At 69.3% G+C, this 57,169-nt stretch carries 51 protein-coding genes (2 of these 51 only partly in view); 33 read left to right on the top strand and 18 right to left on the bottom strand.

Annotated features, from left to right (window positions below; genetic code table 11):
• Positions 1-1,182: the final stretch of a tetratricopeptide repeat protein gene (locus tag KBX46_RS13150; protein ID WP_210792705.1), read on the top strand. The gene continues 2,907 nt to the left of window position 1, outside the view; 1,182 of the gene's 4,089 nt are visible here — the last part of the coding sequence; its start codon lies off the left edge, out of view; the stop codon is at positions 1,180-1,182.
• A gap of 393 nt (positions 1,183-1,575) precedes the next feature.
• Here KBX46_RS13150 and KBX46_RS13145 read toward each other — a convergent pair whose 3' ends face one another.
• Positions 1,576-2,349 (bottom strand): hypothetical protein, encoded by a 774-nt coding sequence (locus KBX46_RS13145; RefSeq protein WP_210792704.1) that lies wholly within the window; start codon positions 2,347-2,349, stop codon positions 1,576-1,578.
• Between the two features lie 268 nt (positions 2,350-2,617).
• Between KBX46_RS13145 and KBX46_RS13140 the strand changes: the two genes are divergently transcribed.
• Together KBX46_RS13140 and KBX46_RS13135 are read left to right on the top strand one after the other, a co-directional pair.
• A complete protein-coding gene (locus KBX46_RS13140) occupies positions 2,618-4,465 on the top strand; it encodes a glycoside hydrolase family 15 protein (RefSeq protein ID WP_210792703.1) in 1,848 nt (615 codons plus the stop codon).
• 365 nt (positions 4,466-4,830) lie between these two features.
• Positions 4,831-7,005 (top strand): UvrD-helicase domain-containing protein, encoded by a 2,175-nt coding sequence (locus KBX46_RS13135; RefSeq protein WP_210792702.1) that lies wholly within the window; start codon positions 4,831-4,833, stop codon positions 7,003-7,005.
• A gap of 56 nt (positions 7,006-7,061) precedes the next feature.
• On the opposite strand, the gene KBX46_RS13130 is transcribed toward KBX46_RS13135, so the two are convergent.
• Complete coding sequence (locus KBX46_RS13130; protein ID WP_088947668.1) at positions 7,062-7,706, bottom strand: TetR/AcrR family transcriptional regulator; 645 nt, start codon at positions 7,704-7,706, stop codon at positions 7,062-7,064.
• A gap of 131 nt (positions 7,707-7,837) precedes the next feature.
• Between KBX46_RS13130 and KBX46_RS13125 the strand changes: the two genes are divergently transcribed.
• From KBX46_RS13125 to KBX46_RS13095, 7 genes are all read left to right on the top strand, one after another.
• On the top strand, positions 7,838-8,617 hold the full coding sequence (locus KBX46_RS13125) for a glucose 1-dehydrogenase (RefSeq protein ID WP_210792701.1): 780 nt from the start codon (positions 7,838-7,840) through the stop codon (positions 8,615-8,617).
• Positions 8,614-9,090: a nitroreductase/quinone reductase family protein gene (locus KBX46_RS13120; protein ID WP_210792700.1), complete on the top strand. Its 477-nt coding sequence runs from the start codon at positions 8,614-8,616 to the stop codon at positions 9,088-9,090. The genes KBX46_RS13125 and KBX46_RS13120 overlap by 4 nt, the downstream gene beginning before the upstream one ends.
• A 136-nt stretch (positions 9,091-9,226) precedes the next feature.
• A complete protein-coding gene (locus KBX46_RS13115; RefSeq protein WP_210792699.1) occupies positions 9,227-9,796 on the top strand; it encodes a DM13 domain-containing protein in 570 nt (189 codons plus the stop codon).
• A gap of 269 nt (positions 9,797-10,065) precedes the next feature.
• Positions 10,066-11,409 carry a ricin-type beta-trefoil lectin domain protein gene (locus tag KBX46_RS13110; RefSeq protein ID WP_210792698.1) on the top strand — a complete coding sequence of 448 codons (1,344 nt, stop codon included), beginning with the start codon at positions 10,066-10,068 and terminating at the stop codon, positions 11,407-11,409.
• Positions 11,410-11,471: 62 nt separating this feature from the next.
• Entirely contained in the window at positions 11,472-12,809 is a 1,338-nt protein-coding gene (locus KBX46_RS13105; RefSeq protein ID WP_374224965.1) for a ricin-type beta-trefoil lectin domain protein, read from the top strand.
• A gap of 148 nt (positions 12,810-12,957) precedes the next feature.
• Positions 12,958-13,242 (top strand): hypothetical protein, encoded by a 285-nt coding sequence (locus tag KBX46_RS13100; RefSeq protein WP_210792697.1) that lies wholly within the window; start codon positions 12,958-12,960, stop codon positions 13,240-13,242.
• A 179-nt stretch (positions 13,243-13,421) separates the two neighbouring features.
• Positions 13,422-13,949, top strand: coding sequence for a cupin domain-containing protein (locus KBX46_RS13095; protein ID WP_210792696.1), 528 nt, complete (start codon positions 13,422-13,424; stop codon positions 13,947-13,949).
• A gap of 45 nt (positions 13,950-13,994) precedes the next feature.
• On the opposite strand, the gene KBX46_RS13090 is transcribed toward KBX46_RS13095, so the two are convergent.
• On the bottom strand, positions 13,995-14,507 hold the full coding sequence (locus KBX46_RS13090; RefSeq protein WP_307871496.1) for a DUF1772 domain-containing protein: 513 nt from the start codon (positions 14,505-14,507) through the stop codon (positions 13,995-13,997).
• Between the two features lie 194 nt (positions 14,508-14,701).
• Here KBX46_RS13090 and KBX46_RS13085 point away from each other — a divergent pair, with 194 nt between their 5' ends.
• Entirely contained in the window at positions 14,702-15,850 is a 1,149-nt protein-coding gene (locus tag KBX46_RS13085) for a histidine kinase (RefSeq protein WP_210792695.1), read from the top strand.
• Positions 15,847-16,509, top strand: coding sequence for a response regulator transcription factor (locus KBX46_RS13080; RefSeq protein WP_088947662.1), 663 nt, complete (start codon positions 15,847-15,849; stop codon positions 16,507-16,509). Before KBX46_RS13085 ends, KBX46_RS13080 begins: the two co-directional genes overlap by 4 nt.
• A 53-nt stretch (positions 16,510-16,562) precedes the next feature.
• On the opposite strand, the gene KBX46_RS13075 is transcribed toward KBX46_RS13080, so the two are convergent.
• On the bottom strand, positions 16,563-16,967 hold the full coding sequence (locus tag KBX46_RS13075) for an alpha/beta fold hydrolase (protein WP_210792694.1): 405 nt from the start codon (positions 16,965-16,967) through the stop codon (positions 16,563-16,565).
• Positions 16,968-17,143: 176 nt separating this feature from the next.
• The gene (locus tag KBX46_RS13070) at positions 17,144-18,208 is read right to left on the bottom strand and encodes an N-acetylmuramoyl-L-alanine amidase (RefSeq protein WP_088947661.1); all 1,065 of its coding nucleotides are present in this window, start codon (positions 18,206-18,208) and stop codon (positions 17,144-17,146) included.
• A gap of 407 nt (positions 18,209-18,615) precedes the next feature.
• Here KBX46_RS13070 and KBX46_RS13065 point away from each other — a divergent pair, with 407 nt between their 5' ends.
• Positions 18,616-18,777, top strand: a complete 162-nt coding sequence (locus tag KBX46_RS13065) for a hypothetical protein (RefSeq protein WP_210792693.1) — start codon at positions 18,616-18,618, stop codon at positions 18,775-18,777.
• Between the two features lie 64 nt (positions 18,778-18,841).
• On the opposite strand, the gene KBX46_RS13060 is transcribed toward KBX46_RS13065, so the two are convergent.
• Positions 18,842-18,988: a hypothetical protein gene (locus KBX46_RS13060; RefSeq protein WP_185755270.1), complete on the bottom strand. Its 147-nt coding sequence runs from the start codon at positions 18,986-18,988 to the stop codon at positions 18,842-18,844.
• 14 nt (positions 18,989-19,002) lie between these two features.
• On the opposite strand from KBX46_RS13060, the gene KBX46_RS32500 reads away from it, so the two are divergent.
• The gene (locus tag KBX46_RS32500; protein WP_308159486.1) at positions 19,003-19,332 is read left to right on the top strand and encodes an AraC family ligand binding domain-containing protein; all 330 of its coding nucleotides are present in this window, start codon (positions 19,003-19,005) and stop codon (positions 19,330-19,332) included.
• Between the two features lie 102 nt (positions 19,333-19,434).
• Here KBX46_RS32500 and KBX46_RS13050 read toward each other — a convergent pair whose 3' ends face one another.
• The gene (locus tag KBX46_RS13050; RefSeq protein ID WP_210792692.1) at positions 19,435-22,617 is read right to left on the bottom strand and encodes a penicillin acylase family protein; all 3,183 of its coding nucleotides are present in this window, start codon (positions 22,615-22,617) and stop codon (positions 19,435-19,437) included.
• A 385-nt stretch (positions 22,618-23,002) separates the two neighbouring features.
• Here KBX46_RS13050 and KBX46_RS13045 point away from each other — a divergent pair, with 385 nt between their 5' ends.
• Complete coding sequence (locus tag KBX46_RS13045; RefSeq protein ID WP_210792691.1) at positions 23,003-26,662, top strand: family 78 glycoside hydrolase catalytic domain; 3,660 nt, start codon at positions 23,003-23,005, stop codon at positions 26,660-26,662.
• A gap of 69 nt (positions 26,663-26,731) precedes the next feature.
• On the opposite strand, the gene KBX46_RS13040 is transcribed toward KBX46_RS13045, so the two are convergent.
• Positions 26,732-27,763 carry a LacI family DNA-binding transcriptional regulator gene (locus KBX46_RS13040; protein WP_210792690.1) on the bottom strand — a complete coding sequence of 344 codons (1,032 nt, stop codon included), beginning with the start codon at positions 27,761-27,763 and terminating at the stop codon, positions 26,732-26,734.
• Between the two features lie 225 nt (positions 27,764-27,988).
• Between KBX46_RS13040 and KBX46_RS13035 the strand changes: the two genes are divergently transcribed.
• The 7 genes from KBX46_RS13035 (at position 27,989) to KBX46_RS13005 (ending at position 37,490) form a co-directional block, all read left to right on the top strand.
• On the top strand, positions 27,989-29,509 hold the full coding sequence (locus KBX46_RS13035; RefSeq protein ID WP_210792689.1) for a sugar ABC transporter ATP-binding protein: 1,521 nt from the start codon (positions 27,989-27,991) through the stop codon (positions 29,507-29,509).
• Positions 29,506-30,567 carry an ABC transporter permease gene (locus KBX46_RS13030; protein ID WP_210792688.1) on the top strand — a complete coding sequence of 354 codons (1,062 nt, stop codon included), beginning with the start codon at positions 29,506-29,508 and terminating at the stop codon, positions 30,565-30,567. The genes KBX46_RS13035 and KBX46_RS13030 overlap by 4 nt, the downstream gene beginning before the upstream one ends.
• Complete coding sequence (locus KBX46_RS13025; protein WP_210792687.1) at positions 30,557-31,612, top strand: ABC transporter permease; 1,056 nt, start codon at positions 30,557-30,559, stop codon at positions 31,610-31,612. Before KBX46_RS13030 ends, KBX46_RS13025 begins: the two co-directional genes overlap by 11 nt.
• Before the next feature lie 44 nt (positions 31,613-31,656).
• Positions 31,657-32,739: a rhamnose ABC transporter substrate-binding protein gene (gene rhaS / locus KBX46_RS13020; protein ID WP_210792686.1), complete on the top strand. Its 1,083-nt coding sequence runs from the start codon at positions 31,657-31,659 to the stop codon at positions 32,737-32,739.
• A gap of 63 nt (positions 32,740-32,802) precedes the next feature.
• Complete coding sequence (rhaI, locus tag KBX46_RS13015; protein WP_210792685.1) at positions 32,803-33,984, top strand: L-rhamnose isomerase; 1,182 nt, start codon at positions 32,803-32,805, stop codon at positions 33,982-33,984.
• 36 nt (positions 33,985-34,020) lie between these two features.
• Positions 34,021-36,054: a bifunctional aldolase/short-chain dehydrogenase gene (locus KBX46_RS13010; protein ID WP_210792684.1), complete on the top strand. Its 2,034-nt coding sequence runs from the start codon at positions 34,021-34,023 to the stop codon at positions 36,052-36,054.
• Positions 36,054-37,490 carry a rhamnulokinase family protein gene (locus KBX46_RS13005; RefSeq protein ID WP_210792683.1) on the top strand — a complete coding sequence of 479 codons (1,437 nt, stop codon included), beginning with the start codon at positions 36,054-36,056 and terminating at the stop codon, positions 37,488-37,490. The genes KBX46_RS13010 and KBX46_RS13005 overlap by 1 nt, the downstream gene beginning before the upstream one ends.
• Positions 37,491-37,638: 148 nt before the next feature.
• Here KBX46_RS13005 and KBX46_RS13000 read toward each other — a convergent pair whose 3' ends face one another.
• The gene (locus tag KBX46_RS13000; protein WP_308159500.1) at positions 37,639-38,208 is read right to left on the bottom strand and encodes a GNAT family N-acetyltransferase; all 570 of its coding nucleotides are present in this window, start codon (positions 38,206-38,208) and stop codon (positions 37,639-37,641) included.
• A gap of 100 nt (positions 38,209-38,308) precedes the next feature.
• On the opposite strand from KBX46_RS13000, the gene KBX46_RS12995 reads away from it, so the two are divergent.
• Positions 38,309-39,649, top strand: coding sequence for a carbohydrate-binding protein (locus KBX46_RS12995; RefSeq protein WP_210792682.1), 1,341 nt, complete (start codon positions 38,309-38,311; stop codon positions 39,647-39,649).
• Positions 39,650-39,766: 117 nt separating this feature from the next.
• Here the strand turns inward: KBX46_RS12995 and KBX46_RS12990 are convergent, their stop codons facing one another.
• Positions 39,767-40,546, bottom strand: a complete 780-nt coding sequence (locus KBX46_RS12990; RefSeq protein WP_210792681.1) for a dienelactone hydrolase family protein — start codon at positions 40,544-40,546, stop codon at positions 39,767-39,769.
• A 385-nt stretch (positions 40,547-40,931) separates the two neighbouring features.
• Between KBX46_RS12990 and KBX46_RS12985 the strand changes: the two genes are divergently transcribed.
• A complete protein-coding gene (locus KBX46_RS12985) occupies positions 40,932-41,771 on the top strand; it encodes an SAM-dependent methyltransferase (protein ID WP_247667460.1) in 840 nt (279 codons plus the stop codon).
• A gap of 113 nt (positions 41,772-41,884) precedes the next feature.
• On the opposite strand, the gene KBX46_RS12980 is transcribed toward KBX46_RS12985, so the two are convergent.
• From KBX46_RS12980 to KBX46_RS12970, 3 genes are all read right to left on the bottom strand, one after another.
• Complete coding sequence (locus KBX46_RS12980) at positions 41,885-42,415, bottom strand: hypothetical protein (protein WP_210792680.1); 531 nt, start codon at positions 42,413-42,415, stop codon at positions 41,885-41,887.
• Positions 42,412-43,224, bottom strand: coding sequence for a hypothetical protein (locus KBX46_RS12975; RefSeq protein WP_210792679.1), 813 nt, complete (start codon positions 43,222-43,224; stop codon positions 42,412-42,414). The genes KBX46_RS12980 and KBX46_RS12975 overlap by 4 nt, the downstream gene beginning before the upstream one ends.
• 104 nt (positions 43,225-43,328) lie before the next feature.
• On the bottom strand, positions 43,329-44,174 hold the full coding sequence (locus KBX46_RS12970) for a helix-turn-helix transcriptional regulator (protein WP_308159485.1): 846 nt from the start codon (positions 44,172-44,174) through the stop codon (positions 43,329-43,331).
• A gap of 102 nt (positions 44,175-44,276) precedes the next feature.
• On the opposite strand from KBX46_RS12970, the gene KBX46_RS12965 reads away from it, so the two are divergent.
• The 3 genes from KBX46_RS12965 to KBX46_RS12955 all read left to right on the top strand — a co-directional run bounded on the left by KBX46_RS12965 (position 44,277) and on the right by KBX46_RS12955 (position 46,493).
• Complete coding sequence (locus KBX46_RS12965; RefSeq protein WP_210792677.1) at positions 44,277-44,957, top strand: SDR family NAD(P)-dependent oxidoreductase; 681 nt, start codon at positions 44,277-44,279, stop codon at positions 44,955-44,957.
• Positions 44,958-44,975: 18 nt separating this feature from the next.
• Entirely contained in the window at positions 44,976-45,368 is a 393-nt protein-coding gene (locus KBX46_RS12960; RefSeq protein ID WP_210792676.1) for an ester cyclase, read from the top strand.
• Positions 45,369-45,569: 201 nt separating this feature from the next.
• Positions 45,570-46,493, top strand: coding sequence for an AEC family transporter (locus tag KBX46_RS12955; protein WP_210792675.1), 924 nt, complete (start codon positions 45,570-45,572; stop codon positions 46,491-46,493).
• Positions 46,494-46,560: 67 nt separating this feature from the next.
• Here the strand turns inward: KBX46_RS12955 and KBX46_RS12950 are convergent, their stop codons facing one another.
• Positions 46,561-47,271: an alpha/beta hydrolase gene (locus KBX46_RS12950; protein WP_210792674.1), complete on the bottom strand. Its 711-nt coding sequence runs from the start codon at positions 47,269-47,271 to the stop codon at positions 46,561-46,563.
• Between the two features lie 111 nt (positions 47,272-47,382).
• Positions 47,383-48,471: a hypothetical protein gene (locus KBX46_RS12945; RefSeq protein ID WP_210792673.1), complete on the bottom strand. Its 1,089-nt coding sequence runs from the start codon at positions 48,469-48,471 to the stop codon at positions 47,383-47,385.
• 449 nt (positions 48,472-48,920) lie between these two features.
• Here KBX46_RS12945 and KBX46_RS12940 point away from each other — a divergent pair, with 449 nt between their 5' ends.
• On the top strand, positions 48,921-49,676 hold the full coding sequence (locus KBX46_RS12940; protein WP_210792672.1) for an SUMF1/EgtB/PvdO family nonheme iron enzyme: 756 nt from the start codon (positions 48,921-48,923) through the stop codon (positions 49,674-49,676).
• A 109-nt stretch (positions 49,677-49,785) separates the two neighbouring features.
• Here KBX46_RS12940 and KBX46_RS12935 read toward each other — a convergent pair whose 3' ends face one another.
• From KBX46_RS12935 to KBX46_RS12925, 3 genes are all read right to left on the bottom strand, one after another.
• Positions 49,786-50,529, bottom strand: a complete 744-nt coding sequence (locus tag KBX46_RS12935; RefSeq protein WP_247667476.1) for an alpha/beta fold hydrolase — start codon at positions 50,527-50,529, stop codon at positions 49,786-49,788.
• Positions 50,530-50,626: 97 nt separating this feature from the next.
• Complete coding sequence (locus KBX46_RS12930; protein ID WP_210792670.1) at positions 50,627-51,196, bottom strand: DJ-1/PfpI family protein; 570 nt, start codon at positions 51,194-51,196, stop codon at positions 50,627-50,629.
• A gap of 89 nt (positions 51,197-51,285) precedes the next feature.
• Complete coding sequence (locus tag KBX46_RS12925) at positions 51,286-52,029, bottom strand: GntR family transcriptional regulator (RefSeq protein WP_099852368.1); 744 nt, start codon at positions 52,027-52,029, stop codon at positions 51,286-51,288.
• A 420-nt stretch (positions 52,030-52,449) separates the two neighbouring features.
• On the opposite strand from KBX46_RS12925, the gene KBX46_RS12920 reads away from it, so the two are divergent.
• From KBX46_RS12920 to KBX46_RS12900, 5 genes are all read left to right on the top strand, one after another.
• Positions 52,450-53,856, top strand: coding sequence for an extracellular solute-binding protein (locus KBX46_RS12920; RefSeq protein ID WP_247667459.1), 1,407 nt, complete (start codon positions 52,450-52,452; stop codon positions 53,854-53,856).
• Between the two features lie 80 nt (positions 53,857-53,936).
• Positions 53,937-54,803 (top strand): carbohydrate ABC transporter permease, encoded by an 867-nt coding sequence (locus tag KBX46_RS12915; RefSeq protein ID WP_225854939.1) that lies wholly within the window; start codon positions 53,937-53,939, stop codon positions 54,801-54,803.
• A complete protein-coding gene (locus tag KBX46_RS12910; protein WP_210792667.1) occupies positions 54,803-55,714 on the top strand; it encodes a carbohydrate ABC transporter permease in 912 nt (303 codons plus the stop codon). Before KBX46_RS12915 ends, KBX46_RS12910 begins: the two co-directional genes overlap by 1 nt.
• The gene (locus tag KBX46_RS12905) at positions 55,714-56,781 is read left to right on the top strand and encodes an ABC transporter ATP-binding protein (RefSeq protein ID WP_088947634.1); all 1,068 of its coding nucleotides are present in this window, start codon (positions 55,714-55,716) and stop codon (positions 56,779-56,781) included. The genes KBX46_RS12910 and KBX46_RS12905 overlap by 1 nt, the downstream gene beginning before the upstream one ends.
• On the top strand, positions 56,781-57,169 hold the beginning of the coding sequence (locus KBX46_RS12900) for an ABC transporter ATP-binding protein (protein ID WP_210792666.1). Its footprint extends 688 nt past the window's final position; only the first 389 of its 1,077 coding nucleotides appear in the window; its start codon is at positions 56,781-56,783; the stop codon falls past the right edge of the window. Before KBX46_RS12905 ends, KBX46_RS12900 begins: the two co-directional genes overlap by 1 nt.

Raw genomic sequence — 57,169 nt, 5'->3', positions numbered from 1 at the left:
GCCCTGGAGATCTTCGAAGAGGTCGGCAGCAACGGCCGCATCGCGGAGTGCACCTTGCTGCTCGGTCACCTCTCCCGGGACCTCGGCGACCTCGAATTCGCCGAGAGCTGCTTCGCCCGCGCCCGGACGATCGTCGCGGCGCTCGGCGAGGACCCGCTGCTGCGCCGCTGCGACGAACTGCTCGGCCAGGTGCGGACGGTCCTCGGGCGGGCCGTCGAGGCGGTGCCGCACACCCTGAGCGTGATGGGCGGGAACGACGGGCCACCGCACCCGTCGGCCCTGGAGTGGCTGGCCGTGCAGCGCCTGGAACTGGGCGCGGCGGCCTTCGCCGACCTGCTGGCCCGGCACCTCGACCCGGCGCAGGCGGCCCACCGGGCCGAGCGGGTCGAGGCGTACCTTCGGTTCCGGTTTCCCGATGACCACCCGACCCCGCTCGGCAGCGGATACGTCCTGCTCGCCATCGCCGCCGCCCAGGCGGGCGAGTTCGGCACCGCCCGGATGTGCCTTCTCCGGGCATTGCCGATCTGCGCCGCCGCCGGCTACCGGGCGGGGATCGCCAAATGCCACGAGGACCTCGGCATGGTGGCACTGGAAACCCGCCAGCTGGCCGAGGCCCGGCCCCGCTACGAGCAGGCGCTGGAGGTCTACCGCGCGCTGCGCCATGAGCCCAACCAGGCCATTGTCCTGCACCAGCTCGGCCGGGTCTGCGAGGAGCAGGAGGACCTCGCCGGCGCGGACAGGTTCTACCGCCGCTCCATCGCGATCAAGGAACGGCTGGGAAACCAGTCGGGCGTCTCCAACAGCACCTTCCACCTCGGCCGGGTGGCCGGCCTGCGCGGCGACCAGGCCCTGGCCGAGCGGTGCTACCGGACCTGTCTGCGGATCGACCGCGAGCAGGGCAACTGGGAGGAGGTGGCGCTGGACCAGGTGGCGATCGGGCAGCTGCGGGTCAAGCAGGGCCACCCCGCGGAGGGCATCCCCCTGATCGTCGAGGCACTGGCCATCGACCGGCAGATCGGGTCGAGGAACGCGGCGCTCGACCTGAACGCGCTGCGTGAACTGCGGGCCGGGCTCGGTGACGAGGCATTCACGGCCATCCTCACCGACGCCTTCGGGCCAACCCAGGCCACCCAGGTGCTCGACCTGATCGCGGTGCTACCGACCACGGCCGAGCAGACCTGACCGTCGCGTCTCCAGCCCGATCGAACCCAGCCCTCAGGCGCGTACGCCAGAGCCTTCAGCCCAGGTCGACGATCTCCACCGCAGGGGCGAAGTGGTGGATTGTCGCCTCTAGGCTCAGACGGTGCAGCCGCCAGAAGGTCACCGTGTGCCTCGAAAGGTAGATTGATCCGCCAGCACTGCTGATCATGGGAGCGTCATGGCCGCAGACACGGACGAAGCGGGCGGCGGGAGTCGATTGCTCGGGCGCCTGTTCGCCATCGGCAGCCTCAGCGGGATTGCTCTGATCGCCATCATGGCACTCGTCGTACTCCTCTGCTGTGCCCCCTGTCTCTGGTATCGATCCCTTTCGCCAGATCTGCCTTTCAACTGACAGTGCCCGGGGGTCGCAGAGAATCAGCCGAGTTGGCCTGACCAGTCCACCGTCTCGAGAGCGGGGTGGCTCCTGACCGCCTCGATCAGGGACCTGGATCCGCTGATCCTGGTGCCCTGCAGGTCGTAGTCGGTCCAGATCAACCAGGACCGATCCGTGGGCCACAGATTCGTCGGTGAGAACGGGTAGGGCCCTCCGCGTTCTTCGAGCAGTCCGGGGACTGCTGACAACGGGCCGCGCCACACGTGGAGGTTGTCGAAGTCGTTGGCCGGCAAGGAGGCGTAGAAAGCGACGCAGTCAGTGCTCGGGCCGGCGGCCGAGTGTCGGCACAGGGCATCCAGCAAGGCATCCAGGCTCTCCTCGTCGAGGGAACCTTCGGGCGGCGGCTGGACGGCAACGGGCCAACTGTTATGGGGAAACCAGCGGTGGCATGGAGGGTAGCGTCGATCTGGTGCCTGCCCCCGCTCCCCGGTCAGATGCTGCGACCAGAGCACCCGCCGCCAGGGGTTCCCCGGTCGGACAACGAAGCCCAGGGGTATGCCGGTTTCTGTGGTTCCCTCGTCGAGGTTGATGTCTCCGACGATCAGCGGCGCGAGGTCGCCAGATTCGCGCCCGTGTCGATGCAGCTCGTCGTGGGTGCCCAGACCCGCGAAGCGCGGGTTCTCGTACATCGCATGGAGAATCCAGGTCGAGGATTCCCAACGAGCCGGGTGGTAGCCGGTTGCCGCCTCCCACTTGGGACGGTCTGCGAGCCAGGTCAACAGGGTGGCTGGAGCTTCTACGCGTTCCATGGACACGGTGCCATCGTTCCGCAGCAGCCAGGTCGACGTTGACCTTGGGGGGTACGGCGGGCCTCCGCCTTCAGAAGGTTGTCCGACGGCGGGCGCGAGCTCGGCTGGCGGTGATGCCGGCAATCCACGCGACCGGGTGGGCTGGGCGAGGTGCCGGCCGGGCTGTCGAGGCACCGCGGGGTACGCGACAGGGTGGCTGAACGCGAATCGCACCTAACTCGGCAATTCTCCCCCTAGATTCGATGCGCAGGACGCAGCCGACCCGGGGAGAGACGTGGACAGCTATCCGGCGATCGAGGATCACGGACTCATCGGCGACCTGCAGACCGCCGCGCTGGTGACGTGCGACGGGACGGTCGACTGGTTCTGCGCGCCGCGCTTCGACTCGCCGAGCGTCTTCGCCGGGCTGCTGGACAAGGAGAAGGGCGGCTACTTCCAGATCGCGCCGCACGACACGCGGTACGTGACCAAGCAGCTCTATCTGCCCGGCACGCCCATCCTGATCACCCGGTTCATCAGCGCCGACGGGGTGGCCGAGGTGATGGACTTCATGCCGGTCACCGGGGAGCGGGCCACCGACGCGCACCGCCTGGTCCGCATCGTCAACATGGTCCGGGGGAGCATGCGCTTCCGGGTGGAGTGCCGGCCGCGGTTCGACTACGCCCGCGAAGAGCACCAGCTGGAACGCCACCCCAATGGCTATGTCTTCCGCAGCCGGTCGATGACGATGACGTTCAACCCGGTCGACCCGGTGCGGCGGCTGCTCGCCGAACACGGCGACGTCCGCCTCGAGGGCGGCGACCTGATCGCGTACGGCACGCTCAACGAGGGTGACACCGGCGGCGTGGTCCTGGAGACGGCCGGCACCGAGCCGCGCATCTTCTCGCCGGAAGAGGTCCAGGGCATGTTCGAGTGGACCCAGGACTACTGGCGGCGCTGGCTTGAGCGCTCCAGCTACACCGGCCGCTGGCGAGAGATGGTCGAGCGCTCCGCCATCACGCTGAAACTCATGACGTACGCGCCGACCGGCGCGATGATCGCCGCCCCCACCGCCGCGCTACCCGAACTGGTCGGCGGAACCCGCAACTGGGACTACCGCTACACCTGGGTACGTGACACGTCGTTCTCGGTGCACGCGCTGCTCGGCCTCGGCTTCACCGAGGAGGTCAGCCGGTACATGAACTGGCTGGACGAGCGGATCCGCGAGGCCGGCGAGCACCAGGATCCCCTGAAGATCATGTACCGGGTGGACGGCTCCTCCGACCTGCACGAGGAGGTGCTGGACCATCTGGAGGGCTACCGGGGCTCGCGGCCGGTGCGGATCGGCAACGGCGCCGCCGACCAGATCCAGCTCGACATCCACGGCGAGGCGCTCTACGCCATGCACCTCGCCGACGAGCAGGGCATCCGCGTCTCGCACCAGGTGTGGAAGAGCACCGTCCGGCTCGTCGACTGGCTCTGCCACAATTGGGACCAGCCGGACGCCGGCATCTGGGAGAGCCGCCACCACCCCCGCAACTACACCTTCGGTCGGGTGATGTCCTGGGTCGCGCTGGACCGGGCCATCCGGTTGGCCACGCGCACCGGCCGCCCGGGGGACATGACCTGCTGGACGGAGCAACGCAACCGCATCTACGACCAGGTCATGGCCCGCGGATACAACCGGGAGCGCGGCACCTTCGTGCAGGCGTACGACGAGTCCGTGCTGGACGCGGCGCTGCTCGCCATGCCGTCAGTCGGTTTCGTCACGCCGAGCGACCCGCTGTGGCAGTCGACCCTGCACGCGATCGAGCGCGAACTGGTCTCCGACAGCCTGGTGCACCGGTACGACCCGGTCCACTCCCCCGACGGTCTCCCCGGCCACGAGGGCACCTTCAACATGTGCACCTTCTGGTACGTGGAGGCGTTGGCCCGTTCCGGCCGCCTGGACGACGCCCGACTCACGTTCGAGAAGATGTTCACTTTCAGCAACCACCTCGGCCTCTATGCCGAGGAGATCGCCGCGACCGGGGAGCAGATTGGCAACTATCCTCAGGCGTTCAGCCATCTTTCTTTGATCAACTCAGCGCTGACACTCAACGATCTGCTCGACGCCGAGGCCAACGCCCGGCGTCGCCGGTAGCACGGGCACGCTCCGGTCGGCCGTGCTACCCGACGCTGGGATGGGCTTGACGCGCACGGACCTGCTGCGCAGCACCGTCACGGTGCCGGCCGGCTGCGACCTGACGGTCCGCTTCTGGGTCCGGACCATCACCACGGAGACCGTGGCTGGTGGAAATGCAGCCGCAGATCAGATATTGCCGGAGCTGTCAATAAGAAAATCACGATTGGGTGAGGCCACAAGCGGCCCGGAACTGCAAGGCGTTGAGACTCCCATCTCGGTCGGCGGAGTTCCTGGCCGACGAGAGAAACGCTCCCTATGCTTGCCGGCGGAATGCACTGCGGCTCATCCGGGGCCGAGGGGAACACCCATACGAGGATTTGCGAATGCGCCGGAATTCTGCCCTGAACAACGGCACTGCTGATGCCAGCGGAGTAGCACCGGGCGGCGAACCGCCGTCCTCCACCCCGGAGGGCGTCGCCCGCCAATCTGCCATCGCCGAGGAACAGGCGTTCCTCGACATGGCCACGGCCCGGAGCGACAGGCTGACCGAGCACCTGGAGGTCGAGCTCTCGTCGGAGGCCCTGGACGCGTTGGAACATGCCCGGCAGCGCATGCTCCGCCAGCAGTACGAAGAGCTGCAGCGAGCTCGGGAGGGGCTGGTCTTCGGTCGCCTCGACGGCCTTGATGGCACGGTGCGACACGTGGGCCGTGTCGGTCTCCGCGACGACGTCGAGGACAGTGAGCCACTGCTGGTGGATTGGCGCGCTCCCGCAGCCCGGCCGTTCTACACCGCGACGGCCGTCGACCCCCAGGGTCAGGCACGACGGCGTCACGTACGCACGAACGGGTCGACCGTCGTCGGGGTGGACGACGAGCCGCTGGACGGGAGCATGACGGCCGAACTCGTCGGTGAGGGCGCCCTCCTGGCCGCCCTCGACCAGCGGCGCACCGGTGTCATGTCGACGGCGATCTCCACGCTGCAACGCGAACAGGACGACATCGTCCGGGCCAGGGCGACCGGCCCGCTGGTCGTTCAGGGCGGTCCCGGCACCGGCAAGACCGTGGTTGCGCTGCACCGCGTCGCCTACCTGCTGTTCACCTACCGAAAGATGGCCGAGCAGGCGGTCCTGGTCCTCGGCCCCTCGCCGCGTTTCCTCCAGTACATCGGCCAGGTGCTACCCGCCCTCGGAGAGACCGCCGTCGTCTCGGCGACCTGCGACACCCTGCTGGCCGACATCCGCGTGGGCCGCGACGAGAGCCGGCTTCTCGCCGAAATCAAGGGCCGCGCCCTCTGGCAGCCCGCGCTCGAGGGCTACGTCGCGTCGCTGCTCCCCCGACCCCGTGAGCTGAAGCTGCGCTGGGAGGGCGATTTCTACGTCATCGACGCCGCAACGGTGGCGCAGGCGCTCGCCTCGGCGGTGCAGGGACGCCCCTACCACCGGGCTCGCGCGGCGTTCGCCGAGCAGTTGCACCACCTCCTCGCCGACGCCGTCGCCGAGCAGCGCGAGACGTTGATGAACGAGATGGAGGAGGGCTTCGAGGACATCCTCGCCCGCGTCGACAAGGGGATGGAACATGACCACCGTCCCCTCCGGACGTCCACGGGCAGCGACGTCGACGGGCTGCTCTCCGAGGCAGAGATCGAACACCTGCACACCCGTATCGCCGAGAACGCCACCATCGCCCGGTTCGTCGAGGCATTGTGGCCCACCCTCGACGCCGAAACCCTGCTGGGTGACCTCCTGAGCGACCGCGCCCTGCTGGCCCGGATCGCCCCGCAACTGTCGCCGGAGGAGCTCACCGCCGTCGCGGCCGAGCCGGCCCCATGGGCATCGAGCGACATTCCCCTGCTCGACGCCCTCGCCGACCTGCTCGGCGACGTCGACGCCCCGCAACCACAGGGCGAGTTCGTCGCCGACCACGCTCGCCGGCAGCGCGGCTGGGTGTACGGCCACGTCGTCGTCGACGAGGCGCAGGAGCTGTCCGAGATGCAGTGGCAGATGGTCCTACGGCGCTGCCCCAGTCGCTCCATCACGGCCGTGGGCGACATCGACCAGGCCGAGGCAGCGCACCGGCACACCAGCTGGGCGCAGGCGGTGCAGGCTGCTTTCGGAGACCGCTGGACCGCCGCGGAACTGACCATCTGCTACCGGACCCCGCGTGAGGTCATGGACCTCACCGAACCGGTCCTGAAGAGGGCTGGCAGCCACAACACGCCACCACGAGCGGTGCGATCCTCCGGCATCGCCCCCTGGGAGCTCACGATCACCCCCGCCGAGCTTGCCGGCGCCGCCGCCCAGGCAGTGCGACAGCTCCAGCAACGATGGCAGGGCGGCATGGTCGGCGTCATCGCCCCCGCCGACCGCGTCGCCGAACTCCGGGCCGTGCTGAGTGATGTGCCAGTGCTCACCGCGACCCAGTCCAAGGGACTGGAATGGGACGCGACGCTCCTGATCGATCCCCAGGGCATCGCCGCCGAACCGCGCGGCTGGAACGGGCTCTACGTCGCGCTCACCCGATGCACCCAGGAACTAGGGCAGCTGATAATCACGCGGTAGTCGGCCTCTTCACAGACGAGGGTGTGGTCGCGCGCCTGGGCCTGCGGGTGGCGGGGTCAGTCGGTGGTGGACGTGTCTGGTCCAGTCGCGGCATACCGGGCGGCGATGGTGCGGACGGCCTCGTCGACCACTTGAGCGACGCGTTCGGCGCTCACCTCCCAGCCCGGCACGAGGAGTGTCGGCCAGAAGACGTAGTTGGAGATCATGCCCAGGAACTGGGTGGCTGCGAGCTCCACGTCCTCGACCCGCGCCGTTCCCGCCTCGTGCTCGGCCAGGAGGTAGCCGCGTACGGACTCGAAGTAGGGCATCTTCCCGTGCGAGAACTGCGCGTGGGCCAGTTCGGGGAATCGCGGCAGCTCGGCGATGACGATTCGGAACAGGTCGGTCATCCGGGGCTGGCTCAACAGCTCGGCGTAGCGGCGACCGATGGTCCTGAGCCCGTCGACGAGGTTGCCCGCCGGCGGAGGCTCCTCTTCGTCAGCTGTTGCCCAGGACTCGGTGACGATGGCGTCGAACAGGGCAGCCTTGCTCGGAAACTGCTTGAACAAGGTGGCCCGCGAAACGCCCGAGCGCTCTGCGATCTGCGCCAGCGACGTCCGGTCGTAGCCCAACTCGAGGAACAGTGCCGTCGCGGCCGTCACGATCAGCGCGCGTTTCTCCTGGGCTACACGCTGGTGATACGTCGTCACGACCCTGCTCATGGACCGAGCATACGAGGTGAGTGGCTTGACTCACCACTGCCGCCGACCTAGTGTCAGAGCAGTGGTGAGTCGCTCGACTCACCATCGACCGGCGCTCCCGGTCGGTCACCCCTGTACCGAAGGAACATCTGATGAACCGCTTCGAGAACCAGACCGTGCTCGTGACCGGTGGGACCGGCGGCCAGGGCTCCAGCCACGTACGCGCCTTTCACGCGGAGGGAGCGAACGTGGTGATCGGCGACATCGACGCCGAACGCGGCGCCGCTCTCGCCGACGAGCTCGGGACCCGTGCTCGCTTCACCCGCCTCGACGTCACCGACGAAAGCTCGTGGTCCGCCGCTGTGCAGGCCGCCGAAAGCACCTTCGGCGCCCTGAACGTGCTCGTCAACAACGCAGGCGTCCAGAACCCGCCGGCGCCGATCGAGAACACGGACCAGGCCACGTGGTCGCGCATCCTCGACATCAACCTCACAGGGACCTTCCTCGGCATCAAGGTCGCCGCCCCCGCTCTGCGCCGAGCGGCAGGGGGAACCATCGTCAACATCGCCTCGACGATGGGCCTGGGCGGCACGGCGCACTACGCGCCGTACGTCGCCAGCAAATGGGCCGTGCGTGGTCTCACACGAACGGCGGCGCTCGAGCTCGGCCGCGACCACATCCGTGTGAACACCATCCACCCCGGCGTGATCGCGACCCCCTTCATCCAGGAACCAGCAGCTGGCGCCACCATGGCAATCGCCGACTTCTACTCACCCGAGCCGTTCGCCATCCCCCGGCTTGGAGAACCGACCGACGTCACCCGGCTTCTCCTGTTCCTCACGTCATCGGACGCCTCGTTCATCACCGGTTCGGAGTACGTCATCGACGGTGGACTCCTCCTCGGCCCCGCCCTCCAGAACGAGACCGCATGAGCACTCCGGACACGACCGGATGGAACGACTCCGCAGGGGACGCGTCTCTGTCCCACCTGCCCGCTCCCATCCGGAGAGCCATTCAGATCACACCCGCCGCGGGCACCAGCGAACGGATCATCGACATCACGACGCTGGGGCGCCGCACCGGCCGACCACGCCGCATCGAGATCTTCTTCTACCGTGCTGCGGGCACCACCTACCTGTGTAGCGGCGCTGGCGGGGCCGCTACCGACTGGCATGCGAACCTTCTCGCCAATCCGACCTTCACTTTCCACCTCAAGCAGGGGATCCGCGCAGATCTGCCCGCACGGGCCACGCCGGTCACCGACCCAGCCGAACGTCAGGCCGTACTGGCGGAGATCGTCGCGGATCTCAATCAGCCCCACGACCCCGGGACCATCCGGCCGACTCGGCTCGAAGATTGGGCCGACAGTCGGCTGATGCGCATCAGCTTCCGCCAGCGGCCGTAATCACGGGATCCCCCGACAGATGACCTACTCCTGGCCGGGTTCAGACGACGACTGCGCCCTCGACCGTGAAGAGTCGTAAGAGATCCGAAAGGGTTCGCGGCCAGTTCGACGGTCGCGGCGGTCGTACGCTCCGGGAATGAGGGCATCGATCTTCCGGTCGCCGGTGGCGTTGGCTGGTCTCGCGACCGTTGTGGTCGTGGCGGTCCTGGCCGCCTACTGGTTCCAGCCGTGGAAGCTGTTCACCGACACGTACGTCGACGAAGCGCTTCCTCCCGCCGGGGTGACACCGGCCGCCACGACGCCGATGTCCACGCCCCCGTCCCCCACGGCATCGGCCACCGCCCCTGCGGTCAACGAGATCCTGGCCGCGGGCGAGTTCGTCACCCACGAGCACGAGACGACCGGCAGCGCCGAGATCGTCCGGCTCGCCAACGGGCGCCACCAGCTCGTCGTGAAGGACCTGAAGACGTCGAACGGGCCGGACCTGCGGGTGTGGCTGACCGACCAACCGGTCACCCGGGGCACGGCCGGCTGGCGGGTGTTCGACGACGGCGAATGGGTCGAGCTGGCAAAGCTCAAAGGCAACAAGGGCAACCAGGTGTACGAGCTACCAGCCTCGGTCGACCCGCGCGACTTCCGCAGCGTCTCCATCTGGTGCAAGCGGTTCGCGGTCTCCTTCGGCGCGGCCGACCTCACGAGCACCTGATCAGGCCGCAACCCGCCGGACATGGCATTGACATCTTTCACTGTGCAATCTAGCGTCGGAGCGAATCGATTCGACGTCGAGCCAGGTGCTGCGGCGCCGCTGACGATCGGTCATGTGGTGCTCGGGCGCGCGGTGTGGGCAACATCGATTCGATGACCGACTGGTCCCGCGTGGGCGGCGGGACCAGTGGCGGGGACCTGTGTCCATGAGCCGGCCGGGTGCCGCGGACCTCGTCCAACCATTTCGTGCCGAGTGGCAGGAGCCCCATCATGACAAAACGCAGACCCATTCTTGGTTTTCTTGCGACGGCGGCAGTCGTCGTGGCCGTGGGCGCGGCGGCGCTGGCCGGTGGCTTGAGCACCACTGCGTCCGCCGCGAACGTCGCAGCCGCCGCAGCGACCGCCGGGTGCGGCAAGGCGCCCACTTTGGCCAGCGGCCAACGGTCCATCCAGAGCGGCGGGCAGAACCGTAGTTTCATCCTGAGGATTCCTGACAACTACGACAGGAGCCACCCCTACCGGTTGATCTTCGGATTCCACTGGAACGGCGGCACCGCCAACGACGTCGACGGCGGTGGGTCGGACGGGGCGGCCTGGTCCTATTACGGGCTGCGGCAGCAGGCGAACAACAGCACCATTTTCGTCGCCCCCCAGGGCAACGGCAACGGCTGGGCCAACCCCGGGGGCCAGGACGTCACCTTCGTCGACGACATGATCAGGGTGATCGAGGCCGACCTCTGCGTCGACACCACGCAGCTCTTCGCGCTCGGCTTCAGCTACGGCGGAGGCATGAGCTATTCGCTGGCCTGTTCCCGGGCAGGTGTCTTCCGCGCTGTCGCCGTCTACTCCGGCGGGCAGCTCAGCGGGTGCGGCGGCGGCACCCAACCGATCGCGTACATGGGAATCCATGGCATCGGCGACCCGGTGCTCAACGTCTCCGCCGGACGGTCCCTGCGTGACACGTTCGTGCGGAACAACGGGTGCACCGCACAGAACCCGCCCGAGCCGAGGGCGGGCAGCCTGACCCACATCACCACCACATACTCCGGGTGCCGGTCCGGCTATCCGGTGGTGTGGGCCGCCTTCGACGGTGGGCACACCCCCGGCCCGGTGGACGGCGGCGGGGACAGCGGAGCCAGGACCTGGACCAAGGGCGAGGTGTGGAGTTTCTTCACCCAGTTCGGTAGCACCGACCCCACACCGGATCCGACCACCCCGCCACCGAACGCCACGTCTGCCCTGCGCAGCACGTCCTCCGGACGGTGCCTGGACGTCAACGGTGCCTCGCAGGCCAACGGCACGGCGGCGATCATCTGGGACTGCCACGGCCAGAGCAACCAGAGCTGGACCTCGACCGCCGCCGGCGAGCTGCGCGTCTTCGGCGGCAAGTGTCTCGACGTCAGCGGCGCCGGCACCGCGAACGGCAGCTCGGTGATCATCTGGGACTGCAACGGCCAGTCCAACCAGCGGTGGCGGCTCAACAGCGACGGCTCGATCACCGGAGTTGGTTCGGGCCGGTGCCTGGACACGGTCGGCAACGGGACGGCCAACGGCACGCGCATCCAGATCTGGGACTGCACCGGCGCTGCCAACCAACGATGGAGCCGGAGCTGAACCCGCCGCGCAACCCGGCACCGACCCAATGGATGTTCAGGCACGCACAAGGAGGCTCAGCTGTGCCATTTCGCAAACTCTCCGCCCCCTGGCTGGGGGCAGCCCTGGCCGTCATGGTCCTGATCGCCGTCGGAGCGTACGTCGTCACGACCGTCACACCAGCGGCCGCAGCCACGACTGCCGGGTGCGGCAAGGCGCCCGGACTGAACAGCGGCACCCACACCATCCAGAGCAGCGGGAAGAGCCGCAGCTTCATCCTTCGGCTGCCCGACAGCTACGACAACACCTATGCCCACCGGCTGGCCTTCGGGTTCCACTGGCTTGGCGGCACCGCCAACCAGGTTGCGTCGGGTGGAACCGACGGAGCCGCCTGGGCCTACTACGGCATGCTCTCCCAGGCGAACAACAGCACCATCTTCGTCGCCCCGCAGGGCCTCAACAACGGCTGGGGCAACTCCAACGGCGAGGACGTGACCTTCACCGACGACATGATCCGCGTCATCGAGAACGCTCTCTGCGTCGACACCACGCAACGTTTCTCGGTCGGGTTCAGCTACGGCGGCGCGATGAGCTACTCGTTGGCGTGTTCCCGACCGACAGTGTTCCGCGCGGTCGCGGCAATCGCGGCCCCGGGGGCGATCAGCGGATGCAGCGGCGGCACCCAGCCGGTGGCGTACCTGGGGATTCACGGCATCAACGACAACATCCCGAGCGGGCGGTCGCTGCGCGACAGGTTCGTCCGCAACAACGGTTGCGCCGCGCAGAACCCGCCCGAACCAGCGGCGGGCAGCCGGACCCACATCACCACCGCATACTCCTGCCAGGCCGGATACCCGGTGGTCTGGGCCGCGTTCGACGGCGGCCACCAGCAAGGTCCGGTGGACGGGTGCGCCGGCTGTGAGAGCGGCGCGCGGAGCTGGGTCAAGCAGGAGGTGTGGCGGTTCTTCACCCAGTTCGGCTCCACCGTGCCGCCCACCACTCCGCCACCATCGACCCCGCCGCCGGGCCAGCAGAACGTGCTGATCGCGGGTAGCCAGTCCGGTCGATGCATCGACATACCCAACTCCAGCACCAGCAACGGCGCCCGTCCGCAACTCTGGGACTGTCACGGTGGCACCAACCAGCGCTGGACCCATACCGCCAACCGCACCCTGACCGTCTACGGCAACAAGTGCCTGGATGCCAGCGGGGCAGGCAGCAGCAACGGCACCGCTGTCCTCATCTGGGACTGCAACGGTCAACCGAACCAGCAGTGGAACGTGAACTCCAACGGCACCATCACCGGCGTCCAGTCAGGGCTCTGCCTCGACGCCGTCGGTTCCGGCACGGCCAATGGGACGCAACTACACCTCTGGGCCTGCCACGGCGGCGCCAACCAGCAGTGGAGCACGCGCAACTAGCGCCGCATCGCGCATCGTCTGCCAGGTCGGCCGTGCGCCGCCCGGGTCCTGTCCTGGGCGGCGCACGGCCGCTGTGCCGCCAGGGGCGCGCAGTGTCCCGGTTGCGCACCGCTGATTAGATGTGCTGATGGGTCCGTGGGAAGCAACATTGCTCGTCATCGCCACGATCGGGTCGGTCGGGGCAGCGGTCGGAGCCTGGTTCCAGGACAAGCGCAGCTCGGCGACCCAGCTCGCGGCCGTGCAGCACAAGCTCGACCTGGTTATGGATCACCTCGGCATCGTCGCGCCCGTGGAGTCGGAAGTGGTCCGGCACCTGGAGAGCGGCCGCGTGATCCAGGCTGTACGCGTGTACCGCCAGCAGACCGGCGCGAGCCTGGTCGAGGCGAAGCAGGCGGTGGACCGTATCGCCGCCGGGCTCCATCTCCAGCGGTAACGACGCGGCCCACGTCCTCTCGACACGTCGGAATTCGGCGCGGCCGGCGCTGTCCGCGTACCTCAGAGGTGGCGGTGATTCTAGGATTCGGGCAGGGCCGCGCAGCCCGGAGACCAAGGATCACCTCGGGCGACGGCTGCGCGCCTACTCGGAAGAACCACGGCAGGAAGGACAGCGGCATGACCGACCGCGAGCGCGCCACCCCGGCCATCCCGGACGACGATCCGAGCCGAACCCTGACCGTGGCCAACCCCGACGACCCCGCAACCACCTACATCTCTCTCGCCGGTGGCACCTACGCCATGCTGATCACCGGTGAGCAGACCAACGGTCAGTACTGCCTCATCGACATGCGCATCCCCGACGGCGGAGGACCGCCGCCACACCGGCACGACTTCGAGGAAATGTTCACCATTCTCGAAGGCGAGATCGAGTTCACCTTCCGCGGGGAGAAGCACCTCGTCCGAGCCGGTTCCACAGTCAACATCCCGGCCAACGCGCCGCACAATTTCCGCAACACCTCCGGCGCACCCGCCCGCATGCTGTGCGTCTGCACCCCGGCAGGCCAGGACGAATACTTCCTCCGCGTCGGCGACGAGGTCGCCGGCAAGGACGCACCGCCGCCGCAGCTCACCGACGACGAGATGGCGGAGCGCCGGCAACGCGCAACCGATCTGGCACCCGAGTACCGCACCGAGATGCTCTGACCGACCAGGGCCGGCCAGGAGACCCGAGAGTACGACGTCCGGCGCTCATCGCTCGACCCGTACCGGCGCGGTCTCCCGGGCGAAGCGCAGCAGGGCGGTGAATGCCAGCGCGGACGTCACCGCTCCACCGGCGAGGCGTACCCAGTGGCCGGCGACGAACTCCTCGGCGACCTGGCGCAGATACTCCGGGGAGTGCGTGCCGACCGGGTCGACGAACATGATCTCGTTGCGCGGCCAGAAGAACACCACCGAGAACAGGAACTCGCAGGCGATGAAGACCACCGCGGCGGCGGCGACGTACCACCGCAGCCGCCGATTGCGCCACGTGAGGGCGGTCGCGGCGACGCTCGTCAGGACGACCGAGGCGCCCAGCGGCGGGAAGTAGTCGCTCGGGCCGCCGGCGACCAGGAACTCACGGGCCCGGTCCAGCGAGGCGGGGGCGTCCCCGAAGATGTTCGGGTAGAGCATCACGGTCTCGGCCGCGACCCCGCCAAATGACATCATCGCCGCCCAGACGAGCACGATGAGCACGATCCAGGTCAGCTTGATACGGGACACAGCAGCACTTCTCCTTGGTTTTCGGGCCCTGCGGGCACGATCTGTGAGGTCGTCGTCGACGCTAGGTCGCCAACTCGGGACCGTCTGCCGCGCAGACGCGCGAGCTGGCATCGCTTCTCGACGTACGTGCCGGGGCGGGGATGATGCCTGCGGACGGCAGCGGCGCGGGCCCGCACCGACTTAGGCTCACGAACGTGCAGGCCACCTCACCCACCCGAACCGAGGCGCTGCTCGCCGTGGCCATCCTGGGCCTGGTCACGGCGGCGGTCGTGACCGAGGGCGCGTCAACCTCCCAGGCGGCGTTGGCCGGCGGATTCGGGGTCGGACTGGCCGTACTGCTGCTGGTGGCCCGTCGTTGGACGGTTCCCGCGCTGCTGGCGACGGCCGCTGGCATCCTCGGCTACTACGCCCTGGAGCTGCCGCCGGTCGGCGTGGCCGCCCCGGCCGCCCCCATCCTCTACGCGGCCGCGCAGAGGGGCCGGGTGGTCTCGGCCGCCGCCGTCGGCGGAAGTCTGCTGATCGTCTCGGTGGCCGCCCGGCTCGTCGAGGGAGACGACATCTCTGTCGTGATCGGTGCCGGTCTGGGCTCCGAGGCAGCCCTGATACTCGCCGTCATCGCTCTGGGTGACGCCGTCCGCAGCCGGCGTTCGCTTCGGGCCGCGCTGGCCCGGCAGGCCGCCTTCGCGGCCGAGGAACGCCGCCGGGAGGCCGCCCGGCAGGTCGAGGCCGAGCGGCTGCGCATCGCCCGGGAGGTGCACGACACGCTCGGACACACCATCTCGGTGATCACCCTCCAGTCGGCTGTGGCGCGGGAGGCACTTGCCGATGCCGAGCCCGGGCAGGCCGAGGCCGCCCTGGCCGCGATCCACTCGGTGAGCGGCAGCGCCATGGCCGAGCTGCGCGCAACGTTGGGCACCCTGCGTCGCGAGCCCGGGCCACGCGAGCCGGCGCCCGGTTTCACCCAGCTGCGCACGCTCGTCGAGGGCGTCCGCCGAGGCGGGCTGCCGGTCGAGCTGCGTCTCGACGGCTCGGTCGACGCCCTGCCCACGGTGGTCGGCAGCACCGTCTACCGGATCGTGCAGGAGGCACTGACCAATGTGCTGCGCCACGCCCACGCCACCCGCGCCACGGTGACGATCCGGGCGACCCCGTCCGGGTTGTCGGTGGAGGTCGTCGACGATGGTCGGGGATCTGCCGGCGGCGCGGCAGGTGAGACGGGTCAGGGGCTGCGCGGCATGTCGGAGCGGGTTGCCCTGCTCGGCGGCACCCTCGATGCCGGCGAGGCCGCTGACGGCGGTTTCCGGGTCTCGGTCCACCTACCGCTGGCCGGGATCGCCGCATGAGCGACGTACGCGTCGTCCTCGTCGACGACCAGCACCTGGTGCGCACCGGACTCCGCGCGTTGCTGGAACGCGCCTCGGACATCACAGTGGTCGGCGAGGCCGGCGACGGCCGGGCCGCCGTGGCAGTCGCCCGCGAGCAGCGGCCCGACGTCGTCCTGATGGATGTCCGGATGCCTGGTGGCGACGGCATCGAGGCAACGCGCCGCATCCTCACCGACCCGACGCTGGCCGACGTTCGGGTGGTCATGCTGACCACCTTCGACGACGACGAGTACCTCTTCGAGGCCATCCGCGCCGGCGCCGCCGGCTTCCTGCTCAAGGACACCCCGCCCGACGCCCTGCGGGACGCTGTCCGTGTGGTGGCCGGCGGGGACGCGCTGCTGTCACCGGCGGTGACCCGGCGGGTGATCGCCGCGGCGGCCCGCTCCCCCGTCGCGGATCCAGCCCGGCTTACCGGGCTCACCGGGCGGGAACGCGACGTCCTGGCACAGGTCGGCACCGGACGGTCGAATGTGGAGATCGGGGCGGCCCTGCATCTCAGCCCGGACACCGCCCGCACGTACGTGAGTCGCCTGCTGCACAAGCTGAACGCCCGCGACCGCGCCCAGCTCGTGGTCATCGCGTACGAGAGCGGGCTGGTCCGCCCCGGCGACGGCTGAGCCTGGGTCGGCGAGCATCGGTCGTGGTGCGCGCCCCGACCCCCTATCGTCAATCATCGATCTGGGTCGACGCTGTCCGGCTCGTCGTCGGGATCGTGGGCGGGCGGGGCACCGGAAATGCCGGGGCACGCCAGCACCATCCCGCGAACTCGATCCGGCTCGGCGAGGGCGAGGTCGAGCGCGGTGCCGCCGCCCATGCTGCAACCGACGAACAATGCCGGCCCGACGCCGAGCCGGTCAAGCACCCGACGCAGATCGTCCAACCGGGAGAATGGCCCGGACGGCGGCGCGGAGCGGCCGAAGCCCCGCACCTCGTACCGGATCAGCCGGTGCTGCCCGGCGAGTCGCTCCCAGACGGGGTCCCAGATGCGAGAATCGCCCTCGCCCTGGGTGCAGGAGCACGACCGGCGGCAGGCCGCCCCCGGTGTCTTCGGCCCAGACGGACCCGTCCCGCACATTGATCAACTGCCCCACGGCGACGAGCCTCCCACACGGGCGGCGCTCAGACGCGGGGATATCGACTCGAGTGCGAAGTTCCTGCTTGGTTGCAGAACAAATACCGGAGACATCTTCTGTTATCGATCACTGCCACGCCGTGACCTCGACGCTGCCGGCCTGACTTACGAAACACGCCTCAGACTCGGGCAACCCGGACGGCGTCGGCCACGACGTAGCCGGCTGCGCTGGTCCACCGACTCACCGCAACCAGGTTGCGGTCACCGGCAGCGAGCGCAAAGGTGCCGAGCGAACGCCAGACGCCACCGTTGGAGCGCTGGTCCACGTTGAGTGTCTGGTTGCCGGAGGCGGTGACGATGACGTGCGGGGTGGTGCTGTTGTAACCCGGGTCGGCCGGGTGCCGTACCTCGATCCGATAGTTCCCGGCCGCCGGGATGTCGACCTTGAACCAGGCGGCGTCGCTGGCGGGGGTGGGGCTGGCGAAGCGGTAGTCAGCGCCGTAGCGCTGGCTGGAGTAGGCCGAGCTCCCCCAGTTGGCGCTCGCCGTGAACCGTCCTGCGGTGGCGTTGTCCACGATGACGCTGAAGGTGGGCGGGGTGGTACTGCCCAGTCCCAGATAGCTGGCGATGCCCTGGGCGTGCGCGCGGGCGGTGGCAGTGATGAAGTCGGCCCGTTTGAGCAGGTTCGCGTCCGCCACGGTGTCGATGAAGAGGTTCTCGGTGAGCACCGCGGGCATGGTCGTCTCGCGCAGCACATGGAAGTTGGCGCTCTTCAGCCCTCGGTCGGTGACTGCACCGACCGACCGCATACCGGCGATCACTCTCGGATGCAACGCGTTGTGCAGGTTGGTGGTGGCGGCGTCCGCCGTCAGGTACCGGTAGCTCTCGAAGCCGGTGCCGCCCCCGGAGTTGATGTGCACACTGACGAAGAGGTCAGCGCCCCAGGCATTGGCGTCATCGGTGCGGTAGGCCAGGCTGCGAGTGATGTCGGTCGTTCGGGACATGCGGACGTCGACGTTCCAGTTGGCCAGCAGAATACTGCGCAGTTGCAGGGAGATGTCGAGCGTCAGGGCCTTCTCCTGCAACCCGTTGCCGACCGCCCCAGAGTCGGTGCCGCCGTGGCCGGGGTCGATGTAGACCTTGGGCGACGCGGCCCGCGCGGGGCTTCCGAGAATGGGGACGGCCGCAGCACCAGCGAGGGCCGCCAGGAGGGTACGCCGCCGCAGCGCCAAGTCGTCGAACATGTGCACCTCTCAAGGGAAACCGAAGAGATCAACGATGCGCTAAATATAGCGGATCATCGATGGTCTTGAAAGATGTCTACGTGTCGCGATCTGACCGCCGGAGGTTTCCGCCAGCGCGCCGCCCGGTGCACCAATCATCAGGTGACGCACTGTGTTGGCGAGCCGCGCGTCCCACACGTTCGGTCCCATGTGTGGCGCGACTGGGCGTTGATCGCAGTCATCGCGCCGGCGATCATGTTGGAAGGAATACTCCGGCCCGATCTGCCGTGGCGGGTGGGCTGCGTCGTCGTCGCGCTCGCGCTGCTGCCGACGCTCCTTCGCGGCGTACGAAGCCGCTCGCGATGGTGGCGATAGCGTTCGGCCTCACGACGGTCGGCCCATTCGTGCGGCCCGGCGATGCCTGTCAGATGTTCACGGCGAGCTTCCTGGTCCTCCTGGTCTCCGCGCTGTTCCGCTGGGGCTCCGGCCGGGATGCCGTGATCGGTTCGTTCTTCGTGGTGGCCAAGGTGGCCGCCGCCAGCCTGGCGGCTCGATCAACGGCGGCGAGTTGGCCACCGGCTTCGCGGTGATGTTCGCCGCCGCCACGCGGTTGGCCCGGACGTCAGCCACGGTCCTTCCGGCCAGTTCCCGCCGTCACGCCAGGTCGGCACCTCGCATGGCCTGGGTGAACGCCCAGGACCGTCGATAGTCGACGCCCGCGTGCTCGCCCGGCCCCTTGCTGAGGATCTGGTCGCACTGGAACAGCTCCTCCGCCCTGACCAGCAACCGCACCCTGCTCAAGCACGGCACCGACGGTGCGCCGCCACACCTGCATCGAGGTGCACACTCTGCACAAGGGAGACGCGCTCTTCGTCCCGCCGAACATTCCGCACGCCTTCGCCCCCGCCGACGGCCAGGATGCCGACTTCCACGTCGTGATCACCCCCGGCAAGCCCCGTTTCGACTACTACCGACTGCTGGCCCTCCACGCCGCCGCGGGCGACAGCTCCCGACGAATGAGCCGAGCAGAAATGGGTGTACGCGCGGACCTCGGGAGACTTCTAACCGCGCCCGTCCGGAGGCTGCTCTTTCGTCAGGTGGAGCAGGTGCCGATGTCGGCGATCGACTTGTCGGCATCCTCGTAGGTGAGGTGATCGAGGTGGTGGTCGGACACGGTCGCACTCCATGGCGCTGCGCACGCCCCGAAAGGGCCGGCGGGTGGTTTCCGCCGGCCCCTCCGGCTGTGGTCACCGTCCGTAGAGCTCGAATTCGTAGAGCGAGAACCCGTACGAGGTGGCCCGCTTGACTCCGTACACCCGCACGTAACGGGCATTGACCGGGGCGAAGGTGGCGATGTCGACGCCGCCGTTGCCGGTGGTGGTGCTGAACACCGGCTGCCAGGAGGTGCCGTCGCTGGAGACCTCGATCCGATACTCGCTGCCGTACGCGGCCTCCCAGCGCAGCACCGCCCGACTGACGGTCCGCGTCGAGCCGAGGTCCACCCGGAGCCACTGGTTGTCGTTGTAGCTGCTGGACCACCGGCTGCCGAGGCTGCCGTCGACCGCCTTGTTGGGGGTGTTGCCGGTCAGGAACTGGGTGCTCGACGCGGTGGCCGGACGGCCCTGCGCCAGGTTCGTGAGGTTGTCGCCACGTCGCGCCGGGAACGAGACGACCTGCTGGTAGGTGGGGCGGTTCTGCCAGGCGATCAGCGGCTGGGTGATGCCGCCCAGCCCGGACTGGGCGATGGAGTCGGCGCACCACTGGTCGCCGGCTCCGCAGGACGCGTCACCCGGGTAGACCGTGGCGGTCGGCACCGCGGCGGCCTGGCCGAGCGCGTCGAGCAGGGCCTGCCGGCACGCGCCGAGGTTGCCGTTGCCGCAGTACGCGCGCCCCGGCCCGCCTGCGACGGGGTCGCCGAGCACGGTGCGCAGGTCCTTGTCGACGTAGCCCCACCAGCCGTACTGGAACGACGAGCCCTTGTGCGCCTGCCCCTGCGGCGCCCAGCTCACGGTGCCGTCACGCCCGCCGTTCTGGCCACCGGACGGCGCCTCGTTCACCTCGATCGCGTCGACCAGGGCGGCGTACAGGTCGGGCCCGAGGCCGGGGCGGAACTGGGCTGCGGCCAGCAGCGGCCACCACGCGTCGAAGATCCGGATGGCCTCGGCGTGCTGGTAGACCTTGGAGCCGGGTGCCGTCTCCACCCGGCGGGTGCCGGCCTGCTGCCAGGCCCGCAGTTTGGTCACCGCGGCGGCCAGCGCCGGATCGGTGACCGCCGTGCTGTCGAGCACCCGCAGCAGTTCGCCGAGGACCTGCTGGCCGCGCAGGTCGGTCACCGCCGCGTCGGCCATGATCTTCACGACGTCCGCGCGGCCGAGCTTGCGCTGGGCGATCGCGGCGCGCACCGGACCGTCGAGCAACTGACCACGGTGTACGGAGCCGTAGCTGAAGTTGCCGTCGGCCGCGCCGAAGTCACGCGCCTGCTTGTTGTTCCAGCTGACGTAGTAGTCCTGGTTGACCGACTGGGGGTGGGTCGACGCTGCGGCGTAGGTCGCGTCGTTGGTGTCCGGGTTCCAGCCCACCCACTCGTAGGCCTGCTCGGCCTTCGTCGGCAGGTTCGGGTCGGCGGTGGTGGGCCGGAGCGGGTTCGAGCCGGAGTTGTAGTACGCCGCCTGGGTCGAGTTGACGTAGAACCAGTTGAACGCGTACCCGACGTTCGCCGCGGATGCCTGGAACGCCGCCGCGCTGCCCATCGCCGACGGGTCGTTGAAGGCCTGGAAGCCGATCGCCGAGTCGGCCTCGTGCCGGTAGGTGGACCGCAGCTTGGTGAACGCGGTCGGCTGCCCGTTGACCAGGCCCCGGTAGGCCACCAGCCCGTACTTCGTGCGCAGCGCGCGCAGTGTGTAGGAGCCGGCCGGGGTGGAGTCGGCGAGCGTCGGTTTCCAGGAGTTCCGCTGCTCCAGCGTCTCCATGGCGAGGCACTGCCCGTGGTAGAGGTAGCGGTTGCTGCGCAGCGTCGGGGCGCTGCCGTCGGTGGTGCACAACGGCACCGCGTACGTGTCGGTCAGATCCTGGGAGGCGGAGGTGGCGCTCCAGGCGTAGTCCTGGCCACGACCGAGCAGCACGTAGAGGTTGAGCCCGGCGAACGCGGCACCGCGCGCGCTGATCCCCGGCCCCTGGAGTTCCTGGAGCATCAGGAGTTGCGGGGCGAAGTAGCCGGTCTGCGGGCCGAACACGGCCACCGGGTTACCGGTGGTGCTGTGCCGGCCGGAGACCACCACCGCGTTGGACATGCCGTGCGCGCGCAGGTTGGACAGCCCGCCGAGCAGGTCCTTGGTGGCGGTGCTGGCGCCGGTGCGGGCGGCGGCGCCGCCGCTGGCGTCGTAGGCGAGCGGTTCGGGCGTCACCGTGCCGGCGTCGGGCAGCACCGCGCTGGTCGCGCCGCTCGGCGTGGCGCCGTACGGGAAGCTCTGCCCGTCGTGCAGCGTCAGCACGGTCTCCGGGTCGTTCTGCGAGCGGAATCCCTGCCAGATCCGGTCGCCCTCGGTGGCACCGTACTTGGCCCGGGCCGCGACCCGGACCAGCGCGGACTGGATCTCGCTGCCGCCGCCTCCGCCGAAGAGCCCGCCGACCACGCCGGCGGTGGCGATCAGGTCGGTCATGGTGAAGTGCGTCGGCTTGCCGGCACCGGTCAGCACGTACTCGCCGGGGTAGTTGTCGTCGGCGATCGACTTGTCGATGTAGGCGTTGATGCCGGCGATGTAGTCGACGACGTCGGTGTAGAGCTGCTGGCCCCGGGCGCCCTTGGTGCGCAGCGCGTCCACCTGGGCCTGGAGGTCCGCCTCCGTGTAGGGCGAGTTGGCCCAGACGCTCTGCTCCAGCTCCCGGTTGCCAGGCGCGCCGCCAGCGAACGAGGTGACGTTGCCGCGGCCGACGTGCCGCAGCAGGTCCATCACCCAGAGCCGGTCCTGAGCCCCGGCGTAGCCGGCGCCGAACATGGTGCCGCCGCGGGTGGTGCCGGTGACGTGCGGGACGCCGGTGGCCTTGTCCCGCACGATGGTGACGTCCGAGCGCGGCGACACGGTGCTCTCGACCTGCCCGGCGGGGACGCCGAACGAGGCGTCGTTGTAGAAGTGGGCGATCTGCTCGTCGGTCAGCCCGGCGTAGTTGTAGACCAGGTTCGCGTACTCGTCGAGTTGGTCGCTGGAATGCGCCGGGCGGGTGCCGAGCGCCTGGTGGGCCAGGATGGCGGCCAGCGTGGCGTTGCCGTTCTGCCCGGGGGGCAGGATGTCCGCGCACTGGCCGAGGCAGTAGTCGTCGGGGGTGAAGGTGGCGGCGAGCGCCGGTGACGGCGGGATGGCCGTCAGGACGCTCGCAGTCAGGACGGCGGTGGTGAGCGCCGCGAGGCGGGCGCGCAGGGCGGGTCTGGGCATGACGGTCCTCCGGGGACGCGGAGTCGGGCCGTTCGGGTACGCCCGGCTGCCGCTGCCGACCTGTCGCCATCCGTGCCCGGGCGTCCTACCCGGAGGCGAGAAAGACTCACGTCGATCTCGACAATGATCGGCACAGGACGAGCCTTCGGGATAGTTCTCGTGCACCAGCTGCCAATGCCGACGTTTCGCCGCCCGCCGACGTCGGTTCGCGCCAGCTCATATTGATTGCCGTGAACGTCTTCACTTGACCAACGTGAGCGCGTAATCTTCGTGAAACACATACTGAAACGATTCATCCCAGCCCACCGCCCCTCCCCCGTTCCGGGCCAACCACCCGCCTGCGCCCGTGCCGGGAGACCGCCGCCCAGAAGGATGAGGCCCTGGAATGATGCGCAGAACGCGCCGTCGCGCCGCAACCTCCGCGCTTCTCGTGCTGCTGCTCGGCCTGACGCCGTTGGTGGCTCCCGGCCCGGCCACCGCAGCGCCGGCAGCCGCGACGCTGACCGCGACCGACCTGACCACCGAACGCGCCACCGAACCGATCGGCCTGGACGTGGCGCAGCCCCGACTCGGCTGGCGGATCGACGCCACCGCCCGGGGCGTGCTCCAGGAGTCGTACCAGGTGCGCGTCGCCACCAGCGCGGAGCGCCTCAACGCCCCCGATGTCTGGGACAGCGGCCGGGTCCGATCGCGGCAGAGCGTCCTCGTCCCGTACGCCGGCCCGCAACTGCGACCCCGCACCCGGTACGCCTGGCAGGTCCAGGTCTGGGACACCGCCGGCAACGCCTCCGGCTGGAGCGCGCCCGCGTCCTGGGAGACCGGCGTACGCGGTGGCGCTGGCTGGCAGGCCGACTGGATCGGCATGCCGTCGGTGACCGAAGCCTGGACCGACTACACGGTGCAGACGACGGTACGGCTGGAACGCGACGCGGCCGGGATCTACCTTCGTGCCCGGGGCGCGGCGAACGCGTACATGTGGCAGTTCTCCATCACCAACGGCAGTGCCAAACTGCGCCCGCACGTCCGGGTCAACGGCGCCTGGACCGTGCTCAAGGAGGTGCCGCTCGGTGGAGTCATCCCGGCCGACAGGCTGACCACGCCGCACACGCTTCGCATCACCGCAGCCGGGAACACCATCACCACCTGGGTTGACGGCACCCAGGTCGACGTCACCACCAGCACCGCGCACCAGGCCGGCTCGGTCGGCCTGCGTACGAACGGGTTGGAGTCCGGGGTCTTCTCCAACTTCTCGGTGACCAGCGGCGGCCAGACGCTCTTCGCGGCCCCGCTCACCGACGGGGTGAACCCGTTCGGGGCGGGCACTCCCACCTCGGCCGGCCTGCGGGTCGGCGGGGACACCGAGGCCATGCTCACCGCGTTGGACGCGAACCCACTGCTGCGTCGGGGCTTCCGCGTCGACGGCACTGTCGCGCGGGCCCGGGTCTACGCCACCGCGCTCGGGGTCTACCAGCTCTCCCTCAACGGCCAGCGCGTCGGCGACCACGAGTTGGCGCCCGGCTGGACCGACTACCACAAGCGGGTGCAGTACCAGACGTACGACGTGACCCGCCAGCTCCAACCGGGCGACAACGCCCTCGGCGCCCTGCTCGGCGACGGGTGGTACGCCGGCAGCATCGCCTGGTTCGGCACCGACAACTACGGATCCCGCCCGCACCTGAGCGCCCAACTGGTCATCGACTACACCGACGGACGCAGCGCGACGGTCGGCACCGATGGCTCGTGGCGCGTCACGGGCGGGCCGTTCCTGCAGAGCGACCTCATTCACGGCGAGACCTACGACGCGCGGCGGTTGCCGGCCGGCTGGGACCGGCCCGGGTTCAACGACGCCGGCTGGAAGCCCGCCACCGTCGACGACGTCGACGCCACCGACAAGATCGTCGCCCAGGTCGACCCACCCGTGCGGGTCACGCAGGAGCTGCCGGCCCGGACGCTGACCCAGCCCACCCCCGGCACCTGGATCTTCGACCTCGGCCAGAACATGGTGGGCAAGGTGCGGCTGAAGCTCAACGGCCCGGCCGGCACGACGGTGCGCATCCGGCACGCCGAGGTGCTCAACCCGAACGGCACCGCCTACACCGCCAACCTGCGCTCGGCGCGGGCCACCGACCAGTACACGCTGCGGGGTGGCGGGGCCGAGGTCTACCAGCCGACGTTCACCTTCCACGGCTTCCGTTACGTCGAGCTGACCGGCTATCCGGGCACCCCCGACCTGTCCTCGGTCACCGGGCTGGTGATGCACACCGACGGGGACCTCACCAGCGAGTTCCAGACCTCCAACGCCATGGTGAACCAACTGCAGAGCAACATCATCTGGGGGCAGCGCGGCAACTTCCTCTCCATCCCGACCGACACGCCGGCGCGCGACGAGCGGCTCGGCTGGACCGGTGACATCAACGTCTTCGCCAACACCGCGACGTTCAACATGGACAGCCTGACGTTCCTCAGCAAGTGGTTGCAGGACCTGCGCGACGCGCAGTCGGCCAACGGCGCGTACCCCGACGTCGCGCCGCGCGCCTGCTGCGGGGACGGCGCGACCGGCTGGGCCGACGCCGGGATCACCGTCCCGTACGCGCTGTGGCAGCGCTACGGCGACACCCGGGTCGTCGAGGAGCACTACGCGTCGATGGTGCGGTACGCGTCCTGGTTGGAGAGCACCAGCTCCGGCAACCTGCGGACCAACGCCGGCCCGTACCTCGACTGGCTCAACCTTGAGGACCCGACGCCGGCCGGCGTGGTCGGCACCGCCTACTACGCGTACAGCATCCGGCTGCTGGGAGAGTTGGCTGCCGCCATCGGGCGCGACGCCGACGCGACCCGCTACGCGGCGCTGTCCAGGACCATCACCCAGGCGTTCGTCAACGCCTACGTCGCGGCCGACGGCACGGTGCAGGGCGACAGCCAGACCGGTTATGTGCTGGCCATCGGCATGGGCCTGCTGACCGATCCGCTGCGGGCCAGGGCCGCCGACCGGCTGGTCGCCAACGTGCAACGGCACGACTGGCACCTCTCCACCGGCTTCCTCGGCACCCCGGATCTGCTGCCGGCGCTGACCGCCACCGGGCACCTGGATGTCGCCTACCGGCTGTTGCTCAACGACACCTACCCGTCGTGGGGCTACGAGATCGGCAAGGGCGCGACCACGATCTGGGAGCGCTGGGACTCGATCAAACCCGACGGCAGCTTCGGTGACGTGGGGATGAACTCCTTCAACCACTACGCGTACGGCGCGGTGGGCGACTGGATGTACCGGACGGTCGCGGGCATCCAGCCCGACGCCGCCAACCCCGGGTACGAGCACGTCACGTTCGCCCCTCAGCCGGGAGGTGGGCTCACCTCGGCCAAGGCGTCGTACCGCTCGGCGTACGGAACGATCGGCAGTGACTGGGACCTCGACGCACGCGGCGACATGCGGCTGCGTCTCACAGTGCCGCCCAACACCACGGCGACGGTGCGTTTCCCGACGCCCGGGCGTGAGGCGGTCACCGAGGGCGGCCGGCCGGCGGAGCAGGCTGCCGGGGTGCGGTTCGTCCGGATGGACGGCGCGGTCGCCGTGTACGAGATCGGGTCAGGTTCCTACTCCTTCGCTGTCGTCCCACCGACGGGCGCGTACGACCACGTCGACCTCGGCGTCGCGGCGTCCGAGCAGGCGCACCGACTCGCCGCCTCCACCTACTCGGCCACCAGCACCGAGGCCGGGTTGACCCGCCGGTACACCGACGTGACCCGCCCCGGCGGTTGGTTCGAGTTCGACCTCGCGGTCAAAGCGGGTGAGCCGTTCGCGCTGCGCTCAGTGGAGACGTACGACGGGGCGCAGCTCAAGGACTATCAGGTGATCGTGGACGGGGTGGTGGCGCACACCCGCTCGTGGCAGCGCACCGCTGGCGGGCCGGGCACGGTCAGCTACCAGTTCGTCGTCAACCTGCCCGATGCGACCCGCGACGGAGTGGTGCGGGTGCGGTATCAGGACAGCGGCACCGGCTACGACCCGTCGATCGCCGACGTCTGGGCGATGCCCGCGGCCTGACCGGGCTGGGTGTTGCGGAGAGGAGCCGGGCGGGCATCCGCCCGGCTCCTCTGTCGTCGGTGCGGCCGGTCAGCGCCGGGTGCGTCGGGGTTGGTCGCTGGATCGGCGTACGACCAGCTCGGGCTGGAACACCACGTGTCGGTGCCGGTGGGTGTCGCCGGACTCGGCCTCTTCGAGCAACAGCTCGGCTGCGGCGCGGCCGAGCTGGTCGCGGGGCTGGCGCACCGACGACAGTGGCACCGCCGCGGCGCCGGCGAACTCGATGTCGTCGTAGCCGACGATGGCCACGTCGATCGGCACCCGCACGCCGCGCGCGGTCAGCTCCTGAAGTACACCGAGCGCGATCAGGTCGTTGGCGCAGAACACGGCGGTCGGGCGCTTGCGGACCGGCAACGCGAGCAGCTCCTCGGCGGCGCGCCGACCAGCGGCGACGGTCAGGCTGGTGGTCATCGCCACCCGGAGGTCAGCGGTGCTGCCGCGGTCCCGCATAGCTGCGGCGGCCCCGGCGTGCCGGTCGGCAACCTGGGCGATGGTGAGCGGGCCACCGAGGTAGGCGATGCGTTGGTGGCCCTGGTCCAGCAGGTGGTCCATGGCGAGTCGGCCGCCGAGCACGTCGTCGACCGCCACCGAGCATCGGTTTGCCCGGCCCGCTCCCCGGTCCACCAGCACCACCGGGATGCCCCGCTCGATGAGCCTGTCCAGGATGGGCTGCGGGCCATGGCCGACCGGGGTGATGAGCACACCACGGACCCGCTGCTCCTCCAGCAGCTCCAGGTGGCGGCGCTCCCGGGCGCTGTCCTCGCCGCTGTTGCAGACGACGAGCATGGCGCCAGCCCCCTCGATCGCCTGTTCGGCACCCCGGACCACGTCGGTGAAGAAGGGGTTGGCCACGTCCAGGACGACGATCGCGACGGTGCGACTGCGCCCGGCGCGCAGTTGGCGAGCGGAGTCGTTGCGGACGTAGCCGAGCGTGGAAATGGCGTCCAGCACCCGCTGACGGGTGGCGGGGGCGACCGTGTCGGGTCGGTTGAGCACGTTGCTCACGGTGCCGAGGGAAACCCCGGCGTGCCGGGCGACCTCCTTGATGTTCGCCGTTGCCATGACTCCCCAGATGCTCCCTACGGTGGTCGCGGCCCGTGCCGACCGGGTCGCTCGGCAGTGTATAGCGCCTAAAACGTTTCATCGAGCGCACCAGCAGCGCTGCGAGCTGGACCGGAGCCCGCGTCAGCAACGGCGAAGAAATAGCATCGAAAGTCTTGACGCTCTCGGAGACCTACCCCTACCGTCCATGCAAACGACGCATGAAACGATTCAGGAGGGGTTCGGATGACCGCCGACGCACCGGCCACCCCGGCTCCGCTGCTGGTCCTCGACGGCGTGACGAAGTCCTTCGGGGCCGTCGCCGCGCTGCGCGGGGTGCACCTGGCGCTGCACCCCGGTGAGGCACACGCCCTGGTCGGCGAGAACGGGGCGGGCAAGTCCACTCTGGTGAAGGTGCTGGCCGGCGCACACGCGCCGGACTCCGGCTCGATGACCCTGGACGGGCATCCGCTGCGGCTGCGCGGTCCCGCCGACGCCCGAGCCGCCGGCATCGCGGTCATCTACCAGGAACCGACGCTCTTCCCGGACCTCTCCGTGGCGGAGAACATCTTCATGGGTCGGCAACCGCTGCGCGGTCTGCGTCGCATCGACACCGCCGCGATGAACCGCGACGCCGAGCGGCTGTTCCAGCGGCTGGGTGTGCGCATCGACCCGACCCGGCCCGCGCGTGGCCTCTCCATCGCCGACCAGCAGCTCGTCGAGATCGCCAAGGCGATCTCGTTCGACGCCCGCGTCCTGGTCATGGACGAGCCCACCGCCGCGCTCTCCGGTGTGGAGGTCGAACGGCTCTTCGCGGTCGCCCGGTCGCTCTGCGAGGGTGGGGCGGCAGTGCTGTTCATCTCGCACCGTTTCAACGAGGTGTTCGACCTGTGCCACCGCGTCACAGTGCTGCGCGACGGCGCCTGGGTCTCCAGCGACGACGCCGCCGACCTGACCGTCGACGAGGTGGTGCGGCGCATGGTCGGCCGGGACGTCTCCGCGCTCTACCCGAAGCAGGCCGCCGAGCTGCGCGACACCCTGCTCGAGGTCCGTGGGTTGACCCGGGCCGGCGTCTTCACCGATGTGTCGTTCTCCGTCCGGGGTGGGGAGATCGTCGCGCTCGCCGGGCTGGTCGGTGCCGGGCGCAGCGAGGTCGCCCGCGCCGTCTTCGGTGTCGACCGCTACGACACGGGCGAGGTGCTGGTGGCCGGTCGCGCCGTCCCGGCGGGGAATCCGGGCCGGGCGATCGCGGCCGGCATGGCGTTGGTCCCCGAGGACCGACGGCAGCAGGGCCTGGTCATGGAGCTGTCGGTGGAGCGCAACGCCACGCTTGCCCGCCGCCGGGCGCTGAGCCGGCTGGGCCTCCTGCTCGGCGGCGCGGAACGCGCCGAGGCCCGCCGCTGGACGCGGCGGTTACAGGTGAAGGCCTCCCGGCTCGGCGCGCCCGTGGCGACCCTCTCCGGGGGCAACCAGCAGAAGGTCGTACTCGCCAAGTGGCTGGCCACCGAACCACGTGTCCTGATCATCGACGAGCCGACCCGCGGCATCGACGTCGGCACCAAGTCCGAGGTGCACCGACTGCTCTCCGAGCTGGCCGGCGAGGGCCTGGCCATCCTCATGATCAGCAGCGAGCTGCCCGAGGTGCTCGGCATGGCCGACCGGGTTCTCGTCATGCACGAGGGACGACTGGTCCGCGAGCTGCCCCGGGCCGAGGCGGACGAGGCCTCCATCATGTTCGCCGCCACCGGGCAAGGAGCGACCGCATGAGCCTCACCGACGCCGGTGCGCCTGAACGGGCCGCCGGGAACGCCCCGACCTACCCCGGTCGGCAGCGCCGCAGCCTCACCGAACGGCTGTTCGCCGTACGCGAGCTGAGCCTGTTGATCGCGCTCGGCCTGCTGGTCCTGGTGACCACACTTCGCAACGACAGGTTCCTGAGCGGCCAGAGCATCAAGGACCTGCTGCTGGGCTGCGCGATCCTGGTGATCCTGGCGGTCGGCCAGACCCTGGTCATCGTCACCCGCAACGTCGACCTCTCCGTCGGCTCGATCCTGGGTCTGGTCGCCTTCGCCACCGGCTCGCTGTTCCTCTCCGCACCCGGCACCCCGTGGCCCGTGGCGCTCGTCGTCGGTGTCGCACTGGGCGCGCTGTGCGGCGCGGTCAACGGCGGCCTGATCGCGGTGGCCCGGGTGCCCGCCCTGGTCATCACGCTCGGCACCCTCTACGCCTTCCGCGGCGTCGACTACTACTGGGCGTCCGGCCGGCAGATCAACGCCGCCGACATGCCCCAGTCGTTCCTGCGGCTGGGCAACCAGACGGTGCTCGGCGTACCCGTGCTGTTCCTCGTCGCGTTGGTCGTCGTCGCCGCCGTCGGCTTCTACCTGCGCTCCTACCGCAGCGGCCGGGAGCTGTACGCGATCGGCTCCGAACCGGCCGCCGCCCGGCTCTCCGGCATCCCGGTGGGGCGGCGGGTGTTCACCGTCTTCGTGGCCAGCGGAGCCCTCGCCGGGCTCGCCGGCGTGCTGTACGCGGCCCGGTTCGGCACCCTCGACGCGGCCGCCGGCAGCGGCCTGGAACTCCAGGTCGTGGCCGCCGCCGTGGTCGGCGGGGTGGCGATCTTCGGAGGCAGCGGCAGCGCCTACGGCGCGGCACTCGGTGCCGTGCTGCTGACCACGATCGGCAGCTCGCTCGCCGTCCTGCGCATCGACCCGTTCTGGCAGCAGGCCGTGGTCGGCGCACTCATCCTCGCCGCCATCGGGCTGGACCGGCTCCTGGCCCTGCGGGTGGCGGCCCGGCTCCGAGGGAGAAGCGCGCATGGCGCATGACAGCCTGTACGCCGCACCGACCACCGCCGAGGCCGAGCCCGGAGCGGACCGCCTCGCCGGCCTGCGCGGGCTGTTCGGCTCCTGGGACGCGGTGATCGTCCCTGCCCTCGTGGTGGCCGTGCTGGTCGCCAGCCTGACCGTGGAGAACTTCGCCACCGGCCGCAACGCCCAGTTCCTGCTGTTGGACCTGATGCCGCTGGCGCTCATCGCGCTGCCAATGACCCTGATCGTGATCACCGGTGAGATCGACCTCTCGGTGGCCAGCATGGTCGGGCTGTGCAGCACGCTGATGGGGCAGCTCTGGCTCTCCAGTGGGCTGTCCCTGGAGTTGATCTGTGTCCTCGTGGTGCTGCTGGGCGCCGTGCTCGGCGCGGTGAACGGTCTCTTCGTCACCGGCTTCGGTCTGCCGTCGCTGGCGGTGACCATCGGCACGCTCGCCCTCTACCGGGGGTTGTCCTTCGTGGTGCTCGGCGACCAGGCGGTCGCGGACTTCCCGGCCGACTGGACCGCTGCCGCGGTGCGCGCCATCCCCGGCACGTCGATCCCGGTCGTGGTGGTCCCGCTGCTGCTGCTCGCCGTGGTCTTCGGCGTCGTGCTGCACGCCACCGCCGCCGGTCGCGCGCTCTACGCCATGGGGAACAACGACCAGGCCGCCACGTTCACCGGCGTCTCGGTGGCCCGAACGAAGTTCTGGCTCTTCGTGGTCTCCGGTGCGGTGTGCGGGCTGGTCGGCATCTTCTGGACGCTGCGGTACGCCAGCGCGCGCGGTGACAACGCCACCGGCCTGGAGCTGACAGTGGTGACCGCCGTGCTGCTCGGCGGTGTCTCGATCTTCGGCGGCCGGGGTGCTCTGCTCGGTGTGGTGGCCGGTGTGCTGCTCCTCGGCGTCCTGCGCAACGCGCTGCAACTCGCCGACGTCGACGCCAACGCGCTGACGATCGTCACCGGCAGCCTGCTCATCGCATCCGTCGTGCTGCCCAACGCCGTCGCGGACATCCGCGCCCGGCTGCACCGCCGACGACAGCGGCACCCCGTCGCTTCGTGACGCTCCCCCGCACACCCACCACCCACCCCCCGGAAAGGTCGACGATGTCCGCATACCGCAGAGGCCTCCGGGTCGGGGCCACCAGCCTCGCCCTCGCCGCACTGCTGCTCAGCGCCGCCTGTGGCGGCACCACCCGGGACAACTCCAACGACGACGCCGGCGCCGGCAGCCAGGCGAGCGGCGCCGCCAACCCGGACGCCGCCATCAAGGCAGGGTTGAAGATCGCCTTCCTACCGAAGGCCCTGAACAACCCCTACTTCACCGTCTCGGACAACGGTGGCAAGGACGCCGTCACCGAGTTCAAGGGCGAGTTCAAGGAGGTCGGCCCCTCCGAGGCCAGCGCCTCCTCCCAGGTCAGCTACATCAACACCCTGTCCCAGCAGGGCATGGACGTGATCGTCACCTCCGCCAACGACCCGAACGCGATCTGCGGGGCGCTCAACCAGGCGAAGGCGGCCGGAGCGAAGATCGTCACCTTCGACTCCGACACCAAGCCGGAGTGCCGCCAGATCTTCGTCAACCAGGTGACCGCCGAGGGCATCGCCGAGAACCAGGTCAAGCTCATCTCGCAGCAGATCGGCGGCGAGGGTGAGATCGCCATCCTCTCCGCCACCGCCAACGCGACCAACCAGAACGCCTGGATCGCGCTGATGAAGACCGAGCTGGCAAAGCCCGAATACAGCAAGATCAAGCTGGTCACCGTGGCGTACGGCAACGACGACGACCAGAAGTCCTTCCAGGAGACCCAGGGTCTGCTCCAGTCGTACCCCAACCTCAAGGGCATCATCTCGCCAACCACTGTCGGTGTCGCGGCGGCCGGCCGTTACCTCAGCGGGTCGCAGTACAAGGGCAAGGTCAAGCTGACCGGTCTGGGCACCCCGAACCAGATGCGCCAGTACGTCAAGGACGGCACCGTCGACGCGTTCGCCCTGTGGAGCCCGGCCGACCTCGGCTACCTCGCCGCGTACGCCGGCGCGGCACTGGCCTCCGGTCAGATCACCGGCGCCGAGGGCGACAAGTTCAAGGCCGGCAAGCTCGGCGAGTTCACCGTCGGCAAGGAGGGTGTGGTCATCCTCGGCCCGCCCACGGTCTTCGACAAGAACAACATCGACCAGTTCCAGTTCTGATCGCCCTCCCGGTCGGTGCCGGCACGTCGTGCACCGACCGGGGGAGCCGACGGGAGAGACATCATGACGCAGCCCGACGCGGGGACCCTCGAACGGGTCAAGCTGGCTCTGCGCTCGCAGCGCATCGAGACGCCATCCTGGGCGTACGCCAACTCCGGGACCCGCTTCAAGGTCTTTCCGCAGGAGGGGGTGCCGCGCAACCCGTACGAGAAGGTCGCCGACGCGGGGATCGTCCACCAGCTCACCGGCGTCGCACCCACTGTGGCGTTGCACATCCCGTGGGACCGTGTCGACGACTACGCCGATCTGGCCGCGTTCGCCGGGGATCACGGCGTCGGTCTGGGCGCGATCAACGCCAACGTCTTCCAGGACAACGACTACAAGCTGGGCAGCGTCACCAACCCGGATCCGGGGGTGCGCCGCAAGGCCATCGACCACCTGCTCGAGTGTGTCGACATCATGGACCGCACCGGTTCCCGCGACCTGAAGCTCTGGTTCTCCGACGGCACCAACTACCCCGGGCAGGACGACATCCGCGCCCGGCAGGACCGGCTCGCGACGGCGCTACGCGAAACCTACGACCGGCTCGGCGACGACCAACGGCTGCTACTGGAATACAAGCTGTTCGAGCCGGCCTTCTACGCCACCGACGTGCCGGACTGGGGCACCGCGTACGCGCACTGCCTGGAGCTCGGCCCGAAGGCGCAGGTGGTCATCGACACCGGGCACCACGCACCGGGCACGAACATCGAGTTCATCGTGGCGTTCCTGCTGCGCGCCGGGAAGCTCGGCGCGTTCGACTTCAACTCGCGCTTCTACGCCGACGACGACCTGATGGTCGGGTCCGCCGACCCGTTCCAGCTGTTCCGGATCATGTACGAGATCGTCCGAGGCGACGCGTTGGCGCCGGAGGCCGGCATCGCGTTCATGCTCGACCAGTGCCACAACATCGAGGCGAAGATCCCGGCCATCATCCGCTCGGTGCTCAACGTGCAGGAGGCGACGGCGAAGGCGTTGCTCGTCGACGCGGACGCGCTGGCTGCCGCGCAGCGCAGCGGTGACGTGCTCGCCGCCAACGCCGTGCTGATGGACGCGTACAACACCGACGTCCGACCGCTGCTCGCCGAACTCCGTACGGACCTGGGGCTCGATCCGGACCCGATGGCCGCGTACGCCCGCTCCGGCTACTTCGACAGGATCCGCGGCGAACGCGCCGGCGGCCAGCAGGCCGGCTGGGGCGCCTGACCACGCTTGAGAAACGCAGACTGGGGACGTGAGGACATGCAATCCGAGGTTCAGGCGCTGATCGCGCGCAGCAACCGGCTCGGCGGCGACCCAACCACGACGAACTACGCCGGGGGCAACACCTCCGCCAAGGGCGCGGCCACCGACCCGGTCACCGGTGGCCCGGTCGACCTGCTCTGGGTGAAGGGCTCCGGCGGTGACCTCGGCACCCTCACCCCGTCCGGGTTGGCCGCTCTGCGGTTGGACCGGCTCCGCGCGCTCGTCGACGTCTACCCGGGCATCAAGCGGGAGGACGAGATGGTCGCCGCGTTCGACTACTGCCTGCACGGCCGGGGCGGAGCCGCGCCGTCCATCGACACCGCCATGCACGGGCTCGTCGACGCCGCGCACGTCGACCACCTGCACCCCGATGCCGGTATCGCGATCGCCGCCGCCGCCGACGGGCCGGAGCTGACCAAGGAGATCTTCGGCGACCGGGTGCTGTGGGTGCCCTGGCGGCGGCCCGGCTTCCAGCTCGGCCTGGACATCGCCGCGGTGGCTCGGGCCAACCCGCAGGCGATCGGCGTGATCCTCGGCGGTCACGGCATCACCGCCTGGGGCGCGACCAGCGACGAGTGCGAGCACAACTCGCTGGAGATCATCCGGTCCGCGCAGGCTTACCTCGACGAGCGGGGTCACGCCGAGCCTCTCGGGTCGGTCATCGCCGGCTACGAGCCGCTGCCCACCGACGAACGCCGACGTCGAGCGGCGGCGCTGTTCCCGGTGCTGCGGGGCCTGGCGTCCACCGACCGGTCGCAGGTCGGCCACTTCACCGACAGTGACGGGGTGCTCGACTTCGTGGCGCGGGAGAAGCACCCCGCCCTCGCCGCCCTCGGCACCTCCTGCCCGGATCACTTCCTGCGCACCAAGGTCCGCCCGATGGTGCTCGACCTGCCGCCCACCGCGCCTGTCGAGGAGGTGATCGCCCGCCTTCGGGAGCTGCACATTGCCTACCGCGACGACTACCGCGCCTACTACGAACGACACGCCGACGCGGACAGCCCGCCGATGCGGGGCGCCGATCCGGCCGTGGTCCTGGTGCCCGGTGTGGGGATGTTCAGCTTCGGCGCCAACAAGCAGACCGCCCGCGTCGCCGGCGAGTTCTACGTCAACGCGATCAACGTGATGCGTGGCGCGGAAGCCGTGTCGCGCTACGCGCCGATCGACGAGGCTGAGAAGTTCCGGATCGAGTACTGGGCCCTGGAGGAGGCGAAACTTCAGCGGATGCCGAAGCCGAAGGCCCTCGCCACGCGGGTCGCGTTCGTCACCGGCGGTGGCTCCGGGATCGGCCGGGCGATCGCCCACCGACTCGCCGCGGAGGGCGCCTGTGTCGTGGTCGCCGACCTGGACGCACAGGCGGCCACCGCCGTCGCCGCAGAGATTGGCACCACCGACGTGGCAGTTGCCGTCGCGGCTGACGTCAGCGACGGTGACGCCGTGGCCGCTGCCCTGCGCGAGGCGGTGCTGGCCTTCGGCGGGGTGGACCTGGTCGTCAACAATGCCGGGCTGTCGCTGTCCAAGTCGTTGCTGGAGACGACCGAGGCCGACTGGGACATCCAGCACGACGTGATGGCGAAGGGCTCGTTCCTCGTCTCCCGGGAGGCCGCACGCGTGCTGCTGGCGCAGGGGATGGGCGGCGACATCGTCTACATCTCCAGCAAGAACTCCCTGTTCGCCGGCCCGAACAACGTGGCCTACGGTGCGGCGAAGGCCGACCAGGCCCACCAGGTCCGGTTGCTCGCCGCCGAACTCGGCGGCCACGGTATCCGGGTCAACGGTGTCAACCCGGACGGGGTGGTCCGCGGCTCAGGGATCTTCGCCGGAGGATGGGGTGCGCAGCGGGCGGCGGTCTACGGCGTGCCGGAGGAGAAGCTGGGCGAGTTCTACGCCCAGCGCACCCTGCTCAAGCGCGAGGTGCTGCCCGAGCACGTCGCCAACGCGGTCTTCGTGCTCACCGGCGGCGAGCTGTCGCACACCACGGGCATGCACGTCCCGGTGGACGCCGGTGTCGCAGCGGCCTTCCTCCGCTGATGACCGCCGTGCGACTGGCCGCCGTGGACGTGGGCGCGTCCAGCGGTCGGGTCATGCTCGCGCGCGTCGGGCCGGGGAGGTTGGAGCTCGTGGAGGCGCACCGGTTCCGCAACGAACCGGTGCGGGTCGCGGGCACCCTGCACTGGGACATCCTGGCGCTCTACCGGGGTGTGCTGGAGGGGCTCAGGGCTGCCGGCCCGGTCGCCGGCATCGGCATCGACACCTGGGCCGTCGACTACGGGCTGCTCGACGCCACCGGCGCTCTGCTCGGCAACCCGGTGCACTACCGCGACGAACGAACCGACGGCGTCGACGACCGGGTGGCGCAGCAGCTCGGACCGGAGCGGCTCTATGCCACGACCGGGCTGCAACACCTGCCCTTCAACACCCTCTACCAGCTCGCCGCCGCCGCCGGCACACCCCAACTGGAGGCCGCGCACACGCTGCTGCTGATCCCGGACCTCGTCGCGTACTGGCTCACCGGTGAGGTCGGCGCCGAAGTCACCAACGCCTCCACCACCCAGCTGTACGACCTGCGTCGCGGCGCCTGGGCGACCGACCTGATGGCCGACGCCGGGATCCGCAGCGAGCTGTTCCCGCCGCTGCGCGAGCCGGGCACCCGGATCGGCCCGGTCCTGCCCGCGCTCGACCTACCCGGATCGCCCGACGTCATGGCGGTGGGATCGCACGACACGGCCTCCGCGGTGGTGGGCGTGCCGGCGGTCGATGAGCACTTCGCCTACATCTCCTGCGGCACCTGGTCCCTGGTCGGGGTCGAGCTGGACGCCCCGGTGCTCAGCGAGCCCAGCCGGCGGGCCAACTTCACCAACGAATCCGGCGTCGACAACACGGTCCGCTACCTGCGTAACGTGATGGGTCTCTGGCTGCTGCAGGAGTCGCTGCGTACCTGGGGCAGCACGGACCTGCCCGCCCTGCTCCGGCAGGCGGCCGAGGAACCGGCCTTCCGCTCCGTGGTTGACCCGGACGACCCCACCTTCCTGCCGCCCGGCGACATGCCCGCACGCATCAACCGCGCCTGTTCGCGTGCCGGTGAGCACGTGCCGGACAGCCCGGCGGCCACGGTGCGGTGCATCCTGGACAGCCTCGCGCTGGCGCACCGGCGCGCCGTCGGGCAGGCGCAACGGCTCTCGGGTCGGCACGTCGACGCCGTGCACGTCGTCGGCGGTGGCGCCCGCAACGACCTGCTGTGTCAGCTCACCGCCGACGCCTGCGGCCTGCCGGTATTCGCCGGACCGGTCGAGGCCACCGCCCTGGGCAACGCGCTGGTGCAGGCCCGCGCCATCGGCGTGATCGGCGGTGACCTGGCGTCGCTGCGGTCCGTGCTGCGCGAGACCCAACACATCGTGCGGTACGAGCCACGCGGCGACACCGCGGCGTGGCGGGCGGCTGCCCGACGCCTCGGATGGGACGACTGACCCGGTGAACAGCGCTGTGTGGAGGAGGAACGCCGCCTTGTGCCCCGGCCCGGCGATGCCGTCGGTGACACCGGTGTAAGGAGAGTGCGGCCCGACCGCTGCACCCGCTGCCGCCACAGCAGGCCCGACACCACCGACGCGATCCGTCCTACAGGTTCATGGCGTACACCCGGACCTGGCGGCCGGTGTCCGGCTGCACGGTCTCGCGCTCCAGCGACATGCCCAGCTTGACCATCACCCGCGCGGACGCCTCGTTGCCGACAATGTGGATGCTGACCAGCCGCCGCAGGTCGAGCTCGGCCCGAGTCTGGGCGACAACGGCCTGGGCCGCCTCGGTGGCCAGGCCCCGGCCCCAGTACGCGCGGCCGAGCCGCCAGCCGATCTCCACGGCCGGCATGATCTCGGGTAGGAAGGTCGGCACCGCCAGTCCGGTGAAACCGGCCAGCTCGCCGGTCTCCTTGATCTCCACCGCGTACAGGCCGAAGCCGTGCTCGTCCCAGTGCCGCTGATAGTTGGCCAGCCGCTTTGCGGTCGCGGCCCGGTCCAGCGTGTGGCCATCATGGATGTAGCGCATCACCTCGGGTTGCGCGTTGACCGCGGCGAGCCCGTCCAGATCATCGCTTCGCCAGCGGCGCAGAAGCAGTCGCGGAGTCTCCAGGGACGTGGCACCAGCAGAACTCGTCGGGTCGGACACGTCCTCTTCGTAGCAGATCAGCACTCCCCCCAACTTCCCAGGATCTGTAAACAACCCTTGATATTAAACTTCACGAACGTCAATATGTGGGGGTCGCGGGTCGTCGAAGCCTGGGGAGTGAGCCATGAGAAGCCGTCGGATTTTCGCAGTGGTAGCCGGGGCGGCGATGACCCTCACGGCCGCCGTCGCCTTCGTACCCAGCAGCATGGCGGCCGTGTCCTCGACCGCCGTCGTCCCGATGGTCGCCTGCACCGCCCCGGCCTGGGCCGAGGGCACCACCTACCAGGCGGGCGGCCAGGTCACCTACGGCGGCCGGCTCTACCAGGCACTGGTCACCCACACCGCGCACCCCGGCGCCGGCTGGAACCCCGCCGCGACCCCCTCGCTGTGGCGTGACCTGGGCGCGTGCTCGGGAAGCACTCCGCCGCCCACCACGCCACCACCGACGACCCCTCCCCCCACCACCCCGCCACCGACCACCCCTCCCCCCACCACGCCACCGCCAACCGGGGGGACCTGCGCGGTGAAGTCGCGGCCCACCGGCAAGGTGTTGCAGGGCTACTGGGAGAACTGGGACGGCGCCTCCAACGGCGTACACCCCGGCCTCGGCTGGATCCCGATCACCGACAGCCGGCTCAACCAGCACGGCTACAACGTGATCAACGCGGCGTTCCCGGTGATCCGCTCGGACGGCACGGTCCTCTGGGAGAACGGCATGGACGCCGGCGTGAAGGTGGCCACCCCGGCCGAGATGTGCCAGGCCAAAGCGGCCGGCGCCACCATCCTGATGTCGATCGGCGGGGCAGCCGCCGGCATCGACCTGAGCTCCAGCGCGGTCGCCGACCGGTTCATCGCGACGATCGTGCCGATCCTGACCGCCTACCACTTCGACGGCATCGACATCGACATCGAGACCGGCCTGACCGGCAGCGGCAACATCAACACCCTGTCGACGTCGCAGGCCAACCTGATCCGGATCATCGACGGCGTGCTGGCCCGGATGCCGTCGAACTTCGGCCTGACCATGGCACCGGAGACGGCCTACGTCACCGGCGGGAGCGTGGTCTACGGCTCGATCTGGGGCTCGTACCTGCCGATCATCAAGAAGTACGTGGACAACGGCCGGCTCTGGTGGCTGAACATGCAGTACTACAACGGCAGCATGTACGGCTGCGCCGGCGACTCGTACCCGGCGGGCACCGTGCAGGGCTTCACCGTGCAGACGCAGTGCCTGAACAACGGCCTCACCATCCAGGGCACCACCATCCGCGTCCCGTACGACAAGCAGGTCCCGGGCCTGCCCGCACAGATCGGGGCGGGCGGCGGCCACATGTCCACGTCGTTGGTCACGCAGGCCTGGAACTCCGTGCCCGGCCTCAAGGGCCTGATGACCTGGTCGGCGAACTGGGACGGGTCGAAGGGGTGGACCTTCGGCGACAACGTGAAGCGCCTGCAGGGCCGCTGAGGGGTGACGGCGCCGGGCCTACCGCCAGCCGGCCTATCGGCTGACCCAACAATCGACGCCGGCACGATGAGGGAGCTGTGCGGAGTTCGTGGATTCGCTGTGGACGTGTGAGCGTGCCTACGCTCTCGGCCGCCGTGACGTCCCAGCCCCGATGCTTTCGCTGTACAAGTCGAGAACCGCCCGCCACGCACGCGCGGAGTGGGCGGCGTGGTAGCCCACGCCGGGCACGGTGGGGCTGAGGTGGTCAGCGCCGCCGGTAGGTGTCCCGTCAGGCTGAGTCGGAGCGGCCCAGAAGGCATGTTTGGCTCCGCCATAGATGTGTGCTCGCCAATCGACGCCAGCGTCCTGGAGGGCGCTGCCGAACGTCAAGATTTGAGCGGGAGTACAGAGCGGATCTTCAGAACCCGTACAGAGCAGGAAGGTGCCACCGGCATTCGTCCAGTCCTCGGCGCGCGGGGTTGGCAGGCCGGGGTGGATTACGGCGAGCGCTTTGAAGGGCACTCCCGTCCTGGCGAGTTCCAGCACGATTCGACCGCCGGCACCGTAACCGAGCGTGGCAAGTTGATTGTGATCGGCGCCGGGTTCAGCGAGTAGCACGTCGAGCGCGGCCTGACCGATGGTCAACATGCGGGCGGGGTTGGCCATCAGCGGCAGGGCCCGATCCAGCATCGCTTGCGGCTCGCCGAAGAAGGTCCGGCCGCCGTGGTAGTCCATTGCGAAGGTCAGATAGCCGTGTTCGGCGAGGTCGTCGGCTCGGCCGCGTTGATAGTCATCGAGACCGACGCCGTCATGTCCAAGAAGCACGGCCGGCCATGGCCCACCGCCCCCGGGCCGCGACATGTGACCGACCATCGTCAACCCGTCGATGTCATACGTGACTTCCCGCCTTGCGATCATGAGGTCGACGCTAGCCGGACCGTGATGCTTTGTTGGACTGCGTTCGCTTCCAGCAGACCTGAATGCGGAGTTGTGAAGTGCGACCTGACCAGCGTCGGCAGACGACCACGACGGCCCGGCAGCGATGCCGCCATTGTCGCCCGACCACTTTCGACACACGGCCGAGGGCCCACGGACGGGGCCGCACGCCATACCTGCACAGATCCGGTGCCGCACTCGGCCAAAGATGCCGGTCGCGCGTCCGTCACGGCGTCGCTCGATGAGTGCGCTGGTGAGGGAACGATTCGCTGGGAGCGATTCCAGGCGGGGCGGAATTCAACCCTCCCGATCGCTACACTCGCCGCAACGCCGGCCCGCAGACCTCAGCCTGCGCTATCCCCATCGAATGGAGACGCCTGTGACCCGCGACAAGGCGGCACCCCCCGGCATCGACCCCAACATTCCCAGCGTGGCGCGGGTCTATGACTTCTTCCTGGGGGGCAAGGACAACTTCGAGGTCGACCGAAAGGTCGCCGAGCACGCCCTGCGGATCACACCGGACGGGCCGGCAGCCGGCCAGGCGAACCGGGCCTTTCTGCGTCGGGTGATCCGCTTCCTCGTCAGCGAGGCGGGCATCGACCAGTTCCTTGACATCGGGTCGGGGCTGCCCACCCAGGGCAACGTGCACGAGGTCGCCACCGAGCAGAACCCGAAGGCTCAGGTGGTGTATGTGGACAATGACCCGATCGTCCTGACACACGGACGGGCCCTGCTCGCCGCGGAGGGCACCGCGACGGTGATCCAGGCGGACATCCGGGAGCCGGAGGCGATCCTCAACCACCCGGACGTACGTCGGTTCCTCGACTTCGACCGGCCGATCGGGTTGCTGCTCTTCGCGATCCTGCACCACCTCGGCGACGACGAGGACCCGCGAGCGGTGGCGGCCGCGTTGATCGACGCACTGCCCTCCGGCAGCTACGTGGCGATTTCGCACTTCCGCGACCCGGGCGAGCGAGACCCCGAGGGCTCCCGCAAGGCCCGCGAGGTCGAGCGGATCTTCAACGAGTCGCTGGGCACCGGCCGCTGGCGCACCGACGAGGAGATCCTCTCGTTCGCTGATGGGCTGACCGTGCTGGAGCCGGGGCTGGTGCCGCTGGCCGAGTGGCGCCCAGAGCCGGATGCACCGGCTGCGGCGCAGACCGACACCTATCACACCTTTGTCGGGCTCCTCGCCCGCAAACCGTAGGCTCCGCCTTCCGTCGAGGTCCGTCGGCGAGGGCGCGCCCCGCCGACGGACCCGATTGGCGCACGGGCCGGCGTACGCGGCCAGGTATCGATGCGAGGCGGTCGGCGCAGTTGTCAGGTGCGGGTCTGCAGCCAGGCCCGGAGCCGGTCCAGCAGGTCCCGGTCGGGCGGCGGGGGCAGGGCTCGGAGCAGTTCGTCCTCACTCGCGGGACGGGCCGCCAGCGCCGCGTCTCGCAGCAGCGACCGGTCGACGGAGACGCCGCCGGTGACACCGACGTCCACATCACCACGGCGGAGCACGTACGCGTGGCTGTCCTCCCGCCGAACGTACGTGAGCCCGGCGCCCTCGGGCGTGCAGGTGGCCTGGAAGCACAGGTCCTGTCCGGCGAAGGTGACGTGCAGCGCCACCCGCACGCTGGCGGCACCGCCGGTGTGGTCGGCGGGTGCGTAGCCCACGCCCGGAGGGATGCCGAGTGGTTGGGCCCGGTAACCCGGTAGGTCGACCACGAACAGGCCGGCTGGCCGTTCCTCGGTGGGCAGATCGACGGCGGTCGCCGGGCGTAGCGTGCGGGTGGCGCGGCGCAGCAGGTCGCGGTCGACGGCCAGCGAGCCGAGGACGACGACGCCACGGTCGCCGCGGGTCACCTGGTATCCGTGCTCGACGACCCCGCGAAGATAGACCGCCCCACCCGGTTCGGTGGCGCAACTCTCGACCGTCGGGGCGGAGTCGAGGTGCGGCTGGCCACACTCCCCCGCGCGTCGCCGACGACAGGGCCTGCGATCACGTTGACGTGGCGCGCCGGCGGCACCGCGGCGAGATCGGCGGGCGCGAACTCCCCACCACCCAGTGCGCCGCCGTAGGCGGGATCGACCGGGCGGTATCCGGGAACCTCGACCACGTACGCGGTCCGGTGGTCCTGGGTCGCGTACCGCAGCCGCTCGGTGACCTCGTCCGGGCCGGAACGGGCGAGCGCGACCAGGCCAAGGCCCAGAAGGCCGACCAGCGCGAGCCCGGCGGCGAGCCGCGGTCGCCACCCGCGCAGCAGCAGCCCGGCGACGAGGACGTACGGCACGCCGCCCAGAAGCAGGGTGAGCGTCGCGTCGGAGCTGACGCCGAGCCCCACCTCGTCGGTCCAGCGCCAGGCGAGCCGGGCCAGGGCCAGCCCACCGACGAGCACCAGCAACGCCCAGAGGCCGGGACGGGTGCCGAGGACCGTGACGGACGCCGTGGACCGGGCGATCAGACGCAGTAGCCCGACGCCGAGGACGACCACGACCAGCAGCCCGACCAGCACCGCGCCCCAGCCGACGAAGAGCAGCGGGGCCAGCGCGGGGATCGCAGTGGTCAGCAGCGCCGACCCGAGCATCCAGACCGCGCCGAGCTGCCCCAGGGCGCGCCGCCCGGGGGTCGACTGGCCGCCCCGGGCCCCCGTGACGTCCGGCTCAGCACCCATACAGGAGGTTGTAGCAGCAGGCCGCCAACGGTCGCGACGCGACGTGAACGCCGGCACCACCGGGACGACCTGCGTACGAGATCGGCTCGGGCACGACGTGGGTCCTAACCCGGCCGCCGCTGAAGCTGCTGGAGCCCGATGACGCGAAGAAGGTCGAGCTTCTGCTCGTCCTCGGAGTCCGGCACCGCCGTCATCATCACTATCGTCTGGTCGCCGGGGCCGCCGGTGAACGTGTCGCAGTCCACGATGATGTCCCCCACCAGCTCCGTGTGCAGGGTTTTGCGGCTGGTGCGTAGTTCCCCGACCGTCCCGGCCTTCCAGCGCCGGGCGAAGTCAGGGGAAGCCTTGAGCAGACGATCGATCAGCTGGGGGATGTCCGGATCGTCCGGGTAGCGGCCGGCCGCGGTACGCAGGTGACCGACGAGGTCTCGCGCGTACGCCTCGTCGTCCTCGGGGGTGTGCGTCACCGGGATGGAACCCGCGAAGTACATCCAGGTGACATTGCGCTCCAGCCGGGTCAGGCTGGACGGGTCACCGAACAGGGCCGCCCAGAGTGGATTCCACAGCACCAGTTCACCGATCGCGGTATGCACCGCCACAGCCACCGGGGCGTTGCGGAACCGGTCCACCATCCGCTGCGCGCTCGGAGTCACCTGTCGGGGCACGAATCCCGCCGGCGGTACGGCCGCGCCCGCGACCCGGAACAGGTGGTCGCGTTCCAGGTCGTTCAAGCGCAGCGCCCGGGCCAGCGAGGCCAGCAGCTGCGGCGAGGGGTGACGGGCCCGGCCCTGCTCCAGGCGGACGATGTAGTCCACGCTCACCCCGGCGAGCTGAGCCAACTCCTCACGACGCAGCCCGGGAGCGCGACGGCCCAGGCCCGGGGGCAGGCCCACATCCGCCGGGCGTACCCGGTCCCGCCATGCCCGGAGGACCTGCGCGAACTCATCCACGTCATCCATGATGCCCGGCATCCGGCGCAGTGGGTGGTACTGCTGGTCCCACCGTCGAACAGGGCCTGCCGGTCGGTCCGGCGGCGGCGCACATTGGGTGGCATGACCACAACTTTGGTGACCGGAGCCAACAAGGGCCTCGGTCTGGAGACCACCCGCCGCCTGGTCGCCGCTGGCCACACCGTCTACGCCGGCATGCGTGATCTGGCCTCCGGCGATGCCGCCCGCGACCTCGGAGCCATCGCGGTTCAGCTCGACGTCACCGACCAGGACAGCGTCGACAAGGCGATCGGGTCGCTGCGAACCCTCGACGTATTGATCAACAACGCGGCCGTCGTGGGACCGTCGTGGGGCCTCGACGACCTGGACGTCGACGCGATGCGCGTGGCCTTCGAGACCAACGTCTACGGCGTCGTACGGGTCACACAGGCCGCCCTGCCCCTGTTGCGGCAGTCGTCCGCGCCGGTGATCGTCAACGTCGCCTCCGGACTCGGCTTCCCCCGCGCCCTGCTGGACCCGGAGGACGACTCCTTCAACGGATACATGATTCCGTACGCCAGCTCGAAGGCCGCCGTGCTCGCGCTCACCATTCAGTACGCCAAGAACCTGCCCGAAATGCGGATCAACGCCTCCGACCCCGGCTACACCGCCACCGACCTCAACAGTCACAAGGGGCACCAGACCGTCACCGAAGGCACCGACGCCACTGTCGCCCTGGCCCTGATCGGCCCCGACGGTCCCACCGGTGAGTACCACAACCGCCAGGGCCGGATCACCTACTGAACGAGAGGAACAATTGCAGTGACCGTCAGCGATAGTCGTGACTGGTATCTGCGGTACATCGCGACACTCAACGCCCATGAGCTCGACCGGATGGACGAGTTCATCGCCGACGAGGTCATGCTGAACGGCGAGCCGGGGACGAGGGACGATGTCCTCGCCGACATGCGGTCCATCGTCGACGCCGTTCCGGACATGCACTGGGAGGTCCAGGAACTGCTGTTCGACCGCGACCGCATCGCCGCGCGTGTGGTCAACACCGGCACCCCGGTGAAGGAGTGGCTCGGCGTCGCTCCGACCGGAAAGTCGTTCGAGATCGTCGAGTACGCGATCTACAAGGTCAACGACGGCCGCTTCGTGCAGATGACCAACCTGCACGACTCAGCCGATGTGAGCCGGCAGTTGACTGCCTGACCGCAGGACGAGGTCGGGCGGCCGCAAGCCGTCCGACCATCTCCTGGAATGATCCCGTGAAGTTGCGGATGAGCGGGATGTTTGCTCGATGCGGGCGGGATGCGAGGCTGAACGCGTGGCTTCCCGATCGACGCACAGGGAGACAACCCCGGCGGCGCCAGTCCCTGAGCCGGCGCGACGCCCGCCGCCGGTGACGCCCGGATGAGCTTGGTGTCGGCGTTCGTACCGATCTGGATCCTTACCGCGGTCGGCTACGCGGCCTGTCGTTGGGGCCTGCTGGGTGAGGCGGCGGCGGCGGTGCTCGGCCGTTTCGTGTTCCAACTTGCGATGCCGTCCGCCCTGTTCCTAGCCCTGTCCCAGATGCCGCTCTCCGGGTTCGCCGGCCGCCCCCTGCTCGCCTTTGGGGTGAGCACGGCCGCGGTCGTCGGGTTCGGCTGGGTCGGCGCGAGCTGGCTGTTCGGTCGCAAGCCCGGCGAACGGCCGATCTGGGGGATGGCCGCCGGGTACGTAAACTCGGCGAACCTCGGCATCCCCATCGCAACGCAGGTTCTCGGCAACGTGTCGTTCCTGGCGGAGGTGGTGCTGCTGCAGTTGCTGGTGGTGACGCCCGTGATCCTGATCGCCCTGGACCGGCACAGCGACCCGGCCGGGCGGGTACGGGCCCGCCGTCTCGCCTCCCTGCCGGTACGCAACCCCGTGATCCTGGCGTCGCTGCTCGGCGTCGCGTGCTCGGCCACCGGCCTGCACCTGCCGTCGACGGCCAGCGCGTCACTCACCCTGCTGTCGGGCGCCGCGGTTCCAACCGCCCTGGTCGCGCTCGGCGCGTCGCTGCACCGCACGTCACCGGCGCGGGCCGAGCCGGCCAAGCCGGGCGAGCTGGCCATGATCACCGCGCTGAAGCTCGTCGCACAGCCGGTCATCGCGTACGCGGCCGGGCTGGCCTTGCACCTGTCCGCACCGCAGTTGCTCGCCGTGGTGGTGTGCGCGGGCCTGCCGACAGCGCAGAACACGTTCATCTACAGCCAGGAGTACGGCGTCGGCGAGACGGTGACCAACCGGGCGGTGGTGGTGACCACGACGCTGTCGCTGGCCACCCTGGCCGCGGCGGCCACGCTGCTCGGGTAGGCCCGGCGACGTCGTCAGTCGAGGCCCGCTGTCAGCGGCAGATCAGTGCGTCGGATCAGGTCGGGGCTCAGGACGTAGAGGATCGCCAGTCACGGGTCATCGCCATGATGCGCTCCGTCACAGCTTGCGGGTCCACCAGCTGGTGCAGGTGCCTGCCTGGAACGTGGTCGACGGCCCAGCCGCGCTGCCTCGCATCGGTGGCGACCGGCTCGTACGGTGGACCGAACAGCAGGTAGCCGCACGGCCGGTCGTCCCAGCCGGCCGGCGTGGGCACGAGTTCCTCGTAGTAGCTCAGCGGCAGCCGGGGCTGTTCGGCCGACACCGCTCTGCGCGTCTGCGCGTCCGGGAACATCGGCGCGACGTCAGACTCGTCCCACCACGCCGTCCATTGCGGAAGCCGACCGTCGGTCACCTTCGGGCGTAGAAAGTCCACCAGCTCAGGTGGCGCAACAGGCGTCGGTCCGGCAGGTGACGGCAGCGCCGCATCGACGAACAGGCAGCCGACGATCCGTCGGGAGGTTGCTTCCACGATCACCGGCACGAAGAGGCCAGCGTTGCTGTGCGCCACGATGACGACGGGTTGGTCCGGCGGTAGCCGGTCGATCGCGGCTCTGACCTTTTCGGCGACGGACCGCCAGAACGGCGGACGCGCATCCGCGACGCCCAGGAGTGACGGCACGATGGCCACCGCCCCCGAGTCTTCGAGTGTCTGCGCTGTCGATGCCCAGGTGAGGGGCCCGACCGACGGACTGTGCACAAGAACGTAGGCGGCGTTCATGACCACACCCTTCACGATTCGGCCCGCAGGCCGCCACCCCACTCGCCGACCAGCGATACGTGCCCATCCCGCCGCAGCAGAGATGCGCTCGGACCGGAGAGACTTTGTTGGCTAACCATTGAACTGTTCCCATTCGAGGCGAGAGCGTAGGGGCCTCAGGGCTGAGCGTTGCCGGCTGCCGACGCTCAGCCAGATACCACTCTCGCCGTAGTCGGCGGCCATGGCGACCAGTCCGGGAGCCACCCAATGGCGGGTCGGGTCGCCAGGTACACGCATCGGTTGCAGCGGAACGGGAACCAGATCCTCGACGAACCGGTCCAACACCTCCGGGGTGACCGTGGCGAAGCCGGTGAACGGTGAGGTGCTCACCGCTTCGTTGAGGGCGAACTGGAGCAGGAAGCCGCTGAGGCGTTCCCGTTCGCGCAGCCGCTCCGGGCCGCCGTCGTACCAAACGACCGGATCGTCGTCGGTAGGGTCGATCAACGCCACCCAGACGCCCTGATTCTCGGCCGCGAAGACCACCAGCGGCTCGTCTTCCAGGTACTCGATCCCGTCGAGCGGCTCGATGAAGTCCTGCTGGCCGAGGATTACCTCGCGGCTGGCGGCAATGCTGTGGAACGCCAGCAACGGCGCCGGAAGTTTCATGGCCGCTTGTTGGGGTGTGGCCGGTGGCGCCGGCACATCGACGTACCAGGCGGTCAGAAACGAGCGCAGTGCCCGGGTCAGGTCCTGCGGCACATCGTCCAGCCAGTCGATACCGGGTACCGGCAGCGTCGTCGTCGGTCGCACCTTGTCCAGCAGTCCGGGGGGAAGGCGCTCGCCCCACGTCAGTTCAGCGAACTTGAGTGACCGCTGTTCCCCCGTGTACGGGTCCATTCCCCGGTAGATGCTGCAGGCTTGGTAGAGCTTCCCGAGAGCCAGGCAGCCATCGGCCATCTTGACAAAGCCCAGAAGCGGCTGATTGGACTCGTTCTTCGAGGTCATCCACTGAGTCGCCTCGCTGGGCAAAGGCTCCCGCAGCACCAGTGTGTTCTCGTTCTCGACTGCGTTGCCGTGGGGCCGGTCTCCGGCGTCGACGATCACGACCAGAGCGTCGGCCCCGTACGCGAAGGTGACCCCATCACCATGCACGACCTCGACGTTCAGGCCAGCAGCACCCACCGCCGCCCGCTCCGGGACAACCGACCATCCCTCGATCATCGGGCGAGTATAGGAGCCCGGATCGAACCGACATCGTGCGCTGGCGCTGGCAACTTGCCGTTGCAGGGGTGCCTGGCATACCGACCGCGCTGACAGTAGCGGGACCGGGACGGACGTCTATGCCTCGGCACCAGCGACGGGCGGATCTCGGATTGTTCGGCGAGATAGCTGCGACCTGCCGAGTCCAGGGTTGACCACCAACCGTCGCCGCCTCCGCAGACAGACTACGGCGGTGACACGCGCCGGCCGCGGCCGGCGCGGCGAGGAAGAACTGGCTCCTGACAAAGACGCTGGTTGGCCATTCAGTTGGTCGTCGGCCAGCGCCGCTATGCCTTTTCGGGGTGTCGGTACCTTTCGGTCAGAGGCTTAACCAGGCGGTTGGCGCGGGCGCGAGCGGCGGGGTCGTCGGGACAGACCGCCGGGCGGATTGCCTGCTAGCCTTCGCCGCCATGTGGACCGAGGAGATCGTGGCCGGCCGACCGGCATGGAGGCATGTCCCGTCGGGGGTCGTGTTTCGCGAGGTTCCGGGCGGCACGTTTCAGATGGGCCTGTCCGAGGCAGAGCTCGACGCGGTACGCGCTATCGAGCGCAGTGGTGGCGTCGAGGACACGGTCGAGCCGTTCCTCGCCAACGCTAAGGACGCACAGCCGGTACGCGAGGTGCGGGTCGAGCCGTTCCTGCTCGCGCGGCACCCGCTGACCGTGGCGCAGGTCCGGCACTGGCTGCCCGAGTACGAAGACGACTACGCCGAGGCAGACACCGGCACCGCCCGGCTTGAAGGCGATCTGGAGGACCTGCTCAAGTTGTTGCCCTTCCAGCTGCCCAGCGAGGCGCAGTGGGAATACGCGGCGCGGGCCGGCACCACCACGCTCACCTTCCGCGGTGACGGGAAACCCGACGAGGACCAGCTCCTCGACGACTTCGGAGACGAAGCGCGGACGGCCGCCAGCGAGAACGCGTTCGGGCTGGCGGCGCTGGGCTCGGCGAACGAGCTCTGCGCCGACGTGTGGACTCCCGGGTTCGACGGCGCGCCGGCAGACGCGCTGCCACGGACCGGTGACGGGCCCCGGACCGTACGCGGTGGAGCCGCCGACCTCTACCCGTGGCAGGGCTGTGACGAGTGGCTGCTGCTGCTCTCCGCCACCCGGTACGAACACGCCGACTTCACGGCGGTACGCCCAGCCGCACCACTGCCACCCCAGTGATGGTGGTCTGAGCGGAGGGCCGACGACGGGCGGCAAGCCAGGGACGGGCCTGGGCGTCGGATCGGTGCGCCTGATGCTCTTCAGCCCGGCCGCGGACCTGCCGCAGCAATCAGTGATCTCGGTCCCGGCCGAGGAAGCACGACAGCAGGTCCCTGAACTCGTGCGGGTGCTCGATCGCCGGCACGTGCCCGCATCGGCCGAGCACGTGCAGGCGGACATCGGTCAGGTGTTCGAGCAAGGGCTGGGCTGCCGTCTCAAGTGGGGTGACCCGGTCCTCGGCGCCGTGTACGAGCAGCACGGGTGCGCACACCGCTGCCAGCGTTTGCGCCGAGAGGGTGAGCTCGTCGACCCATCGTGCCCTGGGTGGAGGGAACAACGACGCGAATGCGGCTGCCCCCGCTCGCATCGCAGCTGCACGGGCATCGACGGCCGAATCGGTCACGAGCGCTTGGTCGAGGACGAGGCGACTCAGCATGTCTCGTGCCCCGACCGTGCCGGCGGGGGCGGCCCAGATCGCGTCGAGCTCGGCGGACAGCGGCGCCCCGGGGGTGCCCATCGTCGAGACCGCCACGACACGGGTGACCTGCTGGGGGCGCGCAGCCGCCAACGCCAGCGCCACGGCACCGCCCATGGAGTGGCCCACTACGGCGTAGTGCTCGAACCCGAGAGCATCCATCAGGCCCGCGGCCTGCTCCGTCCACAGCCGGAGCCCACCCCTGGAGCCCGCCGGGACAGGCGTGCGGCCGAAGCCCGCCTGGTCAGGAGCCACCAGGTGCCAGGACGTGCCCAGCGCCTGGGCCGTCGTTGCCCAGGCGCCGGACCCGGTCGTGCCGGGTCCGGAGCCGTGCAGCATCAGCACCGCGGGCCCGGTGCCGCTCTCCAGGACGTGGATGGGTGAGCCGTCGACTGTGACGGTCCGAAGTGCCGTCACCGGGGCAGGGCGGGTGCGCTCATGCCGATGCGGGGCTGACGGACTTCGAGAAGACCTCCATCATCGCCCTGCCGAATTGCGGCATGTCGGGCCATCCCCGGCAGGAGACGAGGTTGCCGTCCACGACGTCGGGAGCGTCGATGACCGTCGCGCCCGCGTTTTCCATGTCACCGGTGATCGGGGGGAAGCACGCCGTCTTTCGACCCTTCAGCAGCCCGTACACCGCTGGCACCTGCGCGCCGTGGCATACCAGCGCGATGGGGAGGTTGCGCGCGAAGAAGTGCTCGGTGATGCGCCTGACGTCGGCGTCGACCCGGATCCACTCGGGGGCACGTCCCCCGGGGATGATCAGGGCGTCATAGCGCTCGACGTCGACCTCGGCCCAGGGCACGTCGACCGGCAGCTTCCGGCCGCTCTTCTCCACGTAGGCGTCGGAGTTGGGGTCGAACTCGTGGATGACCAGTTGCACGTCACGCATCGTCCGTGACGAGACGTCAACGTCCCAGCCGCCCTCCTGCACGCGATAGTAGGGGTACATGGTGTCGAGCTCCTCGGCGGCGTCGCCGGTCAGGAGCAGCGCTCTGGGCACCTGCTTCTCCTCGCATCTGGGGGCGGGTGAGGTGGATCCAATCCGATCCGATCAGGATTGGGTTAGCATTCCTCGGCCCAGCGTGCCCGTCAAGCCTCTACCGCCACTCCTTCCGCGCCCTCGACCTCGTCGAACAATCGTCGGAAACGCTCGCCGGACCGCAGGATGTGCCGACGCATCGCGTAGGCGGCGGCGTCGGGGTCACGCGCGGCGATCGCGGCCACAATGTCCTCATGCTCGGCCATGGCCAGGTGAGTGACCTGGGTGTCGTGGTGAAGCCGGAAGAGGTGCACATGGCTGTGCAGGCGAGCGAGCGCTTCACGGATGACCTGGTTCTCCGCGCTCAGGGCGACGAGATCGTGAAAAGCGGCGTCGCGTAGCCCGAAGGCGCCATAGGCCATCGGCTCGTTGCCCCCCTCCAGCTCCGCCATCTCCTCCAGCATTCGTCGCAGACCGGCCACCTGCTCCGAGGACGCGCGTTCCGCGGACCTGCGCGCCGCCGCCGGTTCGAGGAGCAGCCGGACCTCGAGCATGTCCTCGAATCGGTGACGAGTGATCTGGGGAGGAATGCGGTAGCCGGCATGAGGAACACGTACGACCAGGCCCTCGGCCTCCATGCGGTTCAGAGCGTCTCGGATCGGCGTCTGCGAGACTCCCAGCTCTCGCGCGAGGACGTCGATCGTGACGCGGGAGCCAGGCTCGATCCGTAGCGACATCAGCTGTCCGAGCAGCGTGTCGTACACCTCGTCGGCGAGCCGGCCACCAGATCTTCCCGGCGGCATTCCGCCCGTCACGGCCCTACGGCCCCGCGCGATCATCGCTTCGTCGTCCATCGTGGCGTGAGGTCCTTCCTTGCGTCTTCGGGAAGCTGTTGACATCGATCGCAGCGCTGCGGGATGCTGACGCCCCCACTCGGATCGTATAGGAAAGGTGTCGGATGCCCGCCATCCCGCACCCACGGCGGGGCCGCCAGCCATCGCTCTACTTCGATCACCTGAAGCTCCCCTAGGCATGTTCGACGTCCTGCTCGATTCGTCACCGGGCCGTAGATGGGCCGAAGGACTGTTCGACAGCATGACGACCCAGTACATCGCGGCGCACTCGTGACGCCGGTCCGCGGGTCGGCCCCCGCGGCAGCCGGGCAACACGCCTGCACAACCCAGCAACTGCTCGGCGAAGCACATAGCGAGGTTCTAGAAGTCCCCACCCAGAAAGCAGGCATAAAAATGCGCTATCCGAAGCGAATAGGAAGAATGTCCGCTCCCGGCCGAAAGGTGCGGCTGGCGACGGCGGCCATGCTGCTGGTGGCCACGACCGTGACGGCTTGCGGCGATGACAAGGACGACGGCGGGAAGACGAGCGCCCCCAAGGCGCCGGCGACCATCCCGGAGCTCACCAAGGACCCGCTGAACCTCAGCTTCATCTGGTTCGACTGGCCGCCCGCCCAGGCACTGGAAGCCTTCGCGAACGCGGAGTACAAGAAAGAGCGGCCGAACGCGACCATCAAGGTCAACACCGTGCCGAACGCCAACTGGCACGACGCGATGTTCACCCAGTTCGCCGCGCGCAAGACCGACTTCGACATCGCGATCCTGGACTCGCAACACATCGGCGAGGCCGTGACGAACGGCAACATCCTCGACCTCACCGACTTCGTCAAGAACAACATCGACGTCGCGGCCTACAACCCGTACCTCCTGGCGGCGTACGGCCAGTTCCCCCAGGCGGAGACCGGCAAGCGCGACGAGAACGCCAGCTTGTACGGACTGCCGCTGCTCGGCGACACCTGGACGATGATCTACCGCAAGGACCTGATCGGCGACAAGCCACCGCAGACCTGGGACCAGATGATCTCAGCCGCCGAGAGGTGCCAGGCGGACAACCCTGGCGTCAGCGGGCTGGCTTTCCACCAGGCCAACGGCTCCGACGCCGCGGCCGTCACCTACAACACGGTCAACGGCGTCTACGGCGGCAACCTCTGGGACCCCAAGAACCGCAAGATCGAGGGCGTCCTCAACGACGCTGCGGGCCAGGAGGCGATGGACGTCCTGGTCAACAAGATGAAGCCGCTGACCGCCAAGGGCTCCGGCAACTGGTTCATCGACGAGGTGAACGCGGCGGTCGCTCAGGGCAAGGCCTGCATCGCGTTCAACTGGATCGCCGCGAGTGGGGGCCTGCTCGATCCGAAGCAGTCGACACTCGGCACCACGCGGGAGCAGATTCTCAACAAGCTGGGGTTTGCCACCCTGCCGAGCCAGAAGACGAACCTGGTGCCGCTTGGCGGTATGGGTATGCACGTGTCGGCCTACTCCTCCACGGCAAACCAGGCGGAGGCCCTGAACTTCATGAAGTGGTTCGAGCGGGCTGACATCCAGAAGAAGTGGGCCGCGGCGGGTGGCGTGCCATCGCGTACGGACGCCCTGGAGTCGCCCGAGTTCCTCAATGCCGGGCCGTTCAACCAGGTGTACACCGACTCGGTTCCGCGGATGCGGGACATGTGGAACGTGCCCGAGTACGCGCGCCTCGTCGACATTGAGAACACCAACGTGAATGCGGCTCTCAACGGCGCGAAGAAGCCGAAGGATGCGCTCGACGACATCGCCAAGGAGCAGCAGAGCGTGCTCGACTCGAGCAGCCGCAAGGGCGGCGGCGGACTGTGAGTGACGCCGTCCCTCTGAAGACCGATCACCCCGGGCAGGTGGCGTCCGCGACGCCACCTGCACCGGGTCGGTCCCGCCGGTTGAGCGACCGCTGGCTCGCCGTTACCTTCATCTCCCCCGCGATGCTGCTGTTGCTCGCCATGTCGGTGTTCCCGTTGCTGTGGGCGTTGTACCTGTCTTTCACCGACTACTCGGCCACTCGCGGAGGGCCCGCCAATTTCATCGGGTTCGGGAACTACACCGCCATCCTGACGTCGGCGCAGGTCCACACGCGTGCCTTGACGACGTTGATCTACGTGGTCGGCGCGGTCGGCCTGCAGACCGTGCTCGGGTTCGGCATCGCCTACCTGATCTCACGGCGCACGCATGGGCGAGGAGTGCTGACCACTCTGTTCCTGGTTCCGATGATGCTGTCGCCGGTCGTGGTCGGGCTGTTCTGGCGATTCATGCTCGACGCGCAGTTCGGTGTGGTCAACAGCATGCTCGGCTCGCTCGGCCTGGGGCAGGTGGAGTGGCTCACCCGGCAGCGAACAGCACTGCTCTCCCTGATCGTGGTCGACACCTGGCAATGGACGCCGTTCATCATGCTCATCGCACTCGCGGGCCTTACCGCGGTTCCCAAGTACCTCTACGAGGCCGCCTCGATCGACCGGGCGTCGGAGTGGTTCCGGTTCCGCACCATCACTCTTCCACTGGTATGGCCACTGCTCCTCATTGCCGTGATGTTCAGGGCCATCGAGGCATTCCGGCTGTTCGACCTCGTCTACATCCTCACCAACGGAGGCCCGGGTGTCTCCACCGAGACGTTGTCGTTCCACATCTACAAGGTCGCGTTCCTGGGCTTCAACACCGGAACCGCTTCGGCGTACGGGATCCTCATGGTCCTCGTCGTCATCGTCCTCACGCAGTTCTACCTGCGCTACCTGAACAAGCTCAAGGAGGGCTGATGGCCGTCTCCGTCGACGAGGCCGTGTCCACAGGTCCTGCCCGGGATCACACGCCCCCCGCGCGCCGCCTGGGCGGACGGGGCCGCTCCGCGCTGGAGGTCACGCTGCTGACCGTGCTGGCCGTCGTGATGCTCTTTCCGGTGCTGTGGATGATCGAGACGTCCATCAAGGAGAACCGGGACGTCTACGCCATCCCGGCCAAGTTCTTCGACTTCACTGTCACTCTGGCCCATTACAAGGACGTGTTCATCGCCCCCGACGGCGGTCGCTCGGCCTTGTCCGTCTCGTTCGTCAACTCCGTCGTGGTCGCCGGAGCTTCCACGGTGCTGGCCACCGTGCTGGGGGTCCCGGCGGCCTGGGCCTACTCACGCTTCGCCGTCAAGGCCAAGAAGGACCAACTGTTCTTCATCCTGTCCACGCGCTTCATGCCGCCCGTGGTGGTCGTGATCCCGATCTTCCTCATGTACCGCCAAGTCGGACTCATCGACAACAAGCTCGGCTTGATCCTCATCTACAGCGCTTTCAACGTCCCGTTCACGATCTGGATGATGAAGGGGTTCGTCGACGAGGTGCCCGCGGAGTACGAGGATGCCGCCATGCTCGACGGCTACACCCGTTTGCAGGCGTTCCGGCGATTCACCCTCCCCCTGCTCGTGCCCGGCATCGCCGCGACGGCGGTCTTCGCACTCATCTTCTCGTGGAACGAATTCGTGTTCGCCACCTTCCTCACCTCCAGCGACGATGTCCGCACGGCCCCACCCGCCATCGCCGGCCTCATCGGCGGCACCACCACGGACTGGGGTCTCGTGGCCGCCGCCTCCGTGGTGTTCGCCCTACCGGTGCTCGTCTTCGCGTATCTGGTGCGCAGGCACCTCATCGCCGGTGTGACGCTCGGGGCGGTGCGACGCTGATGGCGGGCATCGAGGTGACCGCCCTGCACAAGCGCTACCCGGACGGGACGGTCGCGGTCGACCACGTGGACCTGTCCATCGACGACGGCGAGCTGTTCGTGATGCTCGGCCCTTCGGGTTGCGGCAAGACGACCACGCTGCGGGCCATAGCCGGCCTGGAGAGGCAGACGACGGGCGACATCCGCATCGGCGACACACTGGTCAACGACCTGCCGCCCGCCGAGCGCGACATCGCCATGGTGTTCCAGTTCTACGCTCTCTACCCGCATCTGAAAACCCGCGACAACCTGGCGTTCCCACTGCGGGCCGAGGGACTGCCCAAGCCCGAGGTGCACAAGCGGGTTGAAGAGGCCGCCCGGCTGATGCGGCTTGGTCCGCTCCTGGACCGGCGACCGCGCCAGCTGTCCGGCGGGGAGCAGCAGCGCGTCGCGCTTGCTCGCGCCCTGGTGCGACGACCGCGCGCTTTCCTCATGGACGAACCTCTCACCAATCTGGACGCCGAGTTGAGAGCGGACATGCGCACGGAGATCAAGCACCTGCAGGGGGAACTGGGGGCGACGATGGTCTACGTCACCCACGACCAGGTCGAGGCGATGTCGCTCGGTCACCGAATCGCCATCCTCAACAAGGGCCGCGTCGAGCAGATCGGCACACCGTTGGAGGTCTACGACCGTCCGGCGAGTCTTTTCTGCGCCGCATTCATCGGTTCCCCGCCGATGAACCTCATCGACGTGGAGGTTGCCGACGGGAAGCTGCGCGGTCAGGGGGGACTGGTCCTCACGCCACCGTCAGGCCTGCCGCGCGACCGTCGCCTGGTCGCAGGCGTCCGGCCGGAGGCGCTGGAAGTCACCGCACCAGGGGCGGAACGTTCGGTCCCGGCCCGCGTGGTCTCGGCGGAGTGGCTGGGCGACGAAATCATCTACGTGGTCGACCACAGCGGCCAGCGCGACGTCCGGGTTCGGATGCCACCGACTGTCCGTTTCGCCGCTGACGCAACTGTCGGGTTGCGGCACACCGGCGGGACCCCGGCGGTCTACGACGTGAGCACGGAAGAGCTGGTGGCCTGATGGGAACCGTGGCAGTGCACGGGCTGCGCAAGTCCTTCGGAAAAGTCCAAGCCCTGGACGGGGTGACGCTGGACGTGCCGGACGGCTCGTTCTTCGTCGTGCTCGGGCCCTCCGGGGCAGGCAAGACGACGACCCTGCGAGCGATAGCCGGCCTGGACAAGCTTGACGCCGGGTCGGTGCATCTGGACGGCAGGGACGCGACCGGTGACGCCCCGGCCGCACGCGACCTGGCCATGGTCTTCCAGAGCTACGCCCTCTACCCGCGACACACGGTGTACGAGAACATCGCCTCACCGCTGCGGGCACGCCGCTGTTCTCCAAGCGAGATCGCCGCTGCCGTCGAGCAGATGTCGAGCCTGCTGCACATCGAACGTCTGCTGCAGCGTCG

The organism is Micromonospora sp. C81, assembly GCF_018070425.1.
GTDB lineage: Bacteria > Actinomycetota > Actinomycetes > Mycobacteriales > Micromonosporaceae > Micromonospora > Micromonospora zamorensis.
This window is presented reverse-complemented; position numbering and strand designations above follow the sequence as displayed.

What these genes read in the sequence shown, in the direction of transcription:
- KBX46_RS13065 (WP_210792693.1), top strand. Translation starts at nt 18,616, where the DNA reads ATGTTCACGGCGAGCTTCCTGGTCCTCCTGGTCTCCGCGCTGTTCCGC.
- KBX46_RS13005 (WP_210792683.1), top strand. Translation starts at nt 36,054, where the DNA reads ATGACCGCCGTGCGACTGGCCGCCGTGGACGTGGGCGCGTCCAGCGGT.
- KBX46_RS13115 (WP_210792699.1), top strand. Translation starts at nt 9,227, where the DNA reads ATGAGGGCATCGATCTTCCGGTCGCCGGTGGCGTTGGCTGGTCTCGCG.
- KBX46_RS13095 (WP_210792696.1), top strand. Translation starts at nt 13,422, where the DNA reads ATGACCGACCGCGAGCGCGCCACCCCGGCCATCCCGGACGACGATCCG.
- KBX46_RS13025 (WP_210792687.1), top strand. Translation starts at nt 30,557, where the DNA reads ATGGCGCATGACAGCCTGTACGCCGCACCGACCACCGCCGAGGCCGAG.
- KBX46_RS12935 (WP_247667476.1), bottom strand. Translation starts at nt 50,529, where the DNA reads ATGCTGCACGGCTCCGGACCCGGCACGACCGGGTCCGGCGCCTGGGCA.
- KBX46_RS13040 (WP_210792690.1), bottom strand. Translation starts at nt 27,763, where the DNA reads ATGGCAACGGCGAACATCAAGGAGGTCGCCCGGCACGCCGGGGTTTCC.
- KBX46_RS12955 (WP_210792675.1), top strand. Translation starts at nt 45,570, where the DNA reads ATGAGCTTGGTGTCGGCGTTCGTACCGATCTGGATCCTTACCGCGGTC.
- KBX46_RS12975 (WP_210792679.1), bottom strand. Translation starts at nt 43,224, where the DNA reads ATGGGTGCTGAGCCGGACGTCACGGGGGCCCGGGGCGGCCAGTCGACC.
- KBX46_RS13080 (WP_088947662.1), top strand. Translation starts at nt 15,847, where the DNA reads ATGAGCGACGTACGCGTCGTCCTCGTCGACGACCAGCACCTGGTGCGC.
- KBX46_RS12965 (WP_210792677.1), top strand. Translation starts at nt 44,277, where the DNA reads ATGACCACAACTTTGGTGACCGGAGCCAACAAGGGCCTCGGTCTGGAG.
- KBX46_RS13110 (WP_210792698.1), top strand. Translation starts at nt 10,066, where the DNA reads ATGACAAAACGCAGACCCATTCTTGGTTTTCTTGCGACGGCGGCAGTC.
- rhaI (WP_210792685.1), top strand. Translation starts at nt 32,803, where the DNA reads ATGACGCAGCCCGACGCGGGGACCCTCGAACGGGTCAAGCTGGCTCTG.
- KBX46_RS12925 (WP_099852368.1), bottom strand. Translation starts at nt 52,029, where the DNA reads ATGGACGACGAAGCGATGATCGCGCGGGGCCGTAGGGCCGTGACGGGC.
- KBX46_RS13130 (WP_088947668.1), bottom strand. Translation starts at nt 7,706, where the DNA reads ATGAGCAGGGTCGTGACGACGTATCACCAGCGTGTAGCCCAGGAGAAA.
- KBX46_RS13125 (WP_210792701.1), top strand. Translation starts at nt 7,838, where the DNA reads ATGAACCGCTTCGAGAACCAGACCGTGCTCGTGACCGGTGGGACCGGC.
- rhaS (WP_210792686.1), top strand. Translation starts at nt 31,657, where the DNA reads ATGTCCGCATACCGCAGAGGCCTCCGGGTCGGGGCCACCAGCCTCGCC.
- KBX46_RS12985 (WP_247667460.1), top strand. Translation starts at nt 40,932, where the DNA reads ATGGAGACGCCTGTGACCCGCGACAAGGCGGCACCCCCCGGCATCGAC.
- KBX46_RS13045 (WP_210792691.1), top strand. Translation starts at nt 23,003, where the DNA reads ATGATGCGCAGAACGCGCCGTCGCGCCGCAACCTCCGCGCTTCTCGTG.
- KBX46_RS13120 (WP_210792700.1), top strand. Translation starts at nt 8,614, where the DNA reads ATGAGCACTCCGGACACGACCGGATGGAACGACTCCGCAGGGGACGCG.
- KBX46_RS12990 (WP_210792681.1), bottom strand. Translation starts at nt 40,546, where the DNA reads ATGATCGCAAGGCGGGAAGTCACGTATGACATCGACGGGTTGACGATG.
- KBX46_RS13010 (WP_210792684.1), top strand. Translation starts at nt 34,021, where the DNA reads ATGCAATCCGAGGTTCAGGCGCTGATCGCGCGCAGCAACCGGCTCGGC.
- KBX46_RS12905 (WP_088947634.1), top strand. Translation starts at nt 55,714, where the DNA reads ATGGCGGGCATCGAGGTGACCGCCCTGCACAAGCGCTACCCGGACGGG.
- KBX46_RS12910 (WP_210792667.1), top strand. Translation starts at nt 54,803, where the DNA reads ATGGCCGTCTCCGTCGACGAGGCCGTGTCCACAGGTCCTGCCCGGGAT.
- KBX46_RS13050 (WP_210792692.1), bottom strand. Translation starts at nt 22,617, where the DNA reads ATGCCCAGACCCGCCCTGCGCGCCCGCCTCGCGGCGCTCACCACCGCC.
- KBX46_RS12995 (WP_210792682.1), top strand. Translation starts at nt 38,309, where the DNA reads ATGAGAAGCCGTCGGATTTTCGCAGTGGTAGCCGGGGCGGCGATGACC.
- KBX46_RS12950 (WP_210792674.1), bottom strand. Translation starts at nt 47,271, where the DNA reads ATGAACGCCGCCTACGTTCTTGTGCACAGTCCGTCGGTCGGGCCCCTC.
- KBX46_RS12920 (WP_247667459.1), top strand. Translation starts at nt 52,450, where the DNA reads ATGTCCGCTCCCGGCCGAAAGGTGCGGCTGGCGACGGCGGCCATGCTG.
- KBX46_RS13030 (WP_210792688.1), top strand. Translation starts at nt 29,506, where the DNA reads ATGAGCCTCACCGACGCCGGTGCGCCTGAACGGGCCGCCGGGAACGCC.
- KBX46_RS12940 (WP_210792672.1), top strand. Translation starts at nt 48,921, where the DNA reads ATGTGGACCGAGGAGATCGTGGCCGGCCGACCGGCATGGAGGCATGTC.
- KBX46_RS13135 (WP_210792702.1), top strand. Translation starts at nt 4,831, where the DNA reads ATGCGCCGGAATTCTGCCCTGAACAACGGCACTGCTGATGCCAGCGGA.
- KBX46_RS13075 (WP_210792694.1), bottom strand. Translation starts at nt 16,967, where the DNA reads ATGTGCGGGACGGGTCCGTCTGGGCCGAAGACACCGGGGGCGGCCTGC.
- KBX46_RS13070 (WP_088947661.1), bottom strand. Translation starts at nt 18,208, where the DNA reads ATGTTCGACGACTTGGCGCTGCGGCGGCGTACCCTCCTGGCGGCCCTC.
- KBX46_RS13035 (WP_210792689.1), top strand. Translation starts at nt 27,989, where the DNA reads ATGACCGCCGACGCACCGGCCACCCCGGCTCCGCTGCTGGTCCTCGAC.
- KBX46_RS12945 (WP_210792673.1), bottom strand. Translation starts at nt 48,471, where the DNA reads ATGATCGAGGGATGGTCGGTTGTCCCGGAGCGGGCGGCGGTGGGTGCT.